The sequence below is a fragment of the Dietzia cercidiphylli genome (genome assembly GCF_039531545.1).
Lineage (GTDB): Bacteria > Actinomycetota > Actinomycetes > Mycobacteriales > Mycobacteriaceae > Dietzia > Dietzia natronolimnaea.
The window spans coordinates 88,093-143,342 of the sequence record NZ_BAAAQG010000010.1; the positions used below are offsets into that span (position 1 = coordinate 88,093).

Here is a 55,250-nt window from a genome sequence, read left to right on the forward strand (position 1 = left end):
CCTCCGTGTGGAGGCGGGCCGGCGGTCGTTGACCCGTCGAGAGTCGGGCGCGTCGAGCCCTAGGCGCTGCCCGCGGGGATCGGCGCGAACCGACGGACCGCGTCCTCGAGCTGGTCGAAGAGGGTGGAGATCTCCCCCGCGCGCCGGTCGTTCGGCTGGAGACCCTCCGGGCCGAACTCGGTGAACAGGCTCAGCGACACCTGCTGCCGGACGCCGAACATCCGGAAGTTCGCGACGATCTGGCGCCACTGCTCCACGGCCCGTACCCCGCCCTCGGCGCCGTAGGAGACAAAGGCGACCGGCTTGTCCGCCCACTCGTCACCGAGGGAGTCGAAGGCGTTCTTCAGAGCGCCGGGAACGCCGTGGTTGTACTCGGGGGTCACGAAGATGAAGGCGTCGTAGGAGTCGATCGCCTCACTCCACCGGGTGACCCGCTCGTCGTCGTACTGCTTGTTCGCGGCACCCGGCACGGTGGCCGAGGTGAGGAGCGGGACGTCGAAGGACTTGAGGTCGACCAGGTCGTAGGTGGCGAGCTCCCGCGATGACGCCTCCGCGGTGACCCAGTCGGCCACGGCCGCGCCGCCCCGCTCGTCACGGACACTGCCCAGGATGATGCCGATCTTCACTCGCGTCTCCTCCGTCGATCGATGTCGTGGACACCTCGACCGTACTTGAGTGACACGGCAACAATCTACCGCCTGCCGTAGACAGTGACCGACGCCACCGCACACACCCGGCCGCGGGCGTCCCGCGTGACCGCCTGCGCGATCCCCCAGCTCCGACCGTCGTGGAGCGCCTCGGCGCGCACCGTGACCGGGCCGACGAGCGGGATCTGCCGCACGTACCTCACGTCGAGCGAGGACGAACTGACGTCTCGCTCGTGCGGGAACACCGCGGCACCGGCCACCTCCGCGACGGCCGCGAAGACCCCGCCGTGCAGGTTCCCCAGCGGGTTGGCGAGCGCCGGTTCGGGGGCGATCACGGCCTCCACCGCGCGGGTGTCCCCCGGGCCGTCATCGTGGTGGTCCACCGTCAGGCACAACACCTCGGCCAGCGTTCCCGGCGCCAACGCGGAGGGCCACGGCGGCTCGTCGTCGTAGTCATCCGGGTCCACGACCCCCGCGATCTCCATCGACTTCACCAGCCCCGCGGCGACCACCTCGCCGTCGTCATCGAGGACGTCGCCCCGCGTGGTGAGGCAGTGGCCGTCGTCGCCCAGGTGGTCCGTGCGCACGCCCAGTCCGGTCGACCCCTCACGGGGGCGCGCCAGCAGATCCAGGCGGAGTTCGGTGGTGACGGTCCACATCCCCTCGGGACGACGGCGGTGGTTCTCGGCCCCGAGACCGGAGTCGACCAACACCGCCAGGGCCCCCGTGGCGAAGCGCCCGGACGGGTCCACGAACTGGTCGGCGACCGGCTGGTGCCAGCTCACGGTGCCGTCCCCGTTCTGGCTGAAGGTCAGTCCGAGCCGGGGTTCCGGGCCGTGGTGCGTCGATTCCCTCATCTCGCGACGCTAACACGTGTTCCAGTCCTGCCCGTCGGGCCCACGTGGCCGCACAATGGAGCCGTGCCCCCACGAGCAGAGCCCCCCCGGACAGCACCCCTGAGCAGCGAGGTTCTCGCGACGCCCCGACGCTGGCCGATCCGCACGGCCACCACCGTGATCGCCACCGCGATCGTCATCCTGGTGCTGGCCGCCGCGGCGGGGGGCGCGTGGCTGCTGCTGCGCACCGCCGCGCACAGCGCGATCGACACGGTGGACCGGGGTCGGGCGGTCGACGTGGCGGGGGCCCTGTCCGCGCGCGGACCCCGGGCCGCCCTCGACCTCGTGGCCGAGCCGCTGTCCGGTGTGGACCTCGTGCGGATCGTCGGGCCGGGGGACCGGCTGCTCGCCGCCCAGGTCACCCGCGGACTCGAGGACGTGCCCCCGGTGCCCGCGCCCGCGGCCGGGGAGATCACCCGGCACCAGCTGGAGTCGCCCAGCGGGGCGGACCTGCGGGTGACGTCGGTCGGCGTGGACCTGGGCGGCGTGACGTTCGCCGTCGAGGTGGGCACGGACACCGACCGGTACGACACCGTGCTCGCGGCGGGCGCGATCCTGTTCCTGTCCTTCGTGCCCGTGGCCGGACTGGCGACCGCGGTGTTCGTGCACTACGCGATGGGCCGCGTGCTGCGGCCGGTGGAATCGATCCGGTCGCGGGTGGCCGAGATCTCCGCCTCGGGGCGGGGCGAGCGGGTGCCGGTGCCCGAGGCGGAGGACGAGATCGCGCGACTGGCCCGCACGATGAACGCGATGCTCGCCCGCCTGGACGCCGCGAGGACCGCCCAGGTGGCCTTCGTGGGCGATGCCTCGCACGAGTTACGCAGCCCCCTGTCCACGCTGTCGACGCTGTTGGAGCTGTCCTCGACCTCCGGCACCCCGGTCGACGTGGAGACCGTGGACGACCTCCTGCTGCCCGAGGTCCAGCGGATGCGGTCGATGGTCGAGGATCTCCTCCTGCTGGCCAAGAACGACGAGCGGGGTGTCCCGCTGCGTCGCGAGGACGTGGACCTCGACGACATCGTCCTCTCCGAGGTCGGGCGGCTCCGTGGACTGGGCGGACTCGAGGTCACCGGCGCGGTGGAACCCGCCCGACTGGTCGGCGACCCCGACGCCCTGCTGCGGGTCGTGCGCAACCTCGTCGACAACGCGCGGCGGCACGCCCGTGAGGCCGTGATGATCGGGCTCACCGTGGATCGCACGGACCCCGCGGGACCGCGCGCCGTGATCACCGTCGACGACGACGGCGAGGGGGTGCCACCCGAGCAGCGTGACACGGTGTTCGACCGCTTCGCCCGACTCGACGCCGACCGCGCCCGCGGCACCGGGGGGTCCGGCCTGGGGCTGGCGATCGTCGCCGAGATCACCCGCTCCCACGGGGGATCGGTCCGGGTCGAGGACTCCCCCGCGGGCGGAGCGCGGTTCGTCGTGGACCTGCCGGTCGAGACCATCGGGGAACACCCCGACCAGCCGTGACCGACCCGGGCGGCCGCCGCTGCGGCGCCGCGCCACCGGCCGGACCGTGAGCGGATAGGCTCGGCTGTCGTGTGGGCCCGCCTGAACCGCCTCTTCGACGCCGAGGACGCATGGACCCGACCGTTGCCGGAGAACTACCTCCGGGCCGACGCGGTCCTCGCCCTGGCCATGTTCGCCTGCTCGGCCGTGGGACTGGAGATCCTGCGGAGCATGGGCGTGTTGGGCGGCGAGAGCGCTCCGCTGTGGGCCCAGTACGCGGCGATGGCGAGCGCGGCGGCCCTGCTCGCCATCCGCCGCCGACTCCCGCTCCTGACCGGCCTCGGCGCGACCGCGCATCTGCTCATCATCGGCAGCGTCATGCCGCTGGTGATGGGGCAGGTCTCCCAGCAGGTGCTGTACTTCATCGCCGTCTACTCCGCGGTGGCATGGGCCCGCGACCGCAGGGCTCTGGTCGGTGTGGCGGTGGGGATCACCGCCGCCCTCGTGGTGTGGATGATCTGGTACCTCGCGCTGGGATCGGGGATGCAGCAGATCCTCGACTCCCTCGATGACACCGACCGCTCGTCGGGGCTCGTCCCTCCCGTGCCCGCCTACCTCGTCTACACCGCGCTCATCAACATCGTCTACTTCGGCGGCGCCGCCGCACTCGGGATCGCCTCGTGGCGGGGTGCACGGCGCCGCCACTCCCTGGCCGAGCAGGCCGAGACCATCGAGAACCAGGCCGAGGCACTGCGAGACCGCGCCGTCGTCGAGGAGCGTCTGCGCATCGCCCGGGAGCTGCACGATGTGATCGCCCACCACGTCGCGGCGATCGGCGTCCAGGCCGGCGCCGCACGACGGGTCATGGGACTCGACCCCGACGCCGCCGCCGGCGCCCTGCGGACCGTCGAGGAATCCTCCCGCTCCGCGGTCGGGGAGATGCGGGCCCTGCTCGGCGCCCTCCGGTCGGCCGACCGGCTCCCCGCCACGGCCTCCGCCGGCGACCCGGCCCCCGCCGGCGACCCGGCCTCCACCGGCGATCCCTCCCGCTCCGCGGGGCACGGGGTCACCGACATCGAGCGGCTGGCCGCCTCCCACGACTCAGCCGACTTCTCCACCAGCGTCTCGGTGGTCACCGGCACGGGCCACCCGCTCGAAGAGGTCCCGCCGATCGTCGGTCTGTCCCTGTACCGCACCGCGCAGGAGGCACTGGCCAACGTCCGGCGACACTCCACCGCCGACCGCGCGGGAGTGGTCCTGCGCACCGGCGAGAACCCGGGCGGGAACCCGTACGCGGAGGTCGAGATCACCGACGCCGGACGCCCCCGGGCGGGGACCTCGGGGAGCGGACTGGGACTGCTGGGCATGCGCGAACGGGTGCGCTCCCACGGCGGCGAGTGCGAGATCGGCCCCCGGGTGACCGGCGGCTACCGGGTGCGGGTGCGTCTGCCCTACCGCCCCGACGTGGACGCCGACCGGGAATGAGCGACACCGGGGCGGGACCCGACTCCGCGGTGGGCGAGGACTCCACCGCGGTCCTGCGGATCCTCGTGGTGGACGACCAGGCGCTCATGCGCTCCGGATTCTCGATGATGCTCGGCGTGGAACCGGACCTCGAGGTGATCGGCGACGCCGCCGACGGCGCGGAGGCGGTCGAGATGTGCCGGCGGCTACGCCCCGACGTGGTGTTGATGGACGTGCAGATGCCCGGCACCGACGGCATCGAGGCGACGCGGCTCATCACCGCAGAGGCCCTGTCCAAGGTCCTGATCCTCACCACCTTCGACCGGGACGACTACCTGTTCGACGCGCTGCGGGCCGGGGCGAGCGGATTCCTGCTCAAGAACTCCGACCCGGAGGACCTGGTCGACGGGGTCCGGGCCGTGGGCCACGGTCACGCGCTGCTCGCGCCCGAGGTCACGCGTCGGGTCATCGAGAGGCTGACCACTCCTGTCCCGTCGGATGGCCGCGCCCCGTCCCCCGCCGGCGCAGGATCTCGTCCGCCCTCCCTGGACCTGCTCACGGCCCGGGAGACCGAGGTCCTGCGTCTGGTCGCGCGGGGGCTGTCCAACGCGGAGATCGCGCAGAAGCTGGTCGTGGGCGAGGCCACGGTCAAGACCCACGTGTCGGCGTGCCTGTCCAAACTCCACCTCCGCGACCGCGTCCAGGCGGTCGTCCTGGCCTACGAGGCCGGTCTCGTCCAGCCCGGCGAGTGACCGCGACGCCCCCGGCGGCCGTCCGCCGACCGTCTCCCCCCTGAGGGGGAGTCCCGCCCGACCGACCCCGGAGATGTCATCCTCCCGGCTGATCCGCCGGGCCACCCGTCGGCCATAGCGTGGACCCGGTACAGGACACCAGGGAGGACACCATGCTGGAACTCGACGGGCTCACCCGACGCTTCGGGGAGACCCTCGCCGTGGACGATGTCGGATTCGAGGTCCCGCGAGGGGCGATGACCGGCTTCGTCGGCGGCAACGGCGCCGGGAAGACCACCACCATGCGGATGATCATGGGCGTGCTGCAGCCCTCCGCCGGCACGGTCACATGGCGTGGCCGGGAGGTGACCGTCGCGGATCGTCGCACCTTCGGGTACATGCCCGAGGAACGCGGGCTGTATCCCAAGCAGCCGATCCTCGACCAACTCGTCTACCTCGGCAGACTCCAGGGGCGCAGTCCGGAGGGGGCACGACGCTCGGCGACCGAGCTGCTCGGGCGGTTCGGGCTCGGCGACCGCACGGCGGACAAGCTCGAATCGCTGTCACTGGGCAATCAGCAGCGCGTCCAGATCGTCGCGGCGGTCATCGGCGGACCGGAACTGCTCGTCCTCGACGAACCCTTCTCGGGTCTCGACCCGGTCGCCGTCGACTCGATGGTCGACCTGCTGCGCGAGTACACCAGCCAGGGTGTGCCCGTGCTGTTCTCCTCGCATCAGCTCGACCTGGTGGAACGGCTCTGCGACCACCTCGTCGTCCTGGCGCGCGGGCGGGTCGTCGCCCGCGGGACGGTGGACGACCTCCGCCGACGGGGGCGCGTCCTGCACCGCCTCGTCGTCGGCACCGACGCCGGGTGGGTCCGGGGGCTGCCGGGGGTCCACGTCGTCGACGTCGACGGCCCCACCGCCCTGATGGACTTCGACCGCCCCGAGGTGACCGATCTGGTCCTCCGTGAGGCGATGGCGCGCGGCAGCGTCCGCGAACTCGCCGAAGTCGTCCCGACCCTGTCCGAGATCTACCGCGAGGTGACGTCATGACCACCACGACCCCAACCCGGCCGCCGGCGACCGATTCCGCGTGGCGCATCGTCGCCGGTCGCGAGATCATGGTCAAGCTCCGCGACCGCAACTTCATCATCTCCACCCTCACCACGATCGCGATCTTCGTCGTCGCCTTCGGCCTGTCGTTCCTCCTCGGCGGGCGCGACGGCGAGAAGACCGTGGCCGTCGCCTCGAACGACGCCGCGGCCATCGTGCAGGCCGCCGGTGCCGGGTCCGCCGCGAACGGCGGAGGCGCCGACGAGGGTGCCGGGTCCGACTCGCAGCCGGTGGCCGGTTCCACGATCGAGCTGTCCGTCGTCGAGGTCGCCGACCCCGACGCCGCCGAACGTGCGGTGCGGGAGGGAGACGCCGACGCCGCTCTGCTCGGTGACCCGGGCGCGTGGACGCTCGTCGGGTCGGACGGGGTCGACTCCGACATCGCCGCCGCGGTGGGTTCCGTGGTCGCGGCCGACGCTCTCGAGCGCAATGCCGCCACCGCGGACGTCTCCGTCGAGGAGCTCACCGCCGGTTCCGTCGTGCAGGAGCGCCTGCTCGATCCTGACGGGGCGGCCAACGAGGGCGTCCAGCTGATCGCCGGGTTCGTCTTCGTCTTCCTGTTCTACATGGCGGCGATCCTCTTCGGGTACGCCATCGCCAACAGCGTCGTCGAGGAGAAGCAGTCGCGGATCGTCGAGATCCTCGCCGCCGCCATCCCGTTGCGCCAACTCCTCGTCGGGAAGGTCGTCGGCGCCACGGTGCTCGCGTTGGGCCAGATGGCGATCTTCGTGGCCATCGGACTGATCGGCCTGACGTTCACCGAGTACTCCGCGCTCCTGCCCTCGGTGGCCGGCGCTGCGGGCTGGTACCTGGTGCTCTTCGTCATCGGTTTCGTCGCACTGGCGTGCCTGTTCGCCGTGGCCGGCGCCTTGGCCACGCGGGCGGAGGATGTCCAGTCCACCTCGTCCCCCCTGCTCACGCTGATCATGATCGCGTCCTTCGCGGGACTGTTCCTCCAGGGCACCTGGCAGGTGATCGGCTCGTACGTGCCGATCATGTCCACGGTGACGATGCCGATCCGCCTGGTCGAGGGCACGGCCGAGTGGTGGGAGCCGGTCATCGCGGCGGTGATCACCCTGGTCGTCGCGGGGGCCGTGATGGTGGTCGCGGAACGGGTCTACCGACGGTCGATCATGCAGACGGGCGGCAAGCTCACCTACCGTCAGGCGCTCTCGCTGACCGAGTGAGCGGAGTGGATCACCCGCGGGTCCGGTGACGCGGACAGGACGAGAGAGTCGGAGCCAGAGCGGCGGGGTGTCGGGGCGTCAGCCCCCGGCCCCCGCCATCTCGCTGTCGACCAGTCGGTAGCCCTGTCCTCGCACGGTCTCGATCGCCCGTGCACCGAAGGGGGTGTCGATCTTGCGACGCAGGTAGCCCACGTAGACCTCGACGATGTTGTCGTCCCCGTCGTACGCGGCATCCCAGACCGCCCGCAGGATCTGGGGCTTGGAGACCACCTGGTTCCGGTTCCTGATCAGGTACTCCAGCACGGCGTACTCCCGCGCCGTCACCGGGATCCGCTCCGGGCCCCGCCGCACCTCCCGCGCGGCGGGATCGACCTCGAGGTCCCCGGCGACGAACGAGACGGGACGCTCGGGCGCTCCGCGCCGGACCAAGGCCCTGAGCCTGGCTTCGAGGACGACGAACGAGAACGGCTTGACCAGGTAGTCGTCGGCGCCCAAGTCGAACGCGTCCGCCTCGTCGTACTCCCCGTCCTTGGCGGTGAGCATGAGCACGGGGGTCCAGATCTCGCGGCGGCGCATCTCGCGCACCACCTCGTAGCCGCTGCGACGCGGCATCATGATGTCCAGGACCACCACGTCGAAGTCCCCGTCGGCGGCCATCTCGAGACCGATCTCCCCGTCGGGGGCCGTTTCCACGGCCCATCCACCGGCGACGAGCCCTCTGCGCACGCTCTCGAGCAGCGCCGGTTCGTCGTCGACCACGAGTACCCGCATACAGTGCCCCTCCGCCGTGTCTCGTTCGACCGCGTGGCCCGCGACGCCTACTCGGCGCCCGGGTCGATCTCCTGGTCCATCTGTTCCGCGGGGACCAGCGAGTCGGCGTGATGCCGGACCACCCTGGCCGGCACCCCGGCGACGGTCGTGTGCGGCGGAACCTGGTGGAGCACCACTGAACCCGCGGCCACCCGCGAGCAGTCGCCCACGTGCACGTTGCCCAACACGATGGATCCGGCGGACAGCAGCACCCCCGAGCCGATCTTGGGGTGGCGGTCGCCGTCCTCGTTCCCCGTCCCACCGAGGGTGACGCCCTGCAGGATCGAGACGCCGTCCCCGATCACGCAGGTCTCGCCCACCACGATGCCGGTGGCGTGGTCCACCAGGATCCCGGAGCCCACGCGCGCGGCCGGGTGGATGTCCATCGCGAAGACCTCGGACACCCGACTCTGGAGGAACGAGGCCGCCATCACCCGTCCCGAGTTCCACATCTCGTGCGCGACGCGATGGATCTGGAGCCCCAGAAAGCCCTTGGCGAACAGGTAGGGAACCAGGTAGTTGGGATAGGCCGGGTTACGCTCGAAGCTCACCACGAGGTCGGCCGCGACCGCCTCCAGGACGTGCGGCTGCTCGACCAGGATCGCCCGGATCTCCTTCTCCAGGACGTGCCGGCCGATCTCGGGGGTCGCGATGCGGGAGGCGGCGAGCCTCGCGAGGGATTCTCCCAGGTCGTCGCATCCGTCGACGAGATCCAGGACCAGACCGGCGATGAGGGGTTCGTCGCGACTCTGCGTGGCGTCCACGGACAGTCGGTCCCAGACCGCGCGGACGGAGGAGTCGGCCTCCGTCTGCGGGACGCAGGGGTTCTCGATGCTCAGCTCGATGGTCACCCGGTACAGGGTAGGCCCGTTCTGCTTTCCGGGTCGAGTCACCTCGGTATCGGGTGCGGGGGCAGCGGGTGCGGGGGGATCGGGTGCGGGGGCGCAGCACTCGACGAGGTCGCGCCGGCCCGGGCAGGATGGGGCCATGATGCTCATCAACGTGAGATTCGACGTCAAGCCCGAGTTCGCGGACTCATGGCTCGAGATCACCCGCGACTTCACCGAGGCCACCAGGGCGGAGCCCGGCAACCTGTGGTTCGACTGGTACCGCTCGTCCGACGCGGAGACCACGTTCCTGCTCTGCGAGGCGTTCCGCGACGGGGACGCGCCAGCCGAGCACGTCGGGTCGGCCCACTTCAGGGAGTTCACCGGCTCCGCCGCGCAGTACCTCCAGCGCACCCCGCGGATCATCAACACCACGGTCGACGGCGAGGAGTGGGGAACGATGGGCGAGATCACCGTCGACTAGCCCGACCGGGCCTCGACCCGCCGGTCACCGGCCGCGACCGCCGTTCACCGGCCGCGCCCCGCCGCCCCCGGCGTACGAGGCGACCCGACTCAGCCCACGCTGCCCAGCGCGGCGCCCACGAGCGCGGCCGGGTCGGTCGGCCACCACTGGCCGTAGTCGAGCGCGTAGACGCGGTTGAGGTCGGAGACCACACCGCCCACCGTCACCTGCTGGCGGATCGGGAGCTGGTGGATGGTGGCGCTCGGGTTGAGACGCCCACCGGAGCCCCAGTCGTGCTGCCAGAAGTACTGACCCAGACCCCGCTGACGGCACCAGTCGATGGTCGGCGCGTTGGCGTACACGCCCAGCTTCATCCCCGCGCCGTGCAGGTGGTGGCGGAAGCGCTCGAGGTACGGGGCGATCAGGTTGTCGAACTCCCAGCGGGTGGGGTTGTCGTCGATCGCGGCGTACAACGGGACCCCGCGGGGACCGCCGGCGGCGAAGTGGATGCCGATACCGATCCTGGAGTGGTGGTCGCCACCCGCCGCGCCCGCGCGCCAGTCGGCGGTGGTGTCCCTGCCGAACTGATAGCAGGAGACCATGTTGAGGCCGTGCGCACGGAAATCGTCGACCTCACGCCGCAACAGCGGCTTGCCGGTCATCCACTCGGCGCCGGGTCGGCGGTTAGAGCAGTACCGCACCGCGCCCATGTGTCCGGCCGCGCGGACGGAGGCCGCCGACGGCGGGCCCGACGCGTAGTCGAGCAGCGTGCCGATCGGGACCCCGGCACCCGCGCCGGGGAGTGCACCGAGCGGTGCGGGGATGGACGACTGGGCACCGACCGCGGGAGTGAGCCCCGCGGCGAGGGCGCCGGCCCCGGCCGCGCCGAGACCGGCGCGGCGGAGGAAGGAACGGCGGTCGAACGTCATGAGGGAACTCCGAGATCTCGGTCGAAGACGAAAGGCGTGTGTGACGCGTGGGATCTCACCCGCCTCACGCGAGTGTGTCACAAGAACATCGCGGCGTCTCCCCCGGCGTTACCACACGGGTGTCCGACCACGGCGCAGGCGCGGCTGGTTGACTGTCACACATGAGCCGCACGCCCAGATGGTCCGCCTCCGACGTCCCCGACCAGACGGGACGGACCTTTGTCGTGACCGGGGCCAACGCGGGGATCGGCCTGGCCACCACACAGGCACTCGTGGCCCGGGGCGCCCGGGTGGTCATGGCGTGCCGGAACCTCGAGAAGGCCGAGGCCGCCCGGGCCACCCTGCCGTCGGGGACGCGTGACCTGGCGCTGGTCCGTCGCCTCGATCTGGCGGACCTCGACTCGGTGGACGAGTTCGTCGCCGGGACCGCGGATCGGGTGGATGTCCTGATCAACAACGCCGGCGTCATGAACCTCCCGCCCTCGCGGACCGCCCAGGGTCACGAGATGCAGTTCGGCGTGAACGCGCTCGGTCACCACGCCCTCACCGGCGGCCTGCTGCCGCGGTTGACCGATCGCGTGGTCTGGCTCGGCTCGCTGGCACACCTCCGCGGGCGCGTCGACACCGACGATCTGAGCATGGACCTGCGCGGATACCGGCCGATGGCGGCCTACGCCAACTCGAAGCTGGCCTGCATCATGCTGGCCTACGAATGGCAGCGCCGACTCGGTCGCGAGGGCGGGGAGATCCGGTCGATGGCCGCCCACCCCGGGTACACCGCCACCGAGCTCCTCCGGCAGAGCGGCCGCCCGGCCGCCGACCGGTTCTTCGAGCTGGGCAACTCGATCTCCTGGGCCGGGCTGACACCGGAGATGGGAGCTCTGTCCGTCCTCTACGCCGCGACGGAGCCGGACCTGCCGGGCGCGACCTTCGTGGGCCCCGATCGCCTCGGCGGCCTCCAGGGGTATCCGAAGATCGCCAGGTCGAGCGGCCGTTCCCGCGACGAGCGGGTCGCCTCCGCCCTGTGGGAGCGCTGCACCGAGATGTCCGCGTTCCGGTAGTCAGCCCGCGGCGGGGTCAGGCCGACCCGTAGGGGTCAGGCCAGTCCGGCCGCGGCCAGTCCCTCACGGAGCCGGTCGAGGTGCTCCGGCGGGCCCTGGAGCAGCGGCATCCGCAGCTGGTCGGAGCCGAGCAGCCCCTGCATCTTCAGCGCCGCCTTGATCTGGATGGCCCCCTGCGAGGTGTGCATGATCGCGTCGACGGCCGGGATGAGGCGGGTGTGGATCTCGCGGGCCCGGGGGAGATCACCGGCATCGACGGCGTCGATCATGGCCCGGTAGTCGTCTCCGGCCACATGCCCGACCACCGAGACGATGCCTGTGGCGCCCAGTGCGAGGAACGCGAGGTTGAGCACGTCGTCACCCGAGAACCACAGCAGATCGGTCTCGGCCATGAGTCGGCTGGCCTCGAAGAGGTCGCCCTTGGCGTCCTTGACCGCGCGGAGGCCGGGGATCTCTCCCAATCGGCGGATCGTGTCGGAGGACAGGGCCGTGCCGGTTCTCCCCGGGATGTCGTAGGCCATGACGGGTCGCCCTCCCGCCTCGGCGACCATCCGGAAGTGCTCGACGATCCCGTGCTGCGTGGGCTTGTTGTAGTACGGCGTCACCACCAGCAGCGTGTCGGCGCCGCGCTCGACCATCGCGGCGGCCGCCCGCATCGAGTGCTCCGTGTCATTGGTCCCGCAGCCGGCCATCACCGACACACGGTCGCCGACCGCCTCGACGACCGCGGCCACGGCGTCGTAGTCCTCCTCGTCGGTGGTCGTGGCGGACTCACCGGTGGTGCCGTTGACCAGCAGGCCGTCGTGGCCGTGGTCGGCGAGGTGGACGGCGAGTCGCTGCAACCCGTCGAAGTCGATCGAGCCGTCGTCGTGCATTGGGGTCACCATCGCGGTGATGACCCGACCGAAGGGATTATCCGACATGGGCACCAGGATAGGCGGTCCTCATTGATCGTTGGCCCAGTGCGGTCACCGGCAGCTCCGGCGGGGACGACCGGAGGCACGCGGGCCCCGTCGCGGTTAGGGTCGTCACCACCCCACACGCACGACCCAGGAGGACCACATGAGCTCGGAGACACCCCCGGAGACCCCAGAGGACCTGGGCAACACCATCGACGGAACGCGTGTCGGTGACGGAAGTGCGCCGGATCCGGCAGCGGACCAGGGAGCGACCGGAATCGACCCGGACGCACCGGGCAGCGGTGGTCACAGTGACGGGCAGAGCGTCGGCAACGGCGACGGCACCGCGACGACGGGAACTAGGGACCTGGAGGAACAGAAGCGCATCTATCAGACGCCGGAGCAGCCGGACCACGCGCTCGGTGGGAGCGAGGGAACAGCCGACGGGATGTAGGCCGCCAGCAAGCCGCGCTACGGCGCGGGAGCGGGGAGGACCGTGACGGCGCGGCCCGAGGGGAGGGTCAGCGAACCTTGTCCGGGTTGGTGTCGAGGAAACGGCCCAGGGTGTTGTCGACGACGATGTGAGCCACCTCGTTGGTCGTGGCCACACCCACGCGCAGCGTGGCGGCCAGAGCATTCTGCAACATGGAAACCTCCCGACAAGTGGTGTGACTCGCGTCACTGACAACCGTCACCCTACGCTCGGCCGCGGGAGACCGTAGCCGTATCAGCGAAAAACCCGGATGACCGTCCTGCACAGGCGCCCCGGCCCGGGCGAACCGCTCGAGCGTATTGTTGTTGCGTCATCCAGTCAAGGGGTCGTCATGCTTAATCCACTGGTCAGGATCCATCGGTCGGCCACGCGCTCCCACACCGGTGGCGGCTGGCTGGACTCACGTCACTCGTTCTCCTTCGCCCGCCACCAGGATCCGATGAACACGCATTTCGGGAGACTCCTGGCGAACAACGATGACCGGATCGCACCGGGTTCCGGGTTCGACACCCACGGCCACCGGGACATGGAGATCGTCACCTGGGTACTCTCCGGTTCGCTGGTCCACCAGGACTCCGAGGGCCACAACGGGATCATCTACCCCGGCCTCGCCCAGCGGATGAGCGCGGGGTCCGGGATCCTGCACTCCGAGCGCAACGACGCCTGGCGGGACGGATCGATCCAGACCCCCGAGGCCCCGGCCGAACCGGTCCACCTGGTCCAGATGTGGGTCGTCCCCGACTCCACGGGAGGGAATCCGGGGTACGAACAGCGCGAGATGGACCCCGCCGAGCTGGAGGACCACCTCGCCGTCGTCGCGGGCGGTCTCCGCTCCCACGCCGACCGGGCCGCCATCCGGATCCGCAACAGCACCTCCGCACTGCTCGCGTCGCGGCTACAGCCGGGGCGGTCCGTCCAACTCCCCGATGCGCCGTACCTCCACCTCTACGTGCCCGTCGGCTCGGTCGACCTGGAGGGCGAGGGCGAGCTTGCCACCGGTGACGCCGCGCGGCTCACCGCCACGGGCGGTCGCCGGGTCACCGCCGGCGTGGACGGGGCCGAGATCCTCGTGTGGGAGATGCACGCGGGGATGACCATGCTCGACGTGAGAGGGCACTGAGCCCACTGGGCCCCCGGCTCAGGTCGCGTCCGACTTCGACGGAGTCGGGGCGCCGTCGTCCTGCTCGGTCTCCGGGATGTGGTGCAGCGGGCCGACCGGCTCGGGGGACGGCGCGTCCTCGTTCTTCTCGAGCGCCTCCGCGGAGTAGGCCCGCCGCCACTGCCGCGTGACCGTGGGCGGCCGCTCCCCTATGTCGTTGCTGATGCCGCGGACGAGGCTGTACATCATCACGAAACCCATCACGAAGAACGGCAGACCGATCACTGTGATGACCTCTTGCAGGGCGGTCAGTCCGCCCTCGCCGGTCCCGGCGAGAATCGTCGCCGCCACCGCGCCCATGAGCACGCCCCAGATGATGCGCTGGTGGGCCGGCGAGACCTGGACGTCGTCCCCCTTGCCCGAGGCGATCATGTCGACGACCATCGCCGCTGAGTCGACCGAGGTGGTGAAGAAGATGACAACGACGAGGATCGCGATCCCCGAGACGAGGGTCGACAGTGGGTAGTTCGACAGGAACGCGAACAGGGCGCCCGGGATGTCGCCCTCGTCCACGACCGCCTCGGTGAGCCCGCCCGGGCCGAAGAGCTCGATGTGGAACGAGGCCATGCCGAAGATGCCGAACCACAGGACGGAGAACGCGACCGGGAGGCCGAGGACGCCGAACACGAACTGGCGGATGGTCCGGCCGCGACTGATGCGGGCGATGAAGATGCCCACGAACGGCGACCACGTGATGGTCCACGCCCAGTAGAAGACGGTCCACGTGTTCTGCCACCCGGCCAGGTCGTCGTTGGCCGGGAAGACGTTGTTCCACAGCGCGAGCTCCGGAAGCATCGTGAGGTACACACCGAGCGACTCGACCGTGCCCTTAAGCAAGAACAGAGTGGGGCCGGTCACCAGGACGAAGACCAGCAACCCGACGGCGATAGCGATGTTGAAGTTGGAGAGCCGCTTGATGCCCTTCTCCAGTCCCGCCGCGACGGAGATGCAGGCAATCACCGTGACGACGGAGATCACGAGAACCTGGACCAGCGGGGACATCGCGATACCAAACAGCTCGGACAGCCCCGCGTTGATCTGCAGGGTACCGAGCCCGACCGAGGTGGCGACTCCGAACACCGTGCCCACGAGCGCGACCACGTCGATGGTCCGGCCGATCGGTCCGAAGATCTTGTCCCCGAAGATCGGCGCGAAGATCGAGCTCACCCGCGGCGGCATCTTGCGCTTGTAGATGAAGTAGGCGAAGGCCAGGGCGGGTAGCGCGAAGATGGTCCAGGTGTGCAAGCCGAAGTGGTACAGCGTGAAGCCGATGGCCTCGCGGGCGGCGTCCGCACTGGCCGGCTCGACCCCACGGGGCGGCTCGGCGAAATGCGAGATGGGCTCGGCCACACCCCAGAACATGAGGATCGAGCCGATGCCCGCCGCGAACAGCATCGCGAACCAGGTGAGGGTCGAGTGCTCGGGCTCCTCGTCGTCGCTGCCCAGCCGGACATGGCCGAAGCGGCTGATCGCGATCCACACCAGGAAGAACAGGAAGGCGGTGACGCCGAAGATGTAGAACCAGCCGAGATTGGTCATGATCCACCCGGAGGCGGTGCCGAAGACGCTGCCCACCCACTCACCGGCGAAGAACGTGATCACCACGAAGGCCAGGATCACGCCCACCGTCGTGAGAAAGACCCCCGGGTCTGTCCTGAGCCTCAGTGCGCGTGTAATCCGTTCGGACATGGTCTCCCTCGTCTGTTCGGCCGTGCTTGGCGGGTCGGTCATCCGGGCTGACCTCAGTACGCGAAGTTGTGTACCACGAACACCTTGCCACCGGCGGAGTAGGCGATTCCCATTCCCGCCGAACGGTACCCGGGGTCAACCAGGTTGTCGTTGTGGCCGGGTGAGTTCTTCCACAGGTCGACCAGACACACCGGTCCGCAGTGTGTACCGGCGGCGACGATGTTCTCCCCGTGGCCACGGTTCAGCAGCGCCTGGTTGTGGTAGACGGCGTCCTGGGCGGCGAGCCGGTCGGCCCACGTCTGCGCCTCGCGGTCAAGAGCCGGGTTGGGGGCGAGGACCCCGAGCCCCCTGGACACCCGGTAGGAGTCGATCTCCCGGACGATGCCCTCGCGCAGCCCGCCCGAGACGTCCTGGTAGATCATCCCCGTCGACCCGACCGCCGCCCACACCTCGGCGGGCACCGCGGCACGGGCCTGGGAGACGAGCTCGTCCACCACGTGCTGCGGGATGAACGACGGCAGAGCCTGGGCGGAGGCCGTCGCGCCCCCACCACCCATCAGAGTGGCGGAGGTGACGGCGATGGTCGCGAGTGACGCGGTGAGCCTGGAGCGCATGGAGGTGATCATGCCGTCTCGGCGAGCCTGAAGCGAACCAATTGGCGGATGAGGTATCGACTACGTGTAACCCCCGTGACCTGCGTAAGTCAGTGTTACGGGTGAGACTGAAGTTAACGTGGCACCAGGAACAAGCCGGCCCCCTCGAGGACCTCGACTGTCACCGGGAGCGGCGCCACGGCGTCACCGTCGGCGAACGCCTCCACGTCCTGCGCCTCGATCCGAACCGACCTGCACCGCCGCATGGTCACCCCCCGGAGCCCCACGTGGGTACCGGTGTAGATCCTGCGGAAGTGCCACGCCAGCCGGAGCTTGGAGATCCTGCCGACGTAGCAGACGTCGAACAACCCGTCGGACCGGTCGGCATCGGGGGCGATCCTCATGTCGCCGCCGTAGCTCCGGGTGATGGCGAACGCGCTGAGCAGGACCTCCGTCTCCACCGTCTCCTCCCCCGCCACACCGGCGTCGAAGGTCATGCGGAACCGACGGGGCCGGTACGTCGGGAACTCGATGATCGAGGCCAGGACGTAGCGCAGGGGCCCGCCGAGGATCGTCATCTCGTTGACGCGCCGGTTGACCGCCGAATCGAGCCCCGCACACAGGACGGAGGCGAAGAGGTGCGGGGCACCGCCGTCCGGGGTGGCACGGCCGAGGTCCACCTGCTCGACCCGGCCGGCGGCGATGACGTCCGCGGCGGCCTCCGGGCTGTCCAACGGGACGCCGTACTCGCGGGCGAGGTCGTTTCCGGTGCCTGCAGGGATGATGCCGATCGGGACCCCCGAGAACGCCTGCGCCTGCACGGCCAGCGAGACCATCCCGTCCCCGCCGCACACCGCGAGAGCGTCCACCCCGTCGGCGATCGCCTGCCGGGCCAGATCGAGGGACTCCTGCGCACTGGCCCCCCGAAGCGCGTGGACCTCGAGCCCGTGCGACCGCAGCCTCGCGGCCGCCCTGTCGGAGACCCGGTCACCCCGTCCTCCGCCGGCGGCCGGGTTGGTCAGCAGGGCGACCGTGCGGATCCGACGGTCGGACAGCCGCGCGTTCACGGGATCAACGTCCCCGGGTTACACACGCCCTTCGGGTCCACGGCGTGCTTGACCGCACGCAGCATCCGCACACCCACCTCGCCGATCTCGGCCTCGAGATAGGGCCTGTGGTCCACCCCGACCGCGTGGTGGTGGGTGATCGTTCCGCCGGTGGCCATGATCGCCTCGGATGCCGCCCGCTTGGCCTGCGTCCACTGTGCGACAGGGTCCTCGCCCCGCTGACCCGCCACCACGGTGAAGTAGAGCGACGCGCCGGTGGGGTAGACGTGACTGATATGGCACATCACCAGCGCCGGAGTGCCACTGACCTCGAGCGAGGTGGTCAGCGCCCCGGCGACGGCGTCCCGCAGTGCGGGCAGGTTCGACCAGTCGGTGGCGGTCTCCAGCGTCTCGACCAGCGCGCCGTTGTCGAGCAACGCATCACGCAGAACCGGCGCACCGAAGCGGCCGTGCTCCCACGCCTCGGCCGGACCGGAACCCAGCGACACGCCGCCGTGGGCCAGCAGCACCGCCCGGGTCTCGGCATGACGCGACCCGGCGTGTTCGGGCGTGCCCTCGAACAACGTCAGACACAGGCAGCCGCCGGCGTCACCGCCCGCACTGTCACCACCGCCGCCACTGCCGCCGTCGCCGCCCGCACCCTCCGCGCCAACACCCCCTGCGCCAACACCCACTGCGCCCGCACCCTCCGCGCCCGCACCCTCCGAACTCACGCCCTCGGCCCGCTCCCCGATCGCCTCGGTGGCGGTGGCCAGGTTCACGGCCGTCTCCGCCTCGTCCGACAACCGGATGACGGTGGGGCCGGCACCCTGCTGTTCGACTGCGCGCAACGCCGCCGCGCCGGTGGCGAAGTCGGGGAACCGGAACGCCTCGTGTCGGACCGTCTGCGGCACCGGGTGGATCCGCAGCCGCACCCGTGTGCACACCCCGAAGGCGCCCTCGGACCCCATCAGCCACTGCCGCAGGTCCGGTCCGGCGGCCGACGCGGGGGCCCGGCCGGCTTCGATCACGCCGACCGGCGTCACCACGGTCAGCCCGCGGACCATCTCGTCGAAGCGCCCGTACCCGGCCGAGGCCTGCCCGGACGAGCGGGTCATCGCGTACCCGCCCAGGGTCGCGTACGGGAAGGACTGCGGGAAGTGGCCGAGCGAGAAGCCGTGTTCGGCCAACAACTCCTCCGCCCGGGGACCGGACAGGCCCGCCCCGAGGACCGCCTCACCCGAGTCGGGATCGATCGACTCGAGGGAGTCGAAGTGCGCGAGGTCCACCGAGATCACGGCCCGGTGGCCGCCGGCGTCCGGGGTGAGGCCCCCCACCACGGAGGTGCCGCCGCCGAAGGGGACCATCGCGACCCCCTCGCGTCCGCACCACGCCAGCAGGGCCGCCACCTCGTCGTCGTCACGTGGTGCGACCACCGCGTCGGGGCAGTCCACCTCGGGACGCAGCCGCCAGGACAGCAGATCGGGTGTCGATTTGCCCCTGGCCCGGGGCAGCCGCTGGGTGTCCGCGGTGGAGAGGTTGCCCTCCCCCACGATGTCGGCGAGGGCCGTCAGGTCGGCGTGGGTCAGTCGGGACGGGGAGGCCACCACGGCGGCCGGATCGAAGTGCAGGCCGCTCTCGGCGGTCACCCCGAGCACGTCGCGCAGCAGGCCGCGGATGCCCTCGCCCAGGTCCCTCGCCTCGGCCTCGGTGCCCCACCGGGACAGGGCCATGGGCGGCAACGGAAGGTTGTCAGAGGAAGTCATGTCGCTCATACTGGAACAGTAAACCTCAATCTGTTCCGTTTTCCACGATCTCCGCACTGACGGGTACCCGACCCCCGGACGATCGCCAAGGGCGCCGCGCGCCAGTCAGGAGCTCCGGTGACCTCGTCCGCCCCGGCACTGTCGACCGACCGCACCGCCGCCACCCGCGACCGCGCGCTCACGGCCGCCCGCGACTCGATCCTCGAGATCGGTGCCACGCGGACCACGATGGTCGAGGTCGCCCGTCGCTCCGGGGTGGGACGGACGACCCTCTACCGCCACTGGCCGGACATCACCGCCCTCTTCGCCGACCTGCTCACCCGCGAGCTCACCGCGGTCGTCGAGCGGGTGGATCCCGCGCTCACCGGCTCGGCTCTGCCCGGCTCAGCACTCCCCGACTCGGCACCCGGCGACGCGGACGAGCTCGTGCGGTTGCTGTGCACGTTCGCGGACGAGGTGCGGACGGACCCGCTGCTGGACGCGTTCCGCAGGCACGAGTCCGAGATGCTCTCCGAGTACGTCTTCCACCGGCTCGGCACCTCGCAGCGCCGGCTCATCGACGTCCTCCGCGGACTGCTCGCGCAGGCGGTGGCGAGCGACCCCAGGCTGGCCGGGCGCGACGCCGACAGGACCGCGACGATGCTCTTCCTCGCCGTCCAGGGGCTGGTCCTGTCGGCCCCACTCGCCGACCCGCCGCTCGACCCGTCCACCTGGCGGACCGAACTGAACCTACTCATCAGGGGGTACCTCGGCCTATGACCGGTCAGAGCGATCGCGTGCACACCACGCCCGTCCACACCGCGCCCGCCCACACCACGCCCGTCCACACCACGCCCGCCCACACCACCGCACTGTCCGCCGCCCGTCGGGCTCGTGAGCTTGCCGAACTGCGTGACCGCGACACCCCCGTGGATCTGGTGGTGATCGGAGGGGGCATCACCGGCGCCGGGATCGCGCTCGACGCCGCCTCCCGCGGGCTCGAGACCGTGCTCCTCGAGGCGCACGACCTGGCGTTCGGCACCAGCCGATGGTCGTCCAAGCTCGCCCACGGCGGCCTGCGGTACCTGGCCACCGGCAACGTCGGCATCGCCCGCCGCTCGGCCGTCGAACGCGGGATCATGCTCGACCGCACCGCCCCCCACCTCGTCCGGCCGCTCGCCCAGGTCGTCCCCGTCTTCCGCGACACACCGCCGCTCGGTGCGGTGCTCCCCGGACTGGGGTTCGTCGCCGGGACGCTGCTGTCCCGCCTCGCCGGGACGCGGGCCGACAGGCTGCCCGGCGCTCGGATCCTGGGCGCGGGGAAGGTCGCGCGGTACGTGCCCGGGGTCCGACGCGACGGGCTGGTGTTCGGGCACCTCAACTGGGATTGCCAACTGGTCGACGACGCCCGGCTGGTCACCGCGGTGGCGCGGACCGCGGCCGGTCACGGAGCCCGGGTGATCACCCGCGCGCGCGTCCTGGAGGCCAGCGGGACGCGGGTCACCGTCCGCGACGAGCTCGGCGGAGGCGACGGGAAGGACGGTGACGACGACGACTTCACGATCGCCGCGCGGGCCGTCGTGAGCGCCACCGGCGTCTGGGCCGGCGAGACCACGCCCGGGGTGCGCGTGCGCCCCTCGAGGGGCACGCACCTGGTCATCAGTGCGGCCGCGTTGGGCGATCCCGAGGGCGCCCTCACCGTGCCCGTCCCGGGCGAGACCAACCGCTTCTGTTTTGCCATCCCCGCCGATTTCGGTCGGCTCCACGTGGGCCTGACCGACGTGGACGCCCCCGGTCCGGTCCCCGATGTGCCGGTGGCGGGCGAGGACGAGATCGAGTTCCTGCTCGACGTGGTCAACCGAGCACTCCAGACGGCACTGACGCGCGACGACGTGCTGGGGACGTTCTCCGGGTTGCGGCCGCTGGTCGACTCCGGCGACGGCGACACCGCGGACCTCTCGCGCGAACACGCCGTGCTCACCTCGGACAACGGCCTTATCACCATCACCGGGGGCAAGCTCACCGAGTACCGGCTGATGGCCGAACAGGCGGTGGACCTGGTCGTGCGGCGGACCGGCGTCGACTCGGCACCGTGCCGCACCACCGACCTGCCGTTGGTCGGCGCACCCGGCCACCCCGAGGTCGCGCGGCCCGGTACCGGACCGGGCGCGACCCGCCTGCCGGCGTCACTCGTGGCGCGCTTCGGACAGGAGGCCGCGACCGTGGTGGCCGAGAGCATGCTGGACCGGCCGTTGGAGCCGGTGGCGCACGGACTCGACGTGACCCGCGCCGAGTTCTCCTACGCGGTCACCCACGAGGGGGCACTGACCGTCGACGACATCCTCGACCGCCGCAGCCGGGTCGGGCTGGTGCCCGCCGACCGCGCCGCAGCCGTACCCGCCGCCCGCGAGGCGCTCGCCACAACCCCCCGGGACGCTCCCTCCTGAGCCGGTGGGGCGGCGCTCAGGGCGCTCAGGGGAGGGTGCGGGGTGCCTGGAACTCGGCCTCGAACCGCTCGAAGGAGAACGTCGCCAGCGCCCGCGCCCGGTCGAGCCCGAGCTCGCGGACGGCCTCGGCGATCCGGGCGATGTGGGGATCGCCGTCCTGGGCCCCGGAGGCGATCGCCACCCGCGCGCCCCCCAGTGGCCGGAACCGACCGCCCGCGACCTTGGCGCCGGCGCGGACCAGGACCGGCTTGCCGTCGAGGACCTGGATGCAGTTCATCCCCAGGGAGTGGCGACCGGGGAGCGGCACCCCCAGGCGGGTGTCGAGCTTCAGGTCGATGCCACCGGCCCCCGAGGACCCCACGGCTCCGAGACGGGCGTCGTCCAGGGCTCCACCGGCCGTCCCGACCATGTCGCCCTTCCACTTGGGAAAGCCCCAGAGTTCGTTGCCCGCCGCGAGCGTGAAGTCCTGGTCGACCGGCAGCTCGTGGATGTGCTGCTGGACACCGACCCCCGGCACCTTGACCTGGAATGCCAACCCCACCTCGTGATATCCACCGAGGACGTTGCCCGGGACGTCGTGGTACCGGACGTGGATCATCGTGACCGGCGTACGACCACCCGGGAGGGACACCGGCTCGGCCCCCGCGGAATCCAGGATCGCGGACTGGGGCCCTGCGGCGATCAGCCGACGGGCGACGGCCGTCCGCGACAGGAACGCGGCGCCCGATATCGAGGCGGAGACGACGGGGACCGGGAACGTGATCTGACGGCCCGCGACGACGCGGGTGGTGGGAGAACTCATGCCCCGACGTTAGCCGCTACGGTAACAGGTTTCAGCATATTTCGGGGCTAACGTCCCGGGGTCGACCACGGATAGACCAGGTAGAGACGGGCACACGGTCCGCCCACGCGGCACAGACCGCGTCGACACCCACCGGGAGCACACCATGTTGAAGGCACTCGCCGACTTCTTCGCCCAGTTCGATTTCACCGTCGGTTCGTCCGCCGCGATCAACGGCTTCATCTCCGGCTCCACCGCCGCCCTCGAGCAGTCGTTCGGATTCGACAGCTCGATCGGACAGCTCGCCGTGAGCAGCATCGGCCGGGTCGGCCCCGTCGAGAACGGCGCCTGACCCGACTCCACCGACACCGGAGAACCCCCGGTCACCCCCTCGGGTGGTCGGGGCGATCCGCGTCTCGGGTGGGGTCCGACAGGTCGTCGGGAGGCGCGGCTGCCAGCTGACCACTCGACTTGCCCTTGTACCGGGGCCGCAGCAGATTCGCGGGGGACAGGATGTCGTCGACCTCCTCCGCCGAGAGCAGGCCCATCTCCAGCACGACCTCGCGGACGCCACGGCCCGAGCGCGCGCACTCACGGCCCACCAGGTCGCCGTTGTGGTGACCGATCACGGGATTCAGATAGGTGACGATGCCGATCGAATCCATGACGTTGCGGCGGGCCACCTCGACGTTGGCCGTGATACCCCGCACGCACTTCTCCGTGAGCGTCTCGATCGCCTTGGTGAGCAGGGAGATCGACTCGAACATCGCCTGCGCGATCACGGGCTCCATCACGTTGAGCTGCAGCTGCCCCGCCTCGGCCGCCATCGTCACCGTGACGTCGTTGCCGATCACCTTGAAGCAGACCTGGTTGACCACCTCGGGGATCACCGGGTTCACCTTGGCCGGCATGATCGACGACCCCGCCTGGAGCTCGGGGAGGTTGATCTCGTTGAATCCCGCGCGCGGGCCGGAGGAGAGCAGACGCAGGTCGTTGCAGATCTTGGACACCTTGGACGCGGTCCGCTTGAGAGCGGCGTGGACGTTGACGTAGTCGCCGGTGTCGCTGGTCGCCTCGATGAGGTTCATGGCCCCGGTGACCGGCAGACCGGTCACGACCCGCAGGTGCTCGACCACCGCACGGCGGTAGTCGGGCGGTGTGTTGACGCCGGTGCCGATGGCCGTGGCGCCGAGGTTCACGTCGAGCAGCATCCGGGCCGCCGCGCCGAGGACGTGGAGTTCCTCGTCGAGGGTCACCGCGAATCCACCGAACTCCTGGCCCATGGACATGGGAACGGCGTCCTGCAGCTGCGTCCGGCCCATCTTGAGGACCTCGCGGAACTCCTCCGATTTGTCGTAGCAGGCCTCCCGCAACGCGACGATCGCCGGCTCGAGCCGCTCGAGGGAGTGCCACAGGGCGATCCGGAAACCGGTCGGGTAGGCGTCGTTGGTGGACTGCGACCGGTTGACGTCGTCGTTCGGACTGATGACGTCGTAGGCGCCCTTGGGGTGACCGGTCCGCTCCAGCGCGAGGTTGGCCACCACCTCGTTGGTGTTCATGTTGACCGAGGTGCCGGCCCCGCCCTGATAGACGCACGAGGGGAACTGGTCCATGCAGCGGCCGTCCAGCAGGATCTCGTCGCACGCACCGACGATGGCCTCGGCGATGTCCGGGTCAAGGACTCCCATCTCGAGGTTCGCCAGCGCGGCGGCCTTCTTGACCATGACCATCCCGCGGATGAAGTCCGGGATGTCGCTGATGGTCTTCGAATCGATGGGGAAGTTCTCGACGGCGCGCACGGTGTGGATCCCGTAATAGGCGTCAGCCGGGACCGCCTTCTCACCGAGCAGGTCTCGTTCCACACGGGTCTGGGTCATACGTCCTCCGCTGATCGGGTCGACACGATCCACAGTAGACACGGCCCGCGGTCGGCGCGCGGTCTCACGGTTCGCGGGGATCCCCCGCCGCCGCGCGACCTTGCCTAGGGTGTGGGCATGTCGCGAACGACGACCTCCCGCCGCAGCCGGACCCTGTCCGCGGCGAAGGACGTCCTCCGGCCGCTGACCCCCTCGGACGGGGTCCTGGGCAGCATCGTCGACAGGGGCCAGGTGCCCCTGCCGCGCGGGACCTGGGCGGTGTTCGGCGTCGCGTTCGCCGGGTTCGCCCTCCCGGTCATCGGGTTCGTCGAACTGGCCGAGCGGATCAGTTCCGGTGCCAAGCTGCCCTTCGACCGGCCCGTCATGCTGTGGTTGCGCAGGCGACACACCCCGCGCAACACCCGGATCGTCAGGGCGGTCACCGAACTCGGCGGGGTCACCGCCGTCCCGGTCTTCGCGCTCGCCGCCGCGGGTTACCTGGCCTACGTGCGGGGCAGCCGCCGACCGGCCGCGTTGCTCACGGTCTCCCTCGTCGGGTCCACCGTCATCAACTCGGTCCTCAAACTGATGTACCGGCGGGACCGCCCCACCTTCTTCACCCACATCGTCGAGGAGAAGAGCTACTCGTTCCCCAGTGGGCACGCCATGGCGAGTGCGGCGCTCGCCGGCTGCGCCTGCGTGCTCGCGTGGCCGACCGGGTGGCGCTACCCGGTGATCGCCGGGTCCAGCGCCTACGTCCCCGCGGTCGGCGTGACCCGCATGTACCTCGGCGTGCATTTTCCCAGCGACGTCCTCGCCGGCTGGTGCGTGAGCCTGGCCTGGGTGGGCGAGGTGGCCACGATCATGTGGCTCGTCGACCGCCTCGACTACGCCCCTCCGCTGCTCTCGCGTCCGGAGTCGTGATGGGCACCCACGCCCGGATCGTCCTGCACCACGGGGACATCCCCCGACTTCCGGCGGACGCGGTGGTCGACGCCGCCGCCCTGCGCCTGGCCCGGTCCCTTGTCGACTGAGGCGACCTCGCGAGCCGGCGCGGGACCGTCGAACGACGCGACCGCCGCCCCGGCAGTGGTCCTGACCGAGGTCTTCGCCCCGTGGGTGGTGCTCACAGCCGGCTCGCTCCACCTCGGCCACCGGGTGGGCTCGACCGGCTGGGGGGCGGCGACCGCAGCCGGACTGGGGGTGTTACCCCAGGCGGCGATCGCCTGGCGGGTGCGACGCAAGGCCCTGTCCGATCACCACGTCACCCGCAGGGAGGACCGCCCTCTGGTGATCGCCGGAATCGCCGCGTCGGTGGCCACCCTGATGGTGGCCCAACGTCGCCGCGAGGCGCCAGTCGAACTGCAGCGGATGACCCGGGCGGCTCTCGTGGCGCTGGGCGTGGCCGGCGCCGCCACCATCCGGGTCAAGGTCTCGTTCCACACCGCCGTGCTCGCCGGTGTCGTCTCGGTGCTGGCCCGTCAGATCTCGCCCGGATACTGGCGGCTGCTCGTTCTGGTGCCACCCGTGGCGTGGGCACGGGTCCGGATCAGCCACCACACCCCGGTCGAGACCGCACTTGGCGTGCTGATCGGGGTGCCCTGCGGCTACTGGGGCGGAGGCGGGATCGCCGCCCCACCTGCCCGCTCGACCGCGAACTGAGGACTGCGCACCGAGCGCCACCGCCCCGCGGGACCGGGTGCCCGCGGGGCGGCGAGGGGACGGCCGGCGTCAGATCCGGTCGACCAGCAGCTTGGCGAAGGCGGCGGGGTCGGCGAGCGTGCCCCCCTCGGCCAGGACGGCCGCGCCCGAGAGCAACCGCGCCGTGTCGGCGAGGCCCGGGGTCGACGGATCCTCGGAGTACTGAGAGCGCAGCCGCTCGACCAAGGGATGCGAGGGGTTGAGCTCCAGGATCCTCTTGCTCGCGGGCAGTTCCATGCCCGAGGCCCGGTACATCGCCTCGAGCTGCGGGGTCATGTCGAACTCGTCGCCCACCATGCAGGCCGCGGACTCGGTGAGCCGCTGCGACAACCGCACCTGCTTGACCTCGTCGGACAGCTCCTCGCCCAGCCACTCGAGCAGGCCGGTGAACTCCGCGGAATCCGCCTGGCCCTTCTCCTCCTCGACCGGGGAGCCGATACCGGACAGGTCCACGTCGCCCTTGGCCACCGAGCGCAGGCGTCTGCCGTCGACCTCGCCGACCGCGTCCACCCACACCTCGTCGACCGGGTCGGTGAGCACCAACACCTCGACGCCCCGCGCCCGGAAGGCCTCCAGGTGCGGGGAGTTCTCCACCGCCGCGCGGGACGTGCCGGTGAGGTAGTAGATCTCCTCCTGCCCCTCGGCCATGCGGGAGACGTACTCGGCGATGGTGGTGCCCACCTCGTCGTCGTCGCCCCCGGTGGCCTCGTCGGAGGCTGCACGAGTGGACGCGAAAGTGCTCACGGCGAGGAGCTGCTCCCGGGCGTCGACGTCGGAGATCAGGCCCTCCTTGAGAACCGCTCCGAAGTTCTTCCAGAACGAGCGGAACTCCTCCGGACGGTCGGTCCTGATCTGCTCGATCGTCTGCAGGACCCGCTTGACCAGGCGCTTGCGGATCGCCCTGATCTGGCGGTCCTGCTGCAGGATCTCGCGCGAGACGTTGAGCGAGAGGTCCTGGGCGTCGACGATGCCCTTGACGAAGCGCAGGAACGGCGGCACCAGCTCCTCGCAGTCGTCCATGATGAAGACTCTGCGGACGTAGAGCTGGACGCCGCGCTTGGTATCCGGGGAGAAGAGGTCGAACGGCACCTGCGTGGGCAGGAAGAGCAGCGCCTGGTACTCGAACGTCCCCTCGGCCTTGAGGGTGATGGTCTCCAGCGGCTCGTCCCAGGCGTGGGAGACGTGACGGTAGAACTCCGAGTACTCCTCGTCGGTCACCTCGGAGCGGGGCCGCGTCCACAGCGCCTTCTGGGAGTTGAGGGTCACGGTCTCGGTGAGGGTGTTCTCCGCGGCGGGGTCGTTCCCCTCGTCGTCGTCCCCCGTCGGCTCCGGTGCCGGCCTCTCGACCTCCATCCGGATCGGCCAGGCGATGAAGTCCGAGTAGGTGCGCACGACCCGGCGCAGCGTGGACTCCGCGGCGTAGTCGGGCAGCGCCGCGTCCCCACCGGCCGGCTTGAGCTGCAGGATCACCGAGGTGCCCTGCGGGGCGTCCGGTGCCTCCTCGATCGTATAGGTGCCCTCGCCGCCCGAGGTCCAGCGCGTACCCGTGGCCTCGCCGGCCTTGCGCGTGACCAACGTGACCGCGTCGGCGACCATGAACGTGGAGTAGAAGCCGATGCCGAACTGGCCGATGAGGTCCGCGGTGACCTGCTCACTGGCCTCGCCCGACTCCTGAGCCGCGCGGGCCGCGGCGAGGGCCTCGCGCATCTGACCGGTGCCCGACTTGGCGAGCGTGCCGATGAGGTCGACCACCTCGTCGCGGGACATCCCGATGCCGTTGTCGCGGATCGTCAGCGTCCGTGCCTGCTCGTCGGGGATCAACTCGATGTGCAGGTCCGAGGTGTCGACCCCCAGCGAGGAATCCTGGAGAGCGGCCAGTCGCAGCTTGTCCAGGGCGTCGGAGGAGTTGGAGATGACCTCTCGGAGGAAGGTGTCCGGGTTGGAGTAGATCGAGTGGATCATCAGATCCAGCAGCTGCCGGGTCTCTGCCTGGAACTCCCGGGTCTCGGCTGCGCCGGAGGTCTGCGGGCTCATGGTGGCGAGGGTTCCTCTCTCTGTGATGGGCGGGTATGTGGGATGGGCGGGCGCGCCCCGTGAGGGCACCCCCACCGGACTGATCACGACGTGCTGTTCACGACGACACGATCAACCTACTGTGGGGTCCGGACATTCCGGAGGAGCCCCCGTGACCGAGAACCCGCTGCCCCACGACCACCTGGCCGTCCTCGACGCCGCCACCGAGCTGTTCGGGCGGGCGCTCGCCGACGGGCTCGACGGCGACTGCGGGTCGTGCCCCGGATGGAGTCGCCGGGACTGCGCCAACCACGTCCTCGGAGGCGGTCTGCGGTACGCGGCCTATTTCCCGCGCCTGCCGGAGTCCGAGATCGGTTGGACCCGGACAGCGGACCATGCCGGCGACGACCCCGTGGGTGCGCTGTCCCGTACCTCCGCCGGGCTTCGTGACCGGCTGGCCTCGGCCCCCGACGCCGATGAGCTGGTCGCCCACCGGCTCGCGGAGATCCCCGTCCGGGACCTGCTGGCGCTGCGGGTCTTCGAACTCCTCGTGCACGCCCACGACCTGCGCGGAGAATCATGGGAGTCCGACGAGGCCGAGACGCTCGCCGGCTGGGTGCTCGAGAACGGGCGGGACGTGGTGGAGCTCATGCGCACCTTCGGGGTGCTGGCCCCGGCGCGATCCGTGGGACCCGATGCGGACGCGCGTGCCGGGCTGCTCGCGGTGGCGGGCCGCGACCCCGGTTGACGGACACCGCCGCCCACCTTGCGCACACGCTCACCCCGGTCGGCGGAGGGCGATATTTCTCGTGACTGCGGCCGGCGACCGGTCTAGCGTCGATCATGCGGAGAACGCCTCAGGCACGGGCCGGGGCGCGCAGGCGAGAGGATCCGCGATGGCCATGCAGTCCAGCCCCTACATCTCCTTCCCGGGTAACGCCTCCGAGGCGTTCCCGTACTACCGCGACCTCTTCGGTGGCCGACTCGACCTGATGACCTACGACCAGATGCCGCCGATGGAGGGAATCCCGTTCACCCCGCCGTCCGGGTCGGTCGCCCACGCGACGCTGGAGGCCCCGGGCATCACCCTCACCGGCGGCGACGCCATGGGCGAGGACCTGCCCCGGCTCGCCAGTGACGTCTACTCGTTCCTGCTCGCCTTCGACACCACCGACGAGGCCCGCACCTTCATCGCCACCGTGGCCGACGACGGGGGCGAGCTGGCGATGCCGTTCGAGGTGGCTCCCTGGGGCGACCACTACGGTCAGGTCCGGGATCGGTTCGGCATCCGCTGGGACGTGGTGGTCGACGGATCGGCCGGGTGATTTCCGGCTGACCGCCCCGTGACACCCGTATCGATCACCTCCGCTTGTTACGGTTCAGCCATGGATATCTCCGGAGCAAGTGCAATCGTCACGGGCGGTGCGTCGGGAATCGGCGCCGCCGTCGTCCGTCAGCTCGCCGCGCAGGGTGCGAAGGTGGTCGTCGCCGACCTCAACGCCGAGAAGGGTGAGGCCCTCGCAGGCGAGGTCGGCGGCGTGTTCGTGGCCGTCGACGTGACCAAGACCGAGGACAACATCAAGGCCGTGGAGGCCGCGCTCGAGCTGGGCCCGCTGCGATACCTGGTCAACTCGGCCGGCATCGGCTGGGCGCAGCGCACGATCGGCCGGGACGGCGAGTTCGCCTCGGCCTTCGACATCGACTCGTTCCGCAAGGTCATCGACATCAACCTCGTCGGCTCGTTCGACATGCTCCGACTGGCCGCCACGGCCATGTCCCGCGGCGAGGCCGACGAGGACGGCCAGAAGGGCGCGATCGTCAACATGGCCTCCGTCGCCGCGTTCGACGGGCAGATCGGCCAGGCCGCGTACTCCGCGTCCAAGGGCGGCATCGTGGGCCTGACCCTGCCCGTGGCCCGTGACCTGTCGGCCGCCGGGATCCGCCTCAACACCGTCGCCCCCGGCCTCATCGACACCCCGATCTACGGCGAGGGCCCCGACTCGGAGGCGTTCAAGGCCAAGCTGGGCGAGAGCGTCCTGTTCCCCAAGCGTCTCGGCTCGGGCGACGAGCTGGCGTCGATGGTCATGGAGCTGCTCACCAACCCGTACATGAACGCGCAGACCGTGCGCGTCGACGGTGGCATCCGGATGCCACCGAAGTGAGCTGACACCGCAGTGGGCTGACACCTCAGTGCGCTGACACCGCAGTGGGCTGACCCCGGGTCGCCCCGGGTACACGACGGCCCCGCCGGATCGGATTCCGGCGGGGCCGTCGTGCGTATCCAGGGCCCGGCGTACGGCCACGCCGCGCCCGTCCCTCACTGTTCACATCCGCCTACCGCAGCCGCTCGTGTCCCTGAACTCTCGCGTGCGCAACTGCGCAGGCCGGTGTTCATCGAGACGGGCGCCTGCCCCGCAGGTGTACAGGCGCGGGAGCAGATGCCCGCCCGCCCGCCCGGGGGTGTCAGGCCCTGGCGCGGCGCTTCTTCAGACGCCCCTCGAGGTAGACGGCGAGCTTGGTGAGCGTGTAGTTGATGATCACGAAGAGGATGCCGGCCACGATGTACGCGGGAACGGTGTTGGCGTAGGCGGAGCCGAGGGTCTTGGACCAGTTGAGCAGCTCCAGGTAGGTGATGCCGTACCCCAGTGCGGAGTCCTTGAGGACGACGACGAGTTGGCCGACGAGGGCCGGGAGCATGGCCGTGAGCGCCTGGGGGAGCTGGATCGAGCGCAGCACCTGCCCCGGGGTGAGCCCCACCGCGAGTCCCGCCTCGGTCTGCCCCGAGGGCAGACCGTGGACTCCCGAACGGACGAGCTCCGCGATGACGGCACCGTTGTAGAGGGTGAGCGCGGTGACCACCGCGGCCAGCGGCGCGTGCTGGTTGGGCACGATGTTCGAGGTGGCGAAGTACCCGAAGTAGGCGAACACCATCATCAGCAGTACCGGGACCGAGCGGAAGAACTCCACGATCACGCTGCAGAACCACCGCAGTGGGGCGAACGGCGAGAGCCTGCCCATGCCGAAGAGCAGCCCGAAGATCACCGCGAGGACGATCGAGATGGCCGCCGCGGTGAACGTCCCCTTGAGACCGGGGATCAGGTAGGAGGTCCACACCTCCGGGTCGGTGACGAACGGCTCCCACATGAACGCCTGCAGCTGGCCGGCGGCCTCGAACTGGATGTAGACCACGTAGGCGATGCCGACGGCGATCAGGGCACCGATCACCGTGAAGATCTTGTGGCGGAGGCGGGCCTTGGGGCCCGGGGCGTCGAACAGGACGGCCTGGGTGCTCATCGCTTCACCGACAGCTTCCGTGAGAGGGACGTGGTCCAGAGTCCGATCGGGAGGGTGAGGATCACGAACACCATGGCGAAGAAGAAGAACGTCGGCAGGCTCGCGCCCTCGTTCTCCGTGATCACCTGGAGCAGCCCCGCCGAGTCGCCCACGCCGATGACGGCGGCGACCGTCGAGTTCTTGATGAGAGCGATGATCACCGAACCCATGGGTGCGATGGACCCTCGGAACGCCTGCGGGAGGATCACCTCCCGCAGCGACTGCCCGAACCCGAGTCCGATGGACCGGGCGGCCTCGGCCTGGCCCACCGGGACCGTGTTGACACCGGAGCGCAGGGCCTCGCAGACGTACGCCGCGTGGTAGACGGCGAGCATGATCGCGGCCCACCAGAAGGCGTTGCGGGCGAAGTCGTCCGAGACGGACAGCTGGAGGATGAAGGACAGGCCGAGGATGCTGAACACCATCAGCAGCGTCAGCGGCAGGTTCCGGAAGATGTTGACGTAGGAGGTGCCGAGTCCGCGGAGGACGGCCACCGGGGAGACCCGCAGGATCGCGATGATCGTCCCCAGCACCAGTGCGCCCACCGTCCCGAGGAGCGAGAGCTGAATGGTGACCCACACCGCCCCGAGGACGTCATAGTCGGCGAAGATATCGCCCATGGTCCACCTTCCGTCATGAGGTGTGGAGGGCCTCCGCGCCACCGTTCACCGGTGGCGCGGAGGAGTTGTCAGGTCAGATCAGGCGCAGGCGTCCGGGTTGGGCGGGTTGCCCTCTCCCGGCTCGAAGCCCGCCGCTCCGAGGTTCTCCTCGACGGCCGCGTCCCAGCTGCCGTCGGAGATCATCTCGCGGATGGCCTCGTTGATCTGCTCGCACTTCTCCGTGTCGCCCTTCTGGATACCGATCCCGTAGAGCTCCTCGGAGAAGGGGGATCCGACCACCTTGAGCTGACCCTGGTACTGGTCCTGCGCGGCGTAACCCGCGAGGATCGTGTCATCCGTGGTGAGTGCGTCGACCGCGTTGGAGACCAGTGCCGAGACGCACTCGGAATAGGTGCCGAACTCCTGGAGGTTGACCCCCGGGACCTCCTCCTGGACGTTCTGCGCCGAGGTCGACCCGGAGACCGAGCACAGACGCTTGCCGTCGAGCGACTCCGGCCCGGTGATGCTGTCGTCGTCCGCACGGACCAGGAGGTCCTGGCCGGCGATGAAGTACGGTCCGGCGAAGTCGACCTTCTCCTTGCGGGAGTCGGTGATCGAGTACGTGGCCACGATCATGTCCACCTGCCCGGTCTCGAGGAGGGTCTCGCGCTGCGCGCTCGGTGCCTGGACCCACTCGATGTCCTCGGCGGGGGTGCCGAGCTTCTCGGCCACGTAGGTGGCCACGTCGACGTCGAGCCCGTTGTAGTCGTTGCCCACCTTCAGCCCCAGGCCCGGTTGGTCGAACTTGATGCCGATCCGGAGCTGGTTCTCGCCCCCGTCATCGTTCCCGCACGCGGTCAGGCCGAGAGCCAGGGTGACCGCCGCTGCGGCCGATCCGATCCGTCGGAAGTTCATGTGTTCTCCTCGTGAAATGGGTGGGTCGAGATCTGGGGGAGGTGATTCTGGAACGGGGGCCCGGTTCGGGGGTGGTGAGCGGACCCGAGCCGACTCAGTTGGTCAGGATCTTGGACAGGAAGTCCTTGGCACGGGCGCTCTGCGGGTTGGTGAAGAACTCCTCCGGGGTGGCCTGTTCGACCAGTTCCCCGTCGGCCATGAAGATGACGCGGTCGGCGGCCTTTCGCGCGAATCCCATCTCGTGGGTGACCACGACCATGGTCATCCCGGACCTCGCCAGCCCGGTCATCACGTCGAGGACCTCGTTGATCATCTCCGGGTCCAGGGCGGAGGTGGGCTCGTCGAAGAGCATGACCTTGGGGTCCATCGCGAGGGACCGCGCGATGGCGACACGCTGCTGTTGACCACCCGAGAGCTGGGCCGGGTACTTGGACGCCTGGTGCTCGACACCCACCCGCTCCAGCAGTTCCATCGCCCGCTTCTCCGCGACGGCCTTGGACTGTTTGCGCACCTTGATGGGGCCGAGGGTGACGTTCTCGAGGATCGTCTTGTGCGCGAACAGGTTGAACGACTGGAAGACCATGCCGACGTCCGCACGGAGCTTGGCGAGCGCCTTGCCCTCCTCCGGCAGTTCCTTGCCGTCGATGGTGATCGAGCCCGACTCGAAGGTCTCGAGCCTGTTGATCGCCCTGCACAGCGTCGACTTGCCCGAGCCCGAGGGGCCGATCACGACGATGACCTCGCCCTGATCGATGGACATGGTGATGTCCTTGAGCGCCTGGAAGTCACCGAAGTGCTTGTTCACGCCTGAGATCTCGACGAGTGCCATGGGAGGGATCATAGGCGGCTGAGGATTCATCGAGGATCGACTCGCCGATTGGACCTTTCCGGTCGACAACTCCACCGGCCCTCCGTACCGTCAACCCATGGCGATATCAGACGTGAAGGAATACGCCCATCTCTCCGCCGAGGACGTCGAGGCGATCGGTGAGGAACTCGACGCGATCCGCCAGGAAGTCGTGGACTCGCTCGGCGAATCCGACCGCCGGTACGTGCAGAACACGATCCGTCTCCAGCGCGGACTGGTGGCCGGTGGCCGGGCGGTCCTCCTCTTCTCCGGGTACCGCCCGGCGTGGCTGGTGGGGACCGGGATGCTGGCCGCGGGCAAGATCATCGAGAACATGGAGCTCGGCCACAACGTGATGCACGGGCAGTGGGACTGGATGAACGACCCGGTCATCCACTCCACCACCTGGGAGTGGGACATCGTGGGCACCTCCGAGCACTGGAAGGCCACTCACAACCATCACCACCACACGTACACCAACATCATCGGGATGGATGACGACGTCGGGTACGGCGTGGTCCGTGTGACGCGTGACCAGCCGTGGAACCCGGCGTACTCGCTGAACCTGGTGTGGAACACCATCCTGGCGTTCACCTTCCAGTGGGGCGTGGGGGTCCAGCACCTCGAGATCGCGCCGGGCACCATCAACTCGTCCGGCCGGGCCGAGCAGAAGCGGCGCATCGGGCAGTTCCTGCGCAAGGCCCGCCGTCAGGTGGGCAAGGACTACGTGTGGTTCCCGCTCCTGTCGGGCCCCAACTGGAAGTCGACGATGGCCGCCAACGCCACCGCCAACGTCATCCGGAACCTGTGGTCCAACGCCGTGATCTTCTGCGGGCACTTCCCGGACGGTGCGGACAAGTTCACCCTGGAGGACCTCTCCGAGGAGACCCAGGCGCAGTGGTACCTGCGTCAGATGCTCGGCTCCGCCAACTTCACCGGAAGCCAGCTCACCCACTTCATGTCGGGCAACCTCTCGTACCAGATCGAGCACCACCTCTTCCCCACCATCCCGTCCAACCGGTACGGCGAGATCTCGGAGAAGGTCCAGGACGTCTGCCGTCGCTGGGATCTGCCGTATACGACGGGTCCGCTGTACAAGCAGTACTGGCAGTCGTGGCGCACGATCGCCAAGCTCTCGCTGCCCGACCGCTTCCTCAAGGCCACCACGGACGACGCGCCGGAAACCAGGTCGGAGCGCATGTTCGAGGGTGAGCCGCGGACCTACGACGATCACGCGGGCCCCCGGTCGGGCCTGGTCACCGCTCTCAAGCACCGGACCGACCCGAATCAGCTCCGGCGCCTGACCCGCACGGTCTGACGGTGGCGGACGACCGGCCGGACGAGGGAGCTACCTCCGGCGACCGGACGCCGAGCGTCGACGAGACGCATCGGCGACCACCCGGCGCGACCGACGCCGAGGTGGAGGCCGCAGGCACCGCCACCGAGGCACTGGAGTACGTGGAGCGGGCCCGGGGGCACCTCTATGACCTGCACCAGCTGATCGGGCGCGCGGACATCCTCTACCAGCAGGCCGCGGATCAGCTGGAGGCGGTCGGCCGGACCGAGCTCGCGGAGCTGATCCGGACCGAGATGGTCGGGGTGAACGTCCTCCACGGGCGGTGGACGTTCCAGATGGTCGAGGAGTTCGACGACGGGTTCTGGACCACTGCCCGAGAGGTCAGCAAGGCCGTCCGGGACGAGGTCACCGACGGGCGTCGCCACGTCTACGAGGCCGAACTCAAGGAGCGGAACCGGTCCGCGGGCACCACGGGTCATGAGGCGACCCCGCGGGAAAATCTCTGACCTCCGCGGGGTCGGCCGGTGTCAGCCGGTCCGGTGTCGGCCCGCCATGGCGTGCCGTTCGGACTCGGTCGTCCCACCCCAGACCCCGTAGAGTTCCTTCGATTCCATGGCGAACTGCCGACAGGGGTCGAACACCGGGCAGCCCTGACAGACGGCCTTGGCCCTCTCCTCCTTGCGACGGCGTTCGCCCTTCGATTCGTCCTCTGCGCTGTAGAACAGGTCTTCGAGATCGATGCAGGCGGCATCGTCCCGCCACGACCAGAACTCCGCAGTGGGTTCGAGGTTCCTGTATCTGGGCACGGCGCCTCCTTCCCGCGACGCTGAAGTGCCCTGCCATGAGCCCTGGATGTTCAGAACGCGGTTGACTCCATCCTGACAGTCGACGCGGCGAGGTCAAACGGAAATTAGCGAGCGTAGGCTAACCTTTCTCGGCAAAAGTCGACGGGGGCTGCGCTTTTCGGAGCCTGTGGCCAGAGGTTAAAGTTCGGCAATTCTCCGGGGCCGACTCTTCATCTGCTGAGACGAGTGGCGGAAGTGGGCCTCGTCAGCTGCCGAACCGGGCCGTCGTCGCCCCGCGGATCACCTCGGCGGCGCGGGCCGCCGCACCGTCGACGCCCCACCACGCGCGGATACCTCCGGTCTCCCCGTCCCGTGCCCTCTCCAGTTGTCGGCGGACGGCGTGCCCGACGGCGGTCGGCCCGTCCCCGTAGCGCAACACGCTCACCGCCGGGATCGAGTCCAACGCCCCCGCGGTGGCGTCCTGCTCCCCGTACGGCCGCCGGCCCGGGACCACCACGAGCGGCACGTCAGCGCAGGCGGCATCGGCAACAGACGACTGGCCCCCTCCGGTGACCACCACGTCGGCCGAACACAGTTCCGGCCAGGGGTCCGCGTGCCATTCGCCGTCCGGGCCGCCCACCTCGAGCCAGTCGGCCACTCCGAGCTCGCGCGCCGTCGATCGGACCGCCCTCCAGAAGCGGTGGTCGCCGCCGGAGCCGGAGCCGTTGAGATGGACGACACGGGGACGACGACGATGCCGTGTCTCGCGGACGCGCCGCTCGAAGCGGGACACTCCGCCGATCTCCGCGACGGGGTTCTCCGTCCGCCGCAGGGTCGCCTGATGCGCTCCCGGTGGCCACGCCCCGATCAACCGCTCCGCAGCACGAACCCGCAGCAGGTGGGGCTCGTCCTCCCTCACCCCGGGCGGCAGCGTGCTGACCATCGGGATGCCGGTCATCCGCGCGGCCAGCGACATGGCGGGAGACGAATCGACCCAGAAGGCGCGGGGTCGTGCGTGGTCCATCCACGCGACGGCGGCGCGGCGCGCGGAGAGGGTGAGCTCCTCGGCGTCCTCCTCGTCATCGATGCCGGACGGGAGGTGGACGACGCGGGTTCCCGGGGGGAGGAGCGCGTCGTCGAACTGGCCCGAGATGAGCATCGTGACGTCCAGTCCCCGTTCCCGCAGGGCGCCCATCACCGGAATGGCCCGGTGGAGATGACCGCGCCCCCGGTGGTGGACGTAGACGCCGATCATCGAAACCCTCCCTCGGTCCGTCGGCTTATTCCGCTCCGCGGATCGCGCCGAGTAGTGCGTCGCAGAAGGCGGGGAGGTCGTCCGGGTTGCGGCTGGTGAACACGCCGTCCGAGCTGACCAGCTCCTCGTCCACCCACTCGGCTCCGGCGTTGACCAGGTCCGTGCGCAGGCTCGGGTAGGAGGTGACGCGGCGCCCGCGGACGACGTCGGCCTCGATCAGGACCCATGGCGCGTGACAGATGGCCAGGACGGGCTTACCCGCCTCGACCATCTCGCGGACGAGGGTCAGAGCGTGCTGGTCCTGGCGCAGAGCGTCCGGGTTGGCGACGCCGCCCGGCAGGACCAGGACGTCAACGTCGGCGGCGGTCACGTCGGCGCTCGTCCGGTCGACCGCCTGGGTGCCGGCCGGGGTGAGGTGGTCGACCAGGTCGACCTCGCCGTCGGATGTGCTGACCAGGAGCGCCGTGTGACCGGCTTCGGTCACGGCCCCCCACGGCTCGGTCAGCTCGACCCGTTCGATCCCCTCGCCGGCCACGAGGAATACGACGGTTCTGGTGTCAGTGCGTGCGTCCTGGGTCTCGGTCATAGCCTGATCGTGGGGCCGGACCCCCCAGGCCCGCAACCGGACCGCCGGTGGCCCCCGGCCCGACGGTCCGGCACGATACGTGGATGCGACGACGAGACCCGATCGACCGACGAGGACGGCGCGACCGCCGGCGAGGCGGCTGCGGCTGCTCCCTGCTCGTGCTGCTGCTCCTGGTGCTGGGGCTGGCCGTGGCCGCGGAGTTCGGCGCCCGGTGGTACCTGGCGGACCGGGCGGAACGCGAGGCGTCGGCGCGGCTCGGAGCCCCGGTGTCGGTGGGATTCGGACCCACACCGATCCTCTGGGATCTGGCCACCACCCGGGCCATCGACACGGTCCGGATGACCTCCCCCGGTGACGCAAGGGTGCCCCGGATCGACGTGACCGGCTACTCGGTCACGATGGTCGACGGCGCGATCCTGGCCGCGTCGGCGGACGGGACCGCCATCCTCAGTGGCGACCAGCTCGCCGCCGCCGCGGCGGAGGGCAACCCGGCCGGCGACTCCCCGGTCGCGGGGCTGACGGAGGTCCGGTCGGTCCGTCCCGACGCGCAGGCCGGCCTGCTGCGCGCGGACATCGGTGGCATCGCCGAGATCGGTGTGGCCCCGGGGGTCTCCGACGGCCGACTCACCCTGACCCCTGAGCAGACCGAGCTGATCGGCATCCCCCTGCCCGACGGGTTGTTCTCCGGCATCACCGGCACCGTCGACTCGACGGTCGCCGCACTGCCCGGGGGGGTGTCGATCCACGGCGCCCGCGTGGTCCCCGACGGCCTCGAGGTCGCGCTCATCGGCACGGACGTCACGCTGAGGTAGCGCCACCGCCGTGGTCCGCCGGGTGGTCGTCGCGCCCGGCGGTGACGGGCACGCACAGCTCCGTGGCATCCGACCGACCCCGGACCACCTCTGATCCGACCCGGTTCCACCGAGCGGCCTCGGCGTCGCCCGCCTGCGCGACCGCGGTGCCGGAGGCCAGGACGAGACCGGACTGGTTCTTGGCCAGCTCGCACAGCCGGGACGCCTCGTTGACCGCGTCGCCGATGACCGTGTACTCGAAGCGGTCGTCGGCGCCGACGTAGCCTGCGACGACGCCCCCGTAGGAGGCCCCGATCCCGGCCCGGCATCCCGGCACCCGGGCCGGCAGCCGCTCGCCGAGCACCCGGGCGCAGGCCAGTGCGGCGGACGCCGGGTCGTCCATCGCCCGCGGCGCACCGAACACCACGAGCGCGGCGTCGCCGAGGAAGCTGTCCACGACGCCGTCGTACTCCTCGACCGTCTCCACGACCACCCGGAAGAACCGGTTGAGGACGTCCACCACCTCCGAGGCCTCGGACCGCACCGCCATCTCCGTGGACCCGATGATGTCGACGAAGACGACGCCGACCTGGGAGGCGCTGCCGCCCAGTTCGGGGTCCCGCTCCTCGGCCGCCTCCGCGACGTCGCGACCCACGTGGCGGCCGAACAGATCCCGGAGCCGTTCGCGTTCCTGGAGCCCGGCCGCCATCCGGTTGAACCCGCGCTGGAGCTCGCCGAGTTCCGTGCCGTCGTAGACCACCACCCGCCGGGAGAGCGTACCGTCCGTGACGTCCTCCATGGCCCAGCGGAGACTGCGTAGCGGGCCGAGGACCGACCCCGTGCCCAGCGAGACGAGCAGGAATCCGGCGAGGAGCGAGGTGGCGCCGAGCACGATCACGATGACGGCGAGGCGTTCCAGCGACAGGGCCCGGCCCGCCAACGTGTAGATCGCCACGATGATTAGTCCCGCGATCGGCACCCCGCTGCCGACCGCCCAGGCCACGCGGAGCCGCGTCATCGCACCCAGGAACCGGCCGCGGGGAACCGGACCTCCGGCCAGGGCGACCGCGGCGACGGGACGCAGTCCGAAGTCCGCGAAGAGGAACGCCACACCGCAGACGACCATTCCGGAGAAGACGATCGTGAACCCGACCGACGGGATCGCCTCGGGGTCGATCACCCCGAAGGCGGGCGTGACCACGGCCGCGCCCAACAGCCACAGGAACGCCTGGATCAGCGTCATCCGGCCGGGCAACCGGAGGGTCCACACCCGCTCGCGGTCCGTGGGTTCGCGGCCGTCGAGGAACCACCCGACACGCCGGTGGACCGCTCCACGCACCCAGATCGTCCCCACGATCGTCGCCAGCGCCACATACACCGGGACGACGACCGCCGTGGGGACCATGAACTCCCCGGAGGGAAGGGTGGGACCCGGAAGGACGAAGAGGATCAGCACGGCGGCGACGGCCACGCCGACGAGGTTGGAACCGAGTAGCGTCAGGACGAGCAGCACCCGGACCCTCATGGTGCGCAGTCGCGCTGACTCCGTCCCCCGTCCGAGCAGCACCGAGCCCAGTTCCGGGCGGCGCAGCAGGGACAGGTCGAGTCGCACGGTCACATCGTGCCATCTGCGGGCCCCGAAGTGAGGACCTCGTCACACTCGGGGCGGGAACCGTGGTCCGGGGCCCGGTGGGGCGTAGGGTGGGCGAGTCGGCCCGCACCACTCTTGCCTCGGGCCGAATCGGATGTCGACCTCCCGTGGTCGCGCACCGGGCGCGTCGCTTCCGAGCGACGCGGTAACCCAGGAGCGCGCCGGGCAAGACGCCCCATCTATGTACGGAGATTCCTCCCTTGTCACGTTCCTTCGCCGATCTCGGCGTTCCTTCATCCCTGCTCGACGTCCTCACGGGCGTCGACATCGTCACCCCCACCCCCATCCAGTCGGCGACGCTGCCCGACGCGATGTCCGGACGCGACGTCCTGGGCCGCGGCCGCACCGGCTCCGGCAAGACCTACGCGTTCTGCCTCCCGCTGGTCACCCGCCTGGCCGCCTCCGCGCCCGCCGGCGGCCGACGTAAGCGCAACTCCCCCCGCGGGCTCATCCTGGCCCCCACCCGCGAGCTCGCCCGTCAGATCGACGAGACCCTCGCGCCGCTGGCCCGCGCGATGGGCCTCAAGACCACCGTGATCTTCGGCGGCGTCTCACAGGGTCGCCAGGTCAGCGCGCTCGACCAGGGCGTCGACATCGTGGTGGCCTGCCCGGGCCGGCTCGAGGACCTCATGGGCCAGAAGCACTGCCGCATGGACTCGATCGAGGTGAGCGTCCTCGACGAGGCCGACCACATGGCCGACCTCGGCTTCCTCCCGGGAGTCACCCGGATCCTGGCGGCCACGCCTCAGGGTGCCCAGCGCCTGCTGTTCTCCGCGACGCTGGACCAGGGTGTGGACAAGCTGGTCCGCAAGTTCCTCGACAACCCGGTCGTGCACGAGGTCGACGACGGCTCCGCCACCCCCGGCGCGACCGCACACCACGTCTTCCACGTGGACCCGGACGACCGCGTCCGCGCACTGGCGGACCTCGCCGGCGTGAACGAGCGGACCGTCATGTTCACCCGCACCAAGCACGGCGCCAAGCGCCTGGCCAAGCAGCTCTCCGGGCGCGGCGTGACCAGCGTGGATCTGCACGGCAACCTGTCGCAGAACGCACGCGTGCGCAACCTCGACGCGTTCTCCTCCGGCCAGGCGAGCGTGCTCGTGGCCACCGACATCGCCGCGCGCGGCATCCACGTCGACGACGTGGGGCTGGTCGTCCACGCCGATCCGCCCGCCGAGCACAAGGCGTACGTGCACCGCTCGGGCCGGACCGCACGCGCGGGTGCCGTCGGCACCGTGGTCACCGTGGCCACCTCCGACCAGGTCCGTGAGGTGCGCTCGCTGCTGCGCTCGGCCGGCGTGACGGCGGGCGAGATCGTGCTCCCGGTGGGCGCCAACGCCGCCACCGCGCTGGCCGACGCCCCCGAGCCCCCCGCCCACGTCCCCGGGGCCGAGGCCCCCGCGGGCCGCCCGAGCCAGGGCCAGACCCGCCAGAGCCAGAACCGGCAGCGTCAAGGCCGCGCCCAGGGCGGGCAGGGTCAGAACCGCCAGGGTCAGGGCCGCGACGGCGGGGAGCGCGGAGGCCGCGGGCAGGAGTCCGGTGCGGACGGCACCCGTCGTCGTCCCCGTCGTCCCCAGAGCGCCGGCGCCCAGGGTTCCGGTGGCCACGGTTCCCCCCGTCAGGGGTCCGGGGGCCAGGGTTCGGCACGCCAGGGTGCCGGTGGCCAGCGTTCGGCCGCCACCCACACGATCGCCCAGAGCGCGGGCCAGCCGCGTGGCGGCGATCGACGCAGGGCCAGCCGCGCCGCCGGCTGAGTCCCGCCGCCGACCGATCAGCCGCCGGCCGTCACCCGAACACGGTGATGGTCTGGCGGCTGATCGCCGTCAGGGCCCCGTCCGGTCGCCACATCATGGCGTGGGTGTGCGCGTACCCGTCGCGGGAGGCATCGGTGGTCGCCTCGTAGGCGAACAGCGCCTCCGGCGGGATCGTGTCGGGGCCGATCTCCGCCACCAGCTCCAGCGTCCAGGTCAGGCTGCTGGCGGGTGCGAACCCGGACAGCATCTGGATGGTCGCGGGCGGCCACGCGTCCGCGAGCACCAGCAGATGCTCCTCGTGGAACTCCTCCGGGGCCTCGCGCAGCTGCGCCCAGCCCGAGAGGTCTCCGGTCTCGGCTCCGCTGAACGGTAGGGCGCCGCCGACCTGCCTCAACGCGAGGAACCGGTAGAACTCCGGGGTCATCTTCTCGATGTAGGGGAACGGCTCGATGGTCCCGGGCTCGGGCAACTCCGGCATGGGATGCCTCGGGGGCACGACGATGGTCGACTCGCGGTGCTTCCCGAACGCCGCGAGCGCCGTGGCGACGATCGCTCCGTCCTGCCGCAGCGTGGCCTGGGCCTGCGTCACGTTCTTCCCGACCCGCAGGATCTCGGCGTGGACCTCGACCGGGCCCGGCGTGGCGGGACCGACGAACGAGACGGTGAACGACCTCAACGGATGTAAAGACCCCGACGCCGACCCGGCCGCGTCCTTCAGGCGACCCTTGATCGACGCGAGGAGCAGGGCCCCGGTCAGGCCTCCGTAGATCGCGCGGCCCTGCGTCCAACCGTCCGTGATCTCGACGCTCCCGCCGCGCGAGGCGGACTCCAGCATGCTCTTCAGCGACATGCCGGACAGTCTGCCAAAGCGGTCAGCGGACCAGTTGGGGGCGCCCCTTGTTCCGGAACGCGGCCAGGGCCGTCGCCAGGCCCGGCATCTGCGGCATCCGGTCGAACATCTTCTCGCTGCGGGTCTCCGCCGCGTCGTCGGCGGTCCGGTGCAGGTACTTGTCGGGCAGGGAGAGCCGGGCGATGGTGCGCCACGACTGCAGGTACTGCTTCCACAGCGGCCCGCTCACGTACGGCAGGTCGTACCGCTCGCACAGGTCCCGGACCCGCAGCGAGATCTCCGAGTACCGGTTGGACGGCAGGTCGGGGAACATGTGGTGCTCGATCTGGAACGACAGGTTGCCCGACATGAGGTTCATGACGGGGCCGCCGTCGAGGTTGGCGCTGCCGAGCATCTGGCGCAGGTACCACTCGGCCTGCGTCTCGTTCTTCACGTCCTTGGGGGTGAACTTCTCCGCCCCGTCCGGGAAGTGGCCGCAGAAGATCACCGCGTTGGTCCAGATGTTGCGGATGATGTTCGCGGTGACGGTCGCCGTGAGCGCCTGCCGGCCGGACGGCCCCGCGAGCACGGGGAACAGGACGTAGTCCTTGAGGACCTGCTTGCCCGCCTTCCGCAGGAACGCCTTGGCGGTACGGCGGTCGGCGGGCGTGGCACCGGAACCCGGGAACGCGTCCTGGAACCGGACGTGCTGCAGCCCGATCCCCCATTCGAACCCCAGCATCAACACGGTGTTGATCAGGAGGTTGGCGGAGTACCGGGGCTCCCACGGCACGTCACGCGTGACCCGCAGGACGCCGAACCCCACGTCGTCGTCCAGCCCGACGATGTTCGTGAACTTGTGATGGAGGTAGTTGTGGGTGTGCTTCCAGTCGGCGGAGCTGCCGACCAGGTCCCACTCCCACGTGGTGGAGTGGATCTCCGGATCGTTCATCCAGTCCCACTGTCCGTGCAGGACGTTGTGACCGATCTCCATGTTCTCGAGGATCTTGGCGACGGCCAGGGCTCCCGTGCCGAGCGCCCAGGCCGTGCGGTTGCGGGCGCCGAGATACAGGACGGCACGGGCTCCCAGTTCGATCCCCCGCTGCAGCCGGATCACGCTGTGGATGTAGCGGTAGTCCCGCTCCCCGCGAGAGGCGATGACGTCGGCCCTGATCGCGTCGAGTTCCCGCCCCAGCTCGTCGATCTGCTCGGGAGAGAGGTGCGCGTACTCGCCTACATCAGAAATGGCCATGGATCAACTCTAGGCCTGACTGGCACCCACGGCTACCCGGGAGTAGGCACGCGCTGGGAATACGTGACCAACGGCACTCGGCCGCCGACATCTCAGTCGTTCCAGGCCCGGCGCAGCACGTCCAACGTGCCGTGGACCCGCTCGCGGGTCGACCCCACGGGGGCGATCATCAGCTCGTCCGCGCCCGCGCGTCCGGCGAAGTCGCGCAGGTAGTCGCGCACCTCGGGGCCGTCCCCCACGGCGGTGTAGGTGATCATGTGCAGGATCTGGCGACCGGCGGCCGACTCCATCACCATGTCCAGCTCCTCGTCCGAGAAGTGGCGCCCGCGACCGGCCATGAGCTTGACGCGCTGGCGGCGGTACCAGTGCAGTTCGCGGGCCGCGCGCCCGGTGTCGTCGTCGGCCACCACGTTGACCGCGGCGATCATGTACGGCTCGGCCAGCTGGTCGCTGGGCTCGAACCGGTCGCGGTAGACCGCCGAGGCCTGCTCGAGCGCATCGGGCGCGAAGTGCGAGGCGAACGCGTACGGCAGGCCGAACTTCGCGGCGAGCTGGGCGCCGAACAACGAGGATCCGAGGATGTAGAGGGGAACCCTGGTGCCCCGGCCCGGGGTTGCGATGATCCCGCGGGTGCGGGCGAGGTCCGACGGGGAGTCCCCCAGGAAGGCCTGCAGTTCGCGCACGTCGTCGGGAAAGCGCTCGGCGGCCGACGGCTCGCGACGCAGGGCGCGGAACGTCTGCTGGTCGGTGCCGGGCGCGCGCCCCAGCCCCAGATCGATCCTGTCCGGGTGCAGCTCGGCGAGCGTGCCGAACTGCTCGGCGATCACGAGCGGCGAGTGGTTGGGCAGCATCACCCCACCGGAGCCCAGGCGGATCCGCTCGGTCTGGGAGGCGATGTGCGCCATGAGCACCGCCGGCGCCGAGGAGGCGATGGACCCCATGTTGTGGTGCTCGGAGTACCAGACCCTCTCGTAGTCCAGCTCCTCGGCCCTGCGCGCCAACGCCACCGAGTCCTGCAGCGCCTCCCCGACGGACTGACCGGGGCGGACGGAGGCGAAATCGATCACGGACAGGGGCATCGGGGAGGGGGTCATGACCGGTCCAACCCACGCCCCGCGGGACCTATTCCGTCCCGTGTCCGGCCGGGGGCGGCACACTGGGGGTATGTCCGCACCCGGCTCCGGTTCCAGTTCCAGTTCCGTCGACATCGTGCACCTGGTCTCGGAGATGCGCAGGTCCGAACCGCTCGTGCACTGCCTGACCAACTCGGTGGTCCGCCAGATCACGGCCGACGTTCTTCTGGCGGCCGGTGCGGCTCCCGCGATGGTCGACCACCCCGAGGAGGCCGCCGACTTCGCCGCGGTCGCCTCCGGAGTGCTGGTCAACGTGGGCAACCCGACAGCCGAGCAGGTCGAGGGCATGCACGCCGCGATCGGCTCGGCGCGGGAGCACGGCACGCCGTGGGTCCTCGATCCGGTGGCGGTGGGCGGTCTGACGCTGCGCACCGGGCTCGCCACCGGCTGGCTCGACCACGTCCCCGCGGCGATCCGTGCCAACGCCTCGGAGATCGTCGCGCTGGCCGGTACCGGCGCGGGTGGCCGGGGCGTGGACTCGACACACGACGTCGCGGCCGCGCTGCCGTCCGCGCTGATGCTCGCCGAGCGCACCGGGGGCGTGGTCGCGGTGACGGGTGCGCAGGACGTGGTCGTCACCAATTCCGGCGGGTTGACGGTCGCCACCTGGATCACCTCGGGGCACCCGCTGTTGCAGAAGGTGATCGGCACCGGCTGTGCGCTCGGGGCGCTGACGGCCGCCTACCTGGGCGCGGCCCGGGCCGCCGGCCTCCCCGACCACGACGCGGTGGTGGCCGCCCACGCGCACGTCGGTGCAGCGGGGACGGCCGCGGGTCGCGTCGCCGCCGGTCCGGGCCTGTTCGCGGTGGCGTGGCTGGACGCGCTCTACACGCTCACGCCCGGGGAGATCGCGGACTCGGTCACGCTCCTCGACGCCACGCCGTGACGTCCCCGGTCGACTGGAGGCTGTATCTAGTCACTGATCCGCACCTCGGCGGTGGACCGGACGCGGTGCCGCGGATCGTCCACGAGGCCGTGCTCGGCGGGGTGGGGGTCGTCCAGGTCCGGGACAAGGAGTGCGACGACGACGAGTTCGCCGCCCGAGCGGCCGCCGTCGCCGACGCCGCCCGACGTGCCGGGGCCCGGGTGGGCCGCGACGTGCCGGTGTTCGTCAACGACCGTCTGGACGTGGCGCGGGAGCTCGGGCTGCACCTGCACGTGGGGCAACGGGACGTGCCGTTCGGTCGGGCCCGGGCCGCACTCCCGGGGCATCTGATGCTGGGCCTGTCGATCGAGTCCGATGAGCAGCTCGACGTCGCACTGGCCGGCCCCGGTCCCGCGCCGGACGTGATCGGGGTGAGCCCGGTCTGGTCCACCGCCACCAAGACCGACACCGCCGCGGCGCTCGGTCCGGCGGGAGCCGACCGGATCGCCCGCGCGGCCCACCGACGTGGCGTCCCGGCGGTGGGCATCGGCGGGATCACCGCGGCGAACGTCGGCCTCCTCGCCGGCACCGCCCTGGACGGCGTGTGCGTGGTGTCGGCGGTGATGGGGGCGCCTGATCCACGCGCCGCCGCCGTCGACCTGCTCTCCCGCTGGACCCGGGCCCGCGGCTGAACCGGCGCCGAACCGCGCCACCACTCGCGGGGTGCCCGTACCGTCGGGCGCATGCAAGACAGCACCCCGGACCAGATCACGATGGTCGAGTTCCCCAGCTCGTCGATGCCGGCGACCGCCGACTTCCTCTCGACCGTGTGTGGCTGGACCCCCACCGTGTACGGGACGTCGTACACCGACCTCACCGGCGGCGGGATCGAGGTGGGGATCCAGGGCGACGACGACGAGCAGTCTCCGGCTCCACTAATGGTGATCCGGGTGGCCGACCTGGACGAGGCGCGCGGACGGGTCGAGAGCGCCGGTGGCGTGGTGACCCTCGAGCCGTTCTCCTTCCCCGGCGGCCGGCGGTTCCACTTCCGGGAGCCCGGCGGGAACGAGATGGCCATGTGGGTGCCCGAGTAGCCACCGACCGGGTAGCCACCGACCGGGTGGCCACCGACCGGGCTGCCGCGTACTGCAGTCTCATGCGGTCGGTTCGAACCCCTCCGGCAGCGCGAGCCTCGTGAGTTTGGCCGGGTTCGAGTGGAAGTAGACACGCGTGACGCGGCCGTCGACCACACCCAGCTGGGCCACCCGCACGACCCCGCGGGAGACCACCGCCAACGCGAACTCCCCGTTGACCTCGACCGGCGCGATCATGCCGTCCGACAGTTCCGCCGCCTTGATGAGGAAGTACGCACACTTGCGGGCCCCCACGATGTCCCTGCGGGCGGCGTTGACCTTCCCGTCGCTGTCCGAGACCACCCGGGCGTCCGCGGTGAGCACGTCGATCGTCTGCTGGAGGTCGCCTGCCAGGACGGCCTCGACCAGCCGCGAGATCACCGACTCCGGCGCACGCTCCGGCGGACGAAGGTCGGTGTCCAACCGGTGCCTCGCCCGGCTCACCCACTGACGAACCGTGGGCACGGCCGCGTCGAGCGCCTCGGCGATCTCGGAGTAGGGCAGGGCGTAGGCCTCGCGCAGGACGAAGGCCGCGCGCTCGTCGGGACCCAGTTGCTCGTAGGCCAACAGGACGGCGATCCGCAGGTCGTCGCGCTGCTCGGCCAGCTCGGAGGGCAGCAGGGCGGTGTCGACGGGCTCGGGGAGCCACGCCCCCACGTAGTCCTCCCGCCTGCGTCGCCGCAGCCGGTCCAGGCACAACCGCGTGGTGACGGTGGTGAGCCGCGCCTCGGGGTTGTCGGGCGCCGATCCCTCCTCGAGCCTGACCAGGCGGGCCAGGGCCTCGTCGGCGGCGTCCTCGGCGTCGGCCCACGTCCCGGTGATGCGGTACCCGACGCCGAGGAGGCGCCCCCGGACCCGGTCCACCGCGGCCCGGTCGAGTCCGGCGAGCGCACCGGCCGCCGTCACCTCGGGCGAACGGGATCGATGTCCTCCCGGCGCACGCCCTTGAGCGACCCCGGGTCCTTCCGGGTGGCCACTGCGATCCGGTTCCATGCGTTGATGGTGACGACCTCCATGAGGAGCTGTCCAGTGCCCGCCTCGCCCCGGTGCCGGACCACGTCGTCCCAGAGCTCGTCCGAGACCGATTCCTCGCCGCGGATGTGCGTGATCGCGTCCGCGAACCCCAGGACCGCGAGGTCCCCCTCGGACAGCTCACCGGCGTGGGCGGGCCAGTCCTCGGCGGCGACGATCCGGGCGTCGTCCCAGCCGTCCTTGCGGGCGTCGCGTCGGTGCATGGCGGTGCAGAACCGGCACTCGTTCACCGCCGAGACCCGGAGCCTGATGAGGTGACTGTCGGAGCGGGAGACCCGGGCCCGGGTGTAGGCCTCGAGCGCCAGCATGGGTGCCATCGCGCCCGCACTGACCTGTGTGCGCTGTCCGTGGTCGTTCCGGTGTGTACTCATACCCCATCGACGCACCAGCGTCCCCGGATGTGACACGGTCCCGGATTCGACAGCGGATGGGTGCGATCACCCATGGCGGTCGGCGGGGTGCCCTCCTAGCCTGGGCACATGACCGATCCCGATGATCTGTTGCTCTCCGACGCCGAGCGTCTGCACGCCCTGACCGCGCTGGGTGACCACTATGCCGCGGGCCGCCTCGACGATCCGGAGTTCCACTCCCGCTCCGGTGACATCGCGGCCGCGCGCACCCTGGGTCAGCTCCGCGGGTCGTTCAGCGATCTGCCGGGCGGCGTGCCCCTGACCAGCGTTGACGGCATGATCGTCCAGTCGGCCACGGCGACGGGTGGCGAGCTGGTGCGCACCTCGTCGTCGTCACCGGCGGCATCGGACCCGGATCGCGAACTCCAGGATCTCCGCAAGCGCGGCAGGACGGTGGAGACGCTCGACGGGTTGGTGCTGGGGGCGACGCTCGTGGCGTTCCTCGTCCTGCAGTTCGTGGTGGGCTGGGACTACGCGTGGATCGTCTGGCCGTCGCTGGTCCTGACCCTGGGGGTCCCGCGCGCCATCCTGCAGTTCACCGACTCGGACGAGGAGCTCTACGAGGAGCTCAAGGAATCCGACGACGAGGCCCGCAAGGAGCGCCTCCGCGCGGCCACCGAGCGGATCCGCGAGCTCGGCGACGGGCGCGAGACGCGGGACTGACCCCTCCGGGCGGGTCCCGGCCGTCCACGGCCCTACCCGGCGGGGGTGCCCGGCCCGTGCCCGGTGCCCGGACCGCCGTCACCCTCTCTCCTACCGAGCGCCGCGGCCGCCGCGGGGAGCACTCCCAGACCGAGTCCGACCGCCACGATCGTCGCCCCCACGCCCAACGAGGCCAGCACGGGGACCCTGCGTTGGGCGAGGGCGGTGTCACAGGCCTCCTGCGCCTCCGAACTCGGCTGCGGGCGCTCACCCCGGAGCAGGTCCGTCCAGCTCAACGAGGTGAGGGCGTTGTCCTTGTCCCGGGCCTCGCGGTAGTCGGGGCTGAAGTAGGTGCCGCAGTCCACGCGTTGGATCCACCCGCCCGTGGCGACCCCGATGCTGCCCAGCAGGATCCCGCCCAGCACGACGAGCAGGCCGAGAACGGAGACGAGCGCACCGATCACGCGAGGGGTCACCGCGTCATCGTCACATCTGCGGCGCGGCGCCGCATCCGCGAGCTCGGCGACGGGAGCGGGAGTCGTCAGGTCTCCTCGAGCGCGACGCCCTTGCGTTCCGGGAGGGTGAAGGCGGCGAGCGCCGCCACGACGAAGGCCGCCGCGAACACCCCGAAGACCATCGCGGTACCGCCGGCGCCCAGCATGACCGGGACGAGCAGCGGCGCGATGATCGAGGCGATCCGCCCGAACGCCGCCGCCGCACCGGTGCCGGACCCGCGGGTCCTGGTGGGGTACAGCTCGGGGCCGATCGCGTACAGCGCGCCCCACGCGCCGAGGTTGAAGAACGACAGCGCCATGCCCGCGGCGATGATCGTGGCCGGCGTCCCCGCGAGGCCGAACAGGCCCGCGGCGACCGCCGAACCGGACAGGAACACCGCGAGGGTGACGCGGCGGCCCCACACCTCGATGAGCCACGCCGCCACCGCGTACCCCGGTAGCTGGGCAAGCGTGATGATGAGGGTGTAGCCGAACGACCTGACCAGATCGAAGCCCTGTGAGACCAGCAGGCTGGGCAGCCAGATGAACGCGCCGTAGTAGGAGAAGTTGATCCCGAACCACACGATCCACAACGCGCCGGTCCGTCTGCGCAGCCGCGGCGACCAGATCGACTCGCGGGCGGCCTCCTCGCGGGGGGACTCTCCGACCGGGGCGACCCGATCAGGCGCCGCCCGGTCCGGCAGCGGCGTGGTCCCGGTGGTCTCGGCGGCGGGCGGTTCGACCCCGGCCGAGGCCTCGTACTCGCGGACGATCCGCTCGGCCTCGTCGACCCGACCCTTCGACTCCAGGAACCGCACCGACTCGGGTAGCCCGAACCGGATCACCAGCGCGTAGGCGGCGGGGACCAGCCCGATGGCCAGCGCCCAGCGCCACCCGTCGTCACCGGTCGGGACCACGAAGTACCCGATGAGCGCCGCCATGATCCAGCCGACGGCCCAGAACCCCTCGAGGATCACCACCACCCGGCCGCGGATCCGGCGGGGCGCGAACTCGCTGACCAGCGTCGACGCCACCGGCAATTCGGCACCCAGCCCCAGTCCCACGATGAAGCGCAGGACGATGAGCACGGCGATGCCGGTCGACAGTGCCGCCGCGCCCGTGGCCAGCCCGTAGACCAGCAGCGTCGCGGCGAAGACCTGGCGGCGACCGATCCTGTCGGCGAGCAGACCCCCCAGCGCGGCGCCGATCGCCATTCCGACGAACCCGATGGAGCCGATCCAGGACAGCTCGGTGGGGGTGAGCGCCCAGTGCACTGCCAGCGCGGCCATGACGAAGGAGATGAGGCCGACGTCCATGGCGTCCAGCGCCCAGCCGACCCCGGATCCGAGCAACAGCCTGCGGTGCTTGCGGGTGAACGGCAGGCCGTCGAGGCGCTCCGTGCGTGTGGTCATGCGCGACAACGCTACTCCCGGCCCGCGGGCGTCCCACTCGCGTGGCGACCGGCCGACACCTCGAGGCGGCGCCCTCCCGCGGGTGCCCCACGGCGCCCTCGGCGAGCCCTGCGGCGCCCTCCCGCCGGTGCCTCACGGCGCCCTCCGGCGAGTGGTCGCGAATCGCGCCTGAACCGGAAGGTCACCTCGCGGAACGTGAGCGGATGTGACCACGCAAGGAGACGGGCTCACCGGCGGACGGCGGCCGTGCGGCGCAGGAGAAATCGCCACGAGGTCTGGACTTGGACCAGTGTCCGGGTAGCCTGGTGGAGTATGTGTTTCACATCACAGACTGGGGAGTGCCTCGTGGACACCACTGATCACGCCAGCCCGGGCGGCGCCGACTTCGACACCGTGATCCGCGGCGGGACCGTCTACGACGGAACCGGCGCGCCGGGCGTCCGGTCCGACGTCGGGATCCGATCCGGCGTCGTCGCGGCGGTGAGCCCCACCCCGCTCCCGATCTCGCCCCGCACCCGCGTCATCGAGGCCGGCGGCAGATGGGTGATGCCCGGATTCGTCGACACCCACACCCACTACGACGTCGAACTGCTGGTCTCCCCCGGGCTCGGCGAGTCGGTGCGGCACGGGGTGACCACCGTGCTCGTGGGCAACTGCTCCCTGTCCGGGGTCTACTCGGACACCGTCGACGTGGCCGACCTGTTCAGCCGAGTCGAGGCCCTGCCCCGGGACGCCGTCCTCGAGGCACTCGAGCGCACGAAGTCCTGGTCCGACCCGGCGGCATGGCGGCGCGCGGTCGAGGCCCTGCCGCTGGGGCCCAACGTGGCGAGCTTCCTCGGCCACTCCGACGTCCGCGCCTCCGTGATGGGCCTGGGCCGGGCGACCGATCCGGAGCACTCCCCCGGTCGGGAGGAGTTGCGCGAGATCGAACGGCGGGTGGACGAGGCCCTCGACCAGGGTTTCCTCGGGGTCTCCACCATGACCAACCCGTGGGACAAGATGGACGGCGACCGCTACCGCTCGCGGACCCTGCCCTCCACACACGCCTCGTGGAAGGAGTTCCGGCGCCTCAGCCGGATCCTCCGCCGGCGCGACCGGGTCCTGCAGGGCGTACCGAACCTCAACACCAAGGTCGACGTGGCCTTCTACGTGGCCACCAGCACGGGACTCTTCCGCAAGCCGCTGCGGGTCTCACTCCTCGCCGCCGCGGACACCCTCGCCGAGCCGTGGGTCAACCGCATCTTCCGTCCACTGGCATGGGTGGCCAACACCCTCGGAAGGGGCAGGTTCGTGTGGCAGCACCTGCCCACCACCTTCAAGGTGTGGGCCGACGGGATCGACCTGGTGGTCTTCGAGGAGTTCGGCTCCGGACGCGAGGCACTGCACCTCGTCGACGAGATGGCCCGCACCGACCTGCTCGAGCAGGAGAGCTACCGGCGCTGGTTCCGCCGCGACTTCGAGAAGCGCTTCAGCCCGCGGGTGTGGCACCGCGACTTCGACGACGCGCTCATCGTGGCCTGCCCCGACGAGGCGCTGGTCGGCCAGACCGTCGGCGACGTCGCCCGCGCCCGGAAGCTCCACCCGGCGGACGCCTACCTCGACCTCGTCGTGGAGCACGGCGCCGACCTGCGGTGGACCACCACCATCGCCAACGCGCGGGAGAAGGTCGCCAACCGGTTGGCGCGGACCCCGGGCATCACCATCGGCTTCTCCGACGCGGGGCGCACCTGCGCAACATGGCTTTCTACAACTTCGGCGTGCGCCTGCTCGAGCGCGTGCACCAGGCCCGGCTGGGCGGCACGCCGTTCCTCACCACCGAGGAGGCCGTGTTCAAACTCACCGGCGAACTCGCCGACTTCTATCGCCTCGACGCCGGTCGCCTGGAGGTCGGCCGGCGCGCAGACGTTGTGGTGATCGACCCGTCCGGGCTGGACGGCACCTCCCTCGATTACCACGAGGAGACCATGCCCGAGTTCGGTGGAATCCGCCGGATGGTCAACCGCAACGACGCCGCGGTGGCCGCCACGATCATCGGCGGCCGGGTGGTGTGGTCCGACGGGGAGTTCGCGCAGGGCTACGGCCGGGATTTCGCGGCGGGCCGGTTCCTGCCCGCGGGCGAGGCCGTGGGCCCGCGGGAGCGCAGCCAGCGCGTCAACGCGACGGCCGACCTCACTTCCGAGGTTTAGGCGGTTTAGCGCGCTTTATGGGCATCCACCTAAAGCGCGCTAAACCGACTAAACTGCCCCCATGGACCCAAGAACTAATCCGTATACCCCCAACGCGGGCGCCGAACCAGAAGTGGTTGTCGGCCGCGAAGATCAGCTCGAGTCTTTTGATGTACTACTCGCCAGACTGGAGCGCGGCCGCACAGAACAGTCAATGATTGTCACTGGGCTCCGAGGAGTCGGCAAGACCGTCCTACTACAGCAGTTTCTCCAGAAGGCACGGGAGAACAAGTGGACGGTCATGGACATGGAAGCCGAGAAGAACGACACCTCCGCGTTTCGACGTGACCTTGGTTCGCGCTTCTACAGTGCCCTCCTGCAACTGTCCCCCAAGGCCCGGTGGAGTGAACGCGCGAAGCATGCCGCATCTGTCGCGAAGTCGTTTTCGCTCACTGCGAGCCCAGAAGGGCTCGTTACGTTCGGACTAGATATCGCCCCGGCGGAAGGAGTTGCCGATAACGGCAACTTGACCCAAGATCTCGTGGACCTGTTCGTCGCCGTGGGTACAGCCGCACGGGAAAAAGAGACTGGAGTAGTCATCCTCTTGGACGAAGTCCAATTTCTCGACAAAGAGCAATTGGGCGCGATGATTACCGCTCTCCATAAGACCGTTCAGTACAAATTGCCGATCACAATGGTTGGCGCAGGATTGCCACAGATAGCCGAACTAGCCGGAGATGCCAAGTCATACGCCGAACGACTTTTCAAGTTTCCCCGAATCGGAAACCTCTCCAAGACGGATGCAGCTGCCGCCTTATCGGAGCCAGCTCGGAGCGAGGGCGTCCTCTTCAACGACGACGCACTAGAGCACGCCTTCGAGATTACCGAAGGGTACCCGTACTTCATCCAAGAGCTCGGCTACGCCGTTTGGACCATAGCCGATGGGGGCGTAATCACTCGTCAGGATATCGATGACGCAATCGTCGGATACACCGCAAAACTCGACCAGTCCTTTTTTCAGGTACGGCTCGATCGATGTACAGAACTGCAACGGGCCTACTTGCGGGCTATGGCAGACCTCGGACCGCATCCTCAGAAGGCGAATGACGTGGCCGAGCGAATGGGTCGGACCTCACAGAACCAAGCGCCAACTAGAGCCGAACTAATTTCAATGGGACTTCTTTACACTCCTGAGCATGGTTACGCGGCGTATACAGTTCCTCAGTTCGACCAATATATGCTTCGGGCGATTCCCCGATTAGCGGTGCCGGAAAAACGCAAACGCAGGACGCAGCGCGATCAATAACTCCAGAATTGCCTGAGGTTACTGGCCGAGAAGCCTGAGCAGCTGTGACCGCAGCCGCGCAGGCTGCGGACACCCGCAGCACTCACTCCGTGGGCATCCCGGCGTCCTCCCAGGCGGAGTAGCTGCCCTCGAGCTCGGTGACGTCGTACCCGACGCTGCGCAGCGCGCTGGCCACGACCGAGCTACGGGCACCCGACTGGCAGTAGGTGACGATCCTTCCCGAGTCGGGCAGTTCGTCGCGTTCCCACATCACCTGGCCACCGTGCAGCTGGGTGGCGTCCGGGACGTGGCCCTCGTCGTACTCGGACGTGGCGCGGACGTCGAGCACCATCGCGTGCTCGTAGGACTCCAGGTCCTCCGGCGTGACGGTCTCGGGGCGGAATGTGGGCAGGCCGTCGGTGGAGGTGACGTACCCGCGTGTGGAGTCGACGCCGACCCGGATGACGTGACGCCGCAGCTCGTCCGCCGCCTCGGCGTCCTCTGCGAGGAAGACCAGGCCGCGGGCGTCCTTCTCCGGATCGATCGCCCAGCCGGCGTAGGTGCCCGCCTGGCCGGCGGGGAGGTTGATGGCGCGGTCGACGGTGCCGTCGTGGACGTCGTCGGCGGGGCGAGGGTCGACGACGACGAGGTCGCCGGACTCGATGCCGGAGGCGACCTCCTCCGCTGGCAACTCCTGCAGCTCCGGCAACGGATGGCCGAGCACGGAGGGGCCGTCCCGGTTCTCGCGCTTCATCCGCCCGAAGTACGCCGGCGCGTC

At 70.4% G+C, this 55,250-nt stretch carries 56 protein-coding genes and 1 pseudogene (1 of these 57 running past the window's edge); 27 read left to right on the plus strand and 30 right to left on the minus strand.

Annotation, left to right across the window (positions count from 1 at the left end):
* Positions 1-59: 59 nt before the first annotated feature.
* Positions 60-626 (minus strand): NADPH-dependent FMN reductase, encoded by a 567-nt coding sequence (locus ABD250_RS11020; RefSeq protein ID WP_182639629.1) that lies wholly within the window; start codon positions 624-626, stop codon positions 60-62.
* Between the two features lie 65 nt (positions 627-691).
* Positions 692-1,504 (minus strand): PaaI family thioesterase, encoded by an 813-nt coding sequence (locus tag ABD250_RS11025; RefSeq protein WP_182639630.1) that lies wholly within the window; start codon positions 1,502-1,504, stop codon positions 692-694.
* A gap of 63 nt (positions 1,505-1,567) precedes the next feature.
* Between ABD250_RS11025 and ABD250_RS11030 the strand changes: the two genes are divergently transcribed.
* The 5 genes from ABD250_RS11030 (at position 1,568) to ABD250_RS11050 (ending at position 7,492) form a co-directional block, all read left to right on the plus strand.
* The gene (locus ABD250_RS11030; RefSeq protein WP_179523699.1) at positions 1,568-3,016 is read left to right on the plus strand and encodes a sensor histidine kinase; all 1,449 of its coding nucleotides are present in this window, start codon (positions 1,568-1,570) and stop codon (positions 3,014-3,016) included.
* Positions 3,017-3,085: 69 nt separating this feature from the next.
* Positions 3,086-4,480, plus strand: a complete 1,395-nt coding sequence (locus tag ABD250_RS11035) for a sensor histidine kinase (protein ID WP_344392258.1) — start codon at positions 3,086-3,088, stop codon at positions 4,478-4,480.
* Entirely contained in the window at positions 4,477-5,211 is a 735-nt protein-coding gene (locus ABD250_RS11040; RefSeq protein ID WP_182659441.1) for a response regulator, read from the plus strand. Before ABD250_RS11035 ends, ABD250_RS11040 begins: the two co-directional genes overlap by 4 nt.
* A gap of 152 nt (positions 5,212-5,363) precedes the next feature.
* Positions 5,364-6,245 (plus strand): ABC transporter ATP-binding protein, encoded by an 882-nt coding sequence (locus ABD250_RS11045; RefSeq protein ID WP_182659442.1) that lies wholly within the window; start codon positions 5,364-5,366, stop codon positions 6,243-6,245.
* Positions 6,242-7,492, plus strand: coding sequence for an ABC transporter permease (locus ABD250_RS11050; RefSeq protein WP_182653865.1), 1,251 nt, complete (start codon positions 6,242-6,244; stop codon positions 7,490-7,492). The genes ABD250_RS11045 and ABD250_RS11050 overlap by 4 nt, the downstream gene beginning before the upstream one ends.
* A 78-nt stretch (positions 7,493-7,570) precedes the next feature.
* Here ABD250_RS11050 and ABD250_RS11055 read toward each other — a convergent pair whose 3' ends face one another.
* Together ABD250_RS11055 and ABD250_RS11060 are read right to left on the minus strand one after the other, a co-directional pair.
* Positions 7,571-8,263 carry a response regulator transcription factor gene (locus ABD250_RS11055; RefSeq protein WP_182659443.1) on the minus strand — a complete coding sequence of 231 codons (693 nt, stop codon included), beginning with the start codon at positions 8,261-8,263 and terminating at the stop codon, positions 7,571-7,573.
* A gap of 47 nt (positions 8,264-8,310) precedes the next feature.
* Positions 8,311-9,153 carry a serine acetyltransferase domain-containing protein gene (locus ABD250_RS11060; RefSeq protein ID WP_182659444.1) on the minus strand — a complete coding sequence of 281 codons (843 nt, stop codon included), beginning with the start codon at positions 9,151-9,153 and terminating at the stop codon, positions 8,311-8,313.
* 136 nt (positions 9,154-9,289) lie between these two features.
* On the opposite strand from ABD250_RS11060, the gene ABD250_RS11065 reads away from it, so the two are divergent.
* The gene (locus tag ABD250_RS11065) at positions 9,290-9,613 is read left to right on the plus strand and encodes a putative quinol monooxygenase (RefSeq protein WP_179523706.1); all 324 of its coding nucleotides are present in this window, start codon (positions 9,290-9,292) and stop codon (positions 9,611-9,613) included.
* Positions 9,614-9,702: 89 nt separating this feature from the next.
* Here the strand turns inward: ABD250_RS11065 and ABD250_RS11070 are convergent, their stop codons facing one another.
* Positions 9,703-10,521 carry a DUF1906 domain-containing protein gene (locus tag ABD250_RS11070; protein WP_182691630.1) on the minus strand — a complete coding sequence of 273 codons (819 nt, stop codon included), beginning with the start codon at positions 10,519-10,521 and terminating at the stop codon, positions 9,703-9,705.
* A gap of 161 nt (positions 10,522-10,682) precedes the next feature.
* On the opposite strand from ABD250_RS11070, the gene ABD250_RS11075 reads away from it, so the two are divergent.
* Complete coding sequence (locus tag ABD250_RS11075) at positions 10,683-11,582, plus strand: oxidoreductase (RefSeq protein ID WP_182659585.1); 900 nt, start codon at positions 10,683-10,685, stop codon at positions 11,580-11,582.
* A gap of 35 nt (positions 11,583-11,617) precedes the next feature.
* Here the strand turns inward: ABD250_RS11075 and dapA are convergent, their stop codons facing one another.
* Positions 11,618-12,505 carry a 4-hydroxy-tetrahydrodipicolinate synthase gene (gene dapA / locus ABD250_RS11080; RefSeq protein WP_182616732.1) on the minus strand — a complete coding sequence of 296 codons (888 nt, stop codon included), beginning with the start codon at positions 12,503-12,505 and terminating at the stop codon, positions 11,618-11,620.
* Between the two features lie 139 nt (positions 12,506-12,644).
* Here dapA and ABD250_RS11085 point away from each other — a divergent pair, with 139 nt between their 5' ends.
* Entirely contained in the window at positions 12,645-12,935 is a 291-nt protein-coding gene (locus tag ABD250_RS11085) for a hypothetical protein (protein ID WP_182640669.1), read from the plus strand.
* Between the two features lie 67 nt (positions 12,936-13,002).
* Here ABD250_RS11085 and ABD250_RS11090 read toward each other — a convergent pair whose 3' ends face one another.
* Positions 13,003-13,128, minus strand: coding sequence for a hypothetical protein (locus tag ABD250_RS11090; protein WP_277817639.1), 126 nt, complete (start codon positions 13,126-13,128; stop codon positions 13,003-13,005).
* A gap of 177 nt (positions 13,129-13,305) precedes the next feature.
* On the opposite strand from ABD250_RS11090, the gene ABD250_RS11095 reads away from it, so the two are divergent.
* Entirely contained in the window at positions 13,306-14,094 is a 789-nt protein-coding gene (locus ABD250_RS11095; protein ID WP_182659586.1) for a pirin family protein, read from the plus strand.
* Positions 14,095-14,112: 18 nt separating this feature from the next.
* Here ABD250_RS11095 and ABD250_RS11100 read toward each other — a convergent pair whose 3' ends face one another.
* The 4 genes from ABD250_RS11100 to ABD250_RS11115 all read right to left on the minus strand — a co-directional run bounded on the left by ABD250_RS11100 (position 14,113) and on the right by ABD250_RS11115 (position 19,194).
* Positions 14,113-15,822 (minus strand): BCCT family transporter, encoded by a 1,710-nt coding sequence (locus ABD250_RS11100; RefSeq protein ID WP_182659589.1) that lies wholly within the window; start codon positions 15,820-15,822, stop codon positions 14,113-14,115.
* Between the two features lie 53 nt (positions 15,823-15,875).
* Positions 15,876-16,448 (minus strand): CAP domain-containing protein, encoded by a 573-nt coding sequence (locus ABD250_RS11105; protein ID WP_182659587.1) that lies wholly within the window; start codon positions 16,446-16,448, stop codon positions 15,876-15,878.
* 101 nt (positions 16,449-16,549) lie between these two features.
* Complete coding sequence (locus ABD250_RS11110; protein WP_182659588.1) at positions 16,550-17,482, minus strand: diacylglycerol kinase; 933 nt, start codon at positions 17,480-17,482, stop codon at positions 16,550-16,552.
* On the minus strand, positions 17,479-19,194 hold the full coding sequence (locus ABD250_RS11115) for an FAD-binding oxidoreductase (protein WP_344392475.1): 1,716 nt from the start codon (positions 19,192-19,194) through the stop codon (positions 17,479-17,481). Before ABD250_RS11115 ends, ABD250_RS11110 begins: the two co-directional genes overlap by 4 nt.
* Positions 19,195-19,344: 150 nt before the next feature.
* Here ABD250_RS11115 and ABD250_RS11120 point away from each other — a divergent pair, with 150 nt between their 5' ends.
* Both ABD250_RS11120 and ABD250_RS11125 read left to right on the plus strand, forming a co-directional pair.
* Positions 19,345-19,986 (plus strand): TetR family transcriptional regulator, encoded by a 642-nt coding sequence (locus ABD250_RS11120; RefSeq protein WP_182659606.1) that lies wholly within the window; start codon positions 19,345-19,347, stop codon positions 19,984-19,986.
* Between the two features lie 92 nt (positions 19,987-20,078).
* Positions 20,079-21,653 (plus strand): glycerol-3-phosphate dehydrogenase/oxidase, encoded by a 1,575-nt coding sequence (locus ABD250_RS11125; RefSeq protein ID WP_344392477.1) that lies wholly within the window; start codon positions 20,079-20,081, stop codon positions 21,651-21,653.
* A 25-nt stretch (positions 21,654-21,678) separates the two neighbouring features.
* On the opposite strand, the gene ABD250_RS11130 is transcribed toward ABD250_RS11125, so the two are convergent.
* Entirely contained in the window at positions 21,679-22,455 is a 777-nt protein-coding gene (locus ABD250_RS11130; RefSeq protein WP_259847348.1) for an acetoacetate decarboxylase family protein, read from the minus strand.
* A 145-nt stretch (positions 22,456-22,600) separates the two neighbouring features.
* Between ABD250_RS11130 and ABD250_RS11135 the strand changes: the two genes are divergently transcribed.
* Positions 22,601-22,786, plus strand: coding sequence for a hypothetical protein (locus ABD250_RS11135; RefSeq protein ID WP_179523718.1), 186 nt, complete (start codon positions 22,601-22,603; stop codon positions 22,784-22,786).
* Between the two features lie 31 nt (positions 22,787-22,817).
* Here the strand turns inward: ABD250_RS11135 and aspA are convergent, their stop codons facing one another.
* The gene (gene aspA / locus ABD250_RS11140; protein ID WP_179523719.1) at positions 22,818-24,311 is read right to left on the minus strand and encodes an aspartate ammonia-lyase; all 1,494 of its coding nucleotides are present in this window, start codon (positions 24,309-24,311) and stop codon (positions 22,818-22,820) included.
* 117 nt (positions 24,312-24,428) lie between these two features.
* On the opposite strand from aspA, the gene ABD250_RS11145 reads away from it, so the two are divergent.
* Positions 24,429-25,214, plus strand: coding sequence for a phosphatase PAP2 family protein (locus tag ABD250_RS11145; RefSeq protein WP_182640724.1), 786 nt, complete (start codon positions 24,429-24,431; stop codon positions 25,212-25,214).
* Between the two features lie 99 nt (positions 25,215-25,313).
* On the plus strand, positions 25,314-25,952 hold the full coding sequence (locus ABD250_RS11150) for a hypothetical protein (protein ID WP_344392285.1): 639 nt from the start codon (positions 25,314-25,316) through the stop codon (positions 25,950-25,952).
* Between the two features lie 69 nt (positions 25,953-26,021).
* On the opposite strand, the gene htpG is transcribed toward ABD250_RS11150, so the two are convergent.
* The gene (gene htpG, locus ABD250_RS11155) at positions 26,022-28,025 is read right to left on the minus strand and encodes a molecular chaperone HtpG (protein WP_182658830.1); all 2,004 of its coding nucleotides are present in this window, start codon (positions 28,023-28,025) and stop codon (positions 26,022-26,024) included.
* Between the two features lie 151 nt (positions 28,026-28,176).
* On the opposite strand from htpG, the gene ABD250_RS11160 reads away from it, so the two are divergent.
* The 3 genes from ABD250_RS11160 (at position 28,177) to ABD250_RS11170 (ending at position 30,166) form a co-directional block, all read left to right on the plus strand.
* Complete coding sequence (locus ABD250_RS11160; RefSeq protein ID WP_182617653.1) at positions 28,177-28,752, plus strand: maleylpyruvate isomerase N-terminal domain-containing protein; 576 nt, start codon at positions 28,177-28,179, stop codon at positions 28,750-28,752.
* 148 nt (positions 28,753-28,900) lie between these two features.
* Complete coding sequence (locus tag ABD250_RS11165) at positions 28,901-29,329, plus strand: VOC family protein (RefSeq protein ID WP_179523723.1); 429 nt, start codon at positions 28,901-28,903, stop codon at positions 29,327-29,329.
* A gap of 60 nt (positions 29,330-29,389) precedes the next feature.
* On the plus strand, positions 29,390-30,166 hold the full coding sequence (locus ABD250_RS11170; protein ID WP_179523724.1) for an SDR family NAD(P)-dependent oxidoreductase: 777 nt from the start codon (positions 29,390-29,392) through the stop codon (positions 30,164-30,166).
* Positions 30,167-30,467: 301 nt separating this feature from the next.
* On the opposite strand, the gene ABD250_RS11175 is transcribed toward ABD250_RS11170, so the two are convergent.
* From ABD250_RS11175 to ABD250_RS11190, 4 genes are all read right to left on the minus strand, one after another.
* Positions 30,468-31,298, minus strand: coding sequence for an amino acid ABC transporter permease (locus tag ABD250_RS11175; RefSeq protein WP_179523725.1), 831 nt, complete (start codon positions 31,296-31,298; stop codon positions 30,468-30,470).
* Complete coding sequence (locus tag ABD250_RS11180; RefSeq protein ID WP_095718779.1) at positions 31,295-31,957, minus strand: amino acid ABC transporter permease; 663 nt, start codon at positions 31,955-31,957, stop codon at positions 31,295-31,297. The genes ABD250_RS11175 and ABD250_RS11180 overlap by 4 nt, the downstream gene beginning before the upstream one ends.
* A 78-nt stretch (positions 31,958-32,035) precedes the next feature.
* Entirely contained in the window at positions 32,036-32,851 is an 816-nt protein-coding gene (locus ABD250_RS11185; RefSeq protein WP_182640054.1) for a glutamate ABC transporter substrate-binding protein, read from the minus strand.
* Positions 32,852-32,945: 94 nt separating this feature from the next.
* On the minus strand, positions 32,946-33,680 hold the full coding sequence (locus tag ABD250_RS11190) for an amino acid ABC transporter ATP-binding protein (protein WP_182658829.1): 735 nt from the start codon (positions 33,678-33,680) through the stop codon (positions 32,946-32,948).
* A gap of 97 nt (positions 33,681-33,777) precedes the next feature.
* Here ABD250_RS11190 and ABD250_RS11195 point away from each other — a divergent pair, with 97 nt between their 5' ends.
* Together ABD250_RS11195 and ABD250_RS11200 are read left to right on the plus strand one after the other, a co-directional pair.
* Positions 33,778-35,016 (plus strand): fatty acid desaturase family protein, encoded by a 1,239-nt coding sequence (locus ABD250_RS11195; RefSeq protein ID WP_182611091.1) that lies wholly within the window; start codon positions 33,778-33,780, stop codon positions 35,014-35,016.
* A 2-nt stretch (positions 35,017-35,018) separates the two neighbouring features.
* Positions 35,019-35,501: a hypothetical protein gene (locus ABD250_RS11200; protein ID WP_182611092.1), complete on the plus strand. Its 483-nt coding sequence runs from the start codon at positions 35,019-35,021 to the stop codon at positions 35,499-35,501.
* A 21-nt stretch (positions 35,502-35,522) separates the two neighbouring features.
* On the opposite strand, the gene ABD250_RS11205 is transcribed toward ABD250_RS11200, so the two are convergent.
* The 3 genes from ABD250_RS11205 to ABD250_RS11215 form a co-directional block, all read right to left on the minus strand.
* On the minus strand, positions 35,523-35,801 hold the full coding sequence (locus ABD250_RS11205; protein ID WP_179523730.1) for a WhiB family transcriptional regulator: 279 nt from the start codon (positions 35,799-35,801) through the stop codon (positions 35,523-35,525).
* A 244-nt stretch (positions 35,802-36,045) separates the two neighbouring features.
* Positions 36,046-37,035, minus strand: coding sequence for a hypothetical protein (locus ABD250_RS11210; protein WP_182652735.1), 990 nt, complete (start codon positions 37,033-37,035; stop codon positions 36,046-36,048).
* A 25-nt stretch (positions 37,036-37,060) separates the two neighbouring features.
* Positions 37,061-37,621 (minus strand): type 1 glutamine amidotransferase domain-containing protein, encoded by a 561-nt coding sequence (locus ABD250_RS11215; RefSeq protein ID WP_182611093.1) that lies wholly within the window; start codon positions 37,619-37,621, stop codon positions 37,061-37,063.
* Between the two features lie 83 nt (positions 37,622-37,704).
* On the opposite strand from ABD250_RS11215, the gene ABD250_RS11220 reads away from it, so the two are divergent.
* Positions 37,705-38,433 carry an LmeA family phospholipid-binding protein gene (locus ABD250_RS11220; RefSeq protein WP_344392294.1) on the plus strand — a complete coding sequence of 243 codons (729 nt, stop codon included), beginning with the start codon at positions 37,705-37,707 and terminating at the stop codon, positions 38,431-38,433.
* On the opposite strand, the gene ABD250_RS11225 is transcribed toward ABD250_RS11220, so the two are convergent.
* A complete protein-coding gene (locus ABD250_RS11225) occupies positions 38,420-40,024 on the minus strand; it encodes an adenylate/guanylate cyclase domain-containing protein (protein ID WP_344392296.1) in 1,605 nt (534 codons plus the stop codon). The two genes, ABD250_RS11220 and ABD250_RS11225, sit on opposite strands and share 14 nt — an antisense overlap.
* Before the next feature lie 239 nt (positions 40,025-40,263).
* On the opposite strand from ABD250_RS11225, the gene ABD250_RS11230 reads away from it, so the two are divergent.
* The gene (locus tag ABD250_RS11230; protein ID WP_344392298.1) at positions 40,264-41,820 is read left to right on the plus strand and encodes a DEAD/DEAH box helicase; all 1,557 of its coding nucleotides are present in this window, start codon (positions 40,264-40,266) and stop codon (positions 41,818-41,820) included.
* A 31-nt stretch (positions 41,821-41,851) separates the two neighbouring features.
* Here the strand turns inward: ABD250_RS11230 and ABD250_RS11235 are convergent, their stop codons facing one another.
* The 3 genes from ABD250_RS11235 to ABD250_RS11245 all read right to left on the minus strand — a co-directional run bounded on the left by ABD250_RS11235 (position 41,852) and on the right by ABD250_RS11245 (position 44,995).
* Positions 41,852-42,670 carry a thioesterase family protein gene (locus tag ABD250_RS11235; RefSeq protein WP_182658792.1) on the minus strand — a complete coding sequence of 273 codons (819 nt, stop codon included), beginning with the start codon at positions 42,668-42,670 and terminating at the stop codon, positions 41,852-41,854.
* 22 nt (positions 42,671-42,692) lie between these two features.
* Positions 42,693-43,901 (minus strand): fatty acid desaturase family protein, encoded by a 1,209-nt coding sequence (locus ABD250_RS11240; RefSeq protein ID WP_182641392.1) that lies wholly within the window; start codon positions 43,899-43,901, stop codon positions 42,693-42,695.
* A 92-nt stretch (positions 43,902-43,993) separates the two neighbouring features.
* Positions 43,994-44,995, minus strand: a complete 1,002-nt coding sequence (locus tag ABD250_RS11245; protein ID WP_182658791.1) for an LLM class flavin-dependent oxidoreductase — start codon at positions 44,993-44,995, stop codon at positions 43,994-43,996.
* 70 nt (positions 44,996-45,065) lie between these two features.
* Here ABD250_RS11245 and thiM point away from each other — a divergent pair, with 70 nt between their 5' ends.
* From thiM to ABD250_RS11260, 3 genes are read left to right on the plus strand one after another with little or no spacing between them, the layout of a single operon-like run.
* Positions 45,066-45,920 carry a hydroxyethylthiazole kinase gene (gene thiM, locus ABD250_RS11250; protein WP_344392301.1) on the plus strand — a complete coding sequence of 285 codons (855 nt, stop codon included), beginning with the start codon at positions 45,066-45,068 and terminating at the stop codon, positions 45,918-45,920.
* Positions 45,917-46,591 carry a thiamine phosphate synthase gene (gene thiE, locus ABD250_RS11255; RefSeq protein WP_344392304.1) on the plus strand — a complete coding sequence of 225 codons (675 nt, stop codon included), beginning with the start codon at positions 45,917-45,919 and terminating at the stop codon, positions 46,589-46,591. The genes thiM and thiE overlap by 4 nt, the downstream gene beginning before the upstream one ends.
* 51 nt (positions 46,592-46,642) lie before the next feature.
* Positions 46,643-46,993, plus strand: a complete 351-nt coding sequence (locus ABD250_RS11260) for a VOC family protein (RefSeq protein WP_182659122.1) — start codon at positions 46,643-46,645, stop codon at positions 46,991-46,993.
* 60 nt (positions 46,994-47,053) lie between these two features.
* Here ABD250_RS11260 and ABD250_RS11265 read toward each other — a convergent pair whose 3' ends face one another.
* A complete protein-coding gene (locus ABD250_RS11265) occupies positions 47,054-47,938 on the minus strand; it encodes a sigma-70 family RNA polymerase sigma factor (protein WP_182659121.1) in 885 nt (294 codons plus the stop codon).
* Positions 47,935-48,381 (minus strand): carboxymuconolactone decarboxylase family protein, encoded by a 447-nt coding sequence (locus ABD250_RS11270; protein ID WP_182617765.1) that lies wholly within the window; start codon positions 48,379-48,381, stop codon positions 47,935-47,937. Before ABD250_RS11270 ends, ABD250_RS11265 begins: the two co-directional genes overlap by 4 nt.
* Positions 48,382-48,543: 162 nt before the next feature.
* Between ABD250_RS11270 and ABD250_RS11275 the strand changes: the two genes are divergently transcribed.
* Entirely contained in the window at positions 48,544-49,137 is a 594-nt protein-coding gene (locus tag ABD250_RS11275) for a DUF1707 SHOCT-like domain-containing protein (protein ID WP_182659120.1), read from the plus strand.
* A 32-nt stretch (positions 49,138-49,169) separates the two neighbouring features.
* On the opposite strand, the gene ABD250_RS11280 is transcribed toward ABD250_RS11275, so the two are convergent.
* Both ABD250_RS11280 and ABD250_RS11285 read right to left on the minus strand, forming a co-directional pair.
* Positions 49,170-49,592, minus strand: a complete 423-nt coding sequence (locus tag ABD250_RS11280; RefSeq protein ID WP_344392309.1) for a hypothetical protein — start codon at positions 49,590-49,592, stop codon at positions 49,170-49,172.
* Positions 49,593-49,657: 65 nt separating this feature from the next.
* The gene (locus tag ABD250_RS11285) at positions 49,658-51,022 is read right to left on the minus strand and encodes an MFS transporter (protein WP_344392311.1); all 1,365 of its coding nucleotides are present in this window, start codon (positions 51,020-51,022) and stop codon (positions 49,658-49,660) included.
* 312 nt (positions 51,023-51,334) lie between these two features.
* Between ABD250_RS11285 and ABD250_RS11290 the strand changes: the two are divergent.
* Positions 51,335-53,208, plus strand: a pseudogene (locus ABD250_RS11290) (N-acyl-D-amino-acid deacylase family protein).
* Positions 53,209-53,269: 61 nt separating this feature from the next.
* Positions 53,270-54,493, plus strand: coding sequence for an ATP-binding protein (locus tag ABD250_RS11295; RefSeq protein WP_182659217.1), 1,224 nt, complete (start codon positions 53,270-53,272; stop codon positions 54,491-54,493).
* Positions 54,494-54,575: 82 nt separating this feature from the next.
* Here ABD250_RS11295 and ABD250_RS11300 read toward each other — a convergent pair whose 3' ends face one another.
* Positions 54,576-55,250 carry the 3' end of an MBL fold metallo-hydrolase gene (locus ABD250_RS11300; RefSeq protein WP_182641168.1) on the minus strand. 735 nt of this gene lie beyond the right edge of the window, so the window shows 675 of its 1,410 coding nt (coding positions 736-1,410); its start codon lies off the right edge, out of view — the gene reads right to left on this strand; it ends in the stop codon at positions 54,576-54,578.

Bases quoted from the DNA above. Each gene is read 5' to 3' on its own strand.
- ABD250_RS11245 (WP_182658791.1), bottom strand. From the start codon at position 44,995: ATGACCCCCTCCCCGATGCCCCTGTCCGTGATCGATTTCGCCTCCGTC.
- ABD250_RS11085 (WP_182640669.1), top strand. From the start codon at position 12,645: ATGAGCTCGGAGACACCCCCGGAGACCCCAGAGGACCTGGGCAACACC.
- ABD250_RS11045 (WP_182659442.1), top strand. From the start codon at position 5,364: ATGCTGGAACTCGACGGGCTCACCCGACGCTTCGGGGAGACCCTCGCC.
- ABD250_RS11295 (WP_182659217.1), top strand. From the start codon at position 53,270: ATGGACCCAAGAACTAATCCGTATACCCCCAACGCGGGCGCCGAACCA.
- ABD250_RS11170 (WP_179523724.1), top strand. From the start codon at position 29,390: ATGGATATCTCCGGAGCAAGTGCAATCGTCACGGGCGGTGCGTCGGGA.
- ABD250_RS11145 (WP_182640724.1), top strand. From the start codon at position 24,429: ATGTCGCGAACGACGACCTCCCGCCGCAGCCGGACCCTGTCCGCGGCG.
- ABD250_RS11075 (WP_182659585.1), top strand. From the start codon at position 10,683: ATGAGCCGCACGCCCAGATGGTCCGCCTCCGACGTCCCCGACCAGACG.
- ABD250_RS11090 (WP_277817639.1), bottom strand. From the start codon at position 13,128: ATGTTGCAGAATGCTCTGGCCGCCACGCTGCGCGTGGGTGTGGCCACG.
- ABD250_RS11070 (WP_182691630.1), bottom strand. From the start codon at position 10,521: ATGACGTTCGACCGCCGTTCCTTCCTCCGCCGCGCCGGTCTCGGCGCG.
- ABD250_RS11190 (WP_182658829.1), bottom strand. From the start codon at position 33,680: ATGGCACTCGTCGAGATCTCAGGCGTGAACAAGCACTTCGGTGACTTC.
- ABD250_RS11270 (WP_182617765.1), bottom strand. From the start codon at position 48,381: ATGGCACCCATGCTGGCGCTCGAGGCCTACACCCGGGCCCGGGTCTCC.
- ABD250_RS11135 (WP_179523718.1), top strand. From the start codon at position 22,601: ATGTTGAAGGCACTCGCCGACTTCTTCGCCCAGTTCGATTTCACCGTC.
- ABD250_RS11240 (WP_182641392.1), bottom strand. From the start codon at position 43,901: ATGGCCATTTCTGATGTAGGCGAGTACGCGCACCTCTCTCCCGAGCAG.
- ABD250_RS11115 (WP_344392475.1), bottom strand. From the start codon at position 19,194: ATGGCCCTGTCCCGGTGGGGCACCGAGGCCGAGGCGAGGGACCTGGGC.
- ABD250_RS11215 (WP_182611093.1), bottom strand. From the start codon at position 37,621: ATGACCGAGACCCAGGACGCACGCACTGACACCAGAACCGTCGTATTC.
- ABD250_RS11165 (WP_179523723.1), top strand. From the start codon at position 28,901: ATGGCCATGCAGTCCAGCCCCTACATCTCCTTCCCGGGTAACGCCTCC.
- ABD250_RS11260 (WP_182659122.1), top strand. From the start codon at position 46,643: ATGCAAGACAGCACCCCGGACCAGATCACGATGGTCGAGTTCCCCAGC.
- ABD250_RS11210 (WP_182652735.1), bottom strand. From the start codon at position 37,035: ATGATCGGCGTCTACGTCCACCACCGGGGGCGCGGTCATCTCCACCGG.
- ABD250_RS11195 (WP_182611091.1), top strand. From the start codon at position 33,778: ATGGCGATATCAGACGTGAAGGAATACGCCCATCTCTCCGCCGAGGAC.
- ABD250_RS11100 (WP_182659589.1), bottom strand. From the start codon at position 15,822: ATGTCCGAACGGATTACACGCGCACTGAGGCTCAGGACAGACCCGGGG.
- ABD250_RS11095 (WP_182659586.1), top strand. From the start codon at position 13,306: ATGCTTAATCCACTGGTCAGGATCCATCGGTCGGCCACGCGCTCCCAC.
- ABD250_RS11220 (WP_344392294.1), top strand. From the start codon at position 37,705: ATGCGACGACGAGACCCGATCGACCGACGAGGACGGCGCGACCGCCGG.
- htpG (WP_182658830.1), bottom strand. From the start codon at position 28,025: ATGAGCCCGCAGACCTCCGGCGCAGCCGAGACCCGGGAGTTCCAGGCA.
- ABD250_RS11130 (WP_259847348.1), bottom strand. From the start codon at position 22,455: ATGAGTTCTCCCACCACCCGCGTCGTCGCGGGCCGTCAGATCACGTTC.
- ABD250_RS11235 (WP_182658792.1), bottom strand. From the start codon at position 42,670: ATGTCGCTGAAGAGCATGCTGGAGTCCGCCTCGCGCGGCGGGAGCGTC.
- ABD250_RS11050 (WP_182653865.1), top strand. From the start codon at position 6,242: ATGACCACCACGACCCCAACCCGGCCGCCGGCGACCGATTCCGCGTGG.
- dapA (WP_182616732.1), bottom strand. From the start codon at position 12,505: ATGTCGGATAATCCCTTCGGTCGGGTCATCACCGCGATGGTGACCCCA.
- ABD250_RS11105 (WP_182659587.1), bottom strand. From the start codon at position 16,448: ATGATCACCTCCATGCGCTCCAGGCTCACCGCGTCACTCGCGACCATC.
- ABD250_RS11065 (WP_179523706.1), top strand. From the start codon at position 9,290: ATGATGCTCATCAACGTGAGATTCGACGTCAAGCCCGAGTTCGCGGAC.
- ABD250_RS11180 (WP_095718779.1), bottom strand. From the start codon at position 31,957: ATGGGCGATATCTTCGCCGACTATGACGTCCTCGGGGCGGTGTGGGTC.
- ABD250_RS11285 (WP_344392311.1), bottom strand. From the start codon at position 51,022: ATGACCACACGCACGGAGCGCCTCGACGGCCTGCCGTTCACCCGCAAG.
- thiM (WP_344392301.1), top strand. From the start codon at position 45,066: ATGTCCGCACCCGGCTCCGGTTCCAGTTCCAGTTCCGTCGACATCGTG.
- ABD250_RS11275 (WP_182659120.1), top strand. From the start codon at position 48,544: ATGACCGATCCCGATGATCTGTTGCTCTCCGACGCCGAGCGTCTGCAC.
- aspA (WP_179523719.1), bottom strand. From the start codon at position 24,311: ATGACCCAGACCCGTGTGGAACGAGACCTGCTCGGTGAGAAGGCGGTC.
- ABD250_RS11185 (WP_182640054.1), bottom strand. From the start codon at position 32,851: ATGAACTTCCGACGGATCGGATCGGCCGCAGCGGCGGTCACCCTGGCT.
- ABD250_RS11025 (WP_182639630.1), bottom strand. From the start codon at position 1,504: ATGAGGGAATCGACGCACCACGGCCCGGAACCCCGGCTCGGACTGACC.
- ABD250_RS11175 (WP_179523725.1), bottom strand. From the start codon at position 31,298: ATGAGCACCCAGGCCGTCCTGTTCGACGCCCCGGGCCCCAAGGCCCGC.
- ABD250_RS11040 (WP_182659441.1), top strand. From the start codon at position 4,477: ATGAGCGACACCGGGGCGGGACCCGACTCCGCGGTGGGCGAGGACTCC.
- ABD250_RS11055 (WP_182659443.1), bottom strand. From the start codon at position 8,263: ATGCGGGTACTCGTGGTCGACGACGAACCGGCGCTGCTCGAGAGCGTG.